Source organism: Marininema mesophilum (assembly GCF_900106775.1).
Taxonomy (GTDB): Bacteria; Bacillota; Bacilli; order Thermoactinomycetales; family DSM-45169; genus Marininema; species Marininema mesophilum.
The window spans coordinates 1-57,671 of record NZ_FNNQ01000009.1; the positions used below are offsets into that span (position 1 = coordinate 1).

Below are 57,671 nucleotides of genomic sequence, written 5' to 3' on the forward strand. Positions count from 1 at the left end.
CCAGCGACACAAATTCAAGGTCGATTCGATGTGTTCAACTTGTAACGTTGTAGGTTCTAACTTGAACTTGTATGCTTTTAACATTGATTTTTCACCCTCTCTTTTGCTGATTTTCAAACGTTCTCAGACCTTCGCCCCTTTAACTGTTGCCAAGCAAAGTAGAGTGAAATCACCACTAGCGCTCCAATGGCGATCGGCTGTACGTAGGGGGCTGCTGCTGTTTTAATATGGTCATAATTATGACCCAACTGAATACCCAAGTAGACAAATAATATCGACCAAGGAATAATGGCCAATGTGGTATACAAGAGAAATTTCCGAAGAGACATCCCCGCAATTCCTGCTGGAATGGAGATCGCATGACGGACCACAGGAATAAAGCGGGCACCAAAAATAACCCCTGTGCCGTATTTATTAAACCATATCTCAGAGAGATTGATATGTTTCTCCTGAATCAATAGATACTTCCCGTACTTCGCTAAAAAGGGGCGTCCACCATAGTAGCCGATCCAATACAAAAATAGCTGTGCCAACGTACCGCCAATCGTGCCAGCAATGACCACTCCAACATAACCAACTTCTCCTCGACTTACTAGATAGCCACCATAAGCTAAGACAATTTCACTAGGAATGATTTCAATCATCAAACCAATAGAAACGCCTAGATAGCCTAGATCGGTCAACCACATTAACACTTCATGTATAAATTTCTGCAAGATGATGCCTCCCTTTATCTAGCCTAGCAAAGGATGAATACAACGATGTGAATAATAGTCAATCCCGTATCTATACTACCAGGATGGATACAGATAAGCGACTAAATCTGGGAATAAGAAAGACCGATCTTATAGATCGGTCTTTCTTTTTCATCAGCGTTCTTGTCCCTTTTTCTTCTCTGTATCATCGTCCATCATACCGGATGTGGCATTCTTAAACTCGCGAATCGACTTACCAATCGAACGGCCCAACTCTGGTAACTTATTGGGACCAAATAAAAGCAATGCTACCAAGAGAATGAGGATTATCCCAGTAAGTGTAGGAGGATGCATCCTCTGATCGCCTCCTTCCGACTATTGTCGGGAGTCATTTTTTCAAGTGAAATGGGACAGTAGAGACAATAATATCCTTGCGAGCTAAGAGGATAAACCGAATGACCAACGCTGTTTTGTTGTGCAGCAGGCTATGCCACCAACGACGTGGGATGAATTGTGGAATCAACACGGTCACTTGCCGGTCACCTACGTATTTCGGCAGTTTATCGATGAAGCGAAGCAACGGCCGAGTCACGCTACGATAGCGCGAACGCATAATGACAAGCCGGATATCCGGGCACCACTCGTTCCATTTGCCTTTCATCCGCTTGGCATCCTCTTCGTCAAATGCAATATATAAAGCTACCACATCGACATCGAGAGAGCGAGCATAGGAAACCGTATTGCGAACAACTTGGTTAATCCCACCCACAGGAAGAACAATCATCTGCTTTTTAATCTGGGGCTTTTCCGCCGAGATGTCAATACGCAATTCATCTGCCACAGCGTTATAGTGTTTATATATCCTAGAAAACATGTAAACAAACACGGGCAGGATGACGATAATAATCCAAGCACCCTCAGTGAACTTCGTTACTGCAAAGATCAGCAATACGATAAAAGTGACGATCGCACCTGTTAAGCTAATTGCCAATCTACCTTTCCATCCCTGGGGTTTCCTTTTCAACAAGCGTTGTACCATGCCTGATTGGGCCAATGTAAAGGAGGTAAATACCCCAATCGCATACAGGGGAATCAAGCGCTCTGTATGCCCATGGAAAGCAATGATCAACAAAATAGCGGCTAACGAGAGAACGATAATCCCATTGGAATAATTCAACCGGTCCCCACGAGCGGTAAACATCCGAGGCATCATCTTATCCTTGGCCATAATGGATGCCAATAGAGGAAATCCAGAATAGCTCGTATTGGCTGCCAGGATGAGAATCAACGCTGTCGTTGCCTGGATAAAAAAGTAGGGTGCTGTCCGCCCAAAGGTCTCCTCAGCAATTTGAGAGATCAGCGTCTCCTCTAGCACAGGGGTTAAGTGGTAGAGATAAGCTAAGAGACTAATTCCACCAAATAAAACGGCCAACAAAATCCCTAGGATAACCAGGGTGCGACCAGCATTCTTCCGCTCTGGTGCACGAAAAGTCGGGGTAGCGTTGGATATGGCCTCAATCCCTGTTAAGGCTGAACAACCTGATGAGAATGCTCTAAGAAGTAGAAACCATGTTAACCCTTCAGGAAAATGGCTGGTTATTGGAGGTGGAGTTCCACCCCCATCAACAAATAGTATCTTAAAGCTACCAACGATCACTAGCATCACGATACTTATGATAAAGAGATACGTAGGAACGGAGAAAATCGTCCCTGACTCCTGCAAACCCCGAAGGTTCAATACCATGATCAGGAGCACAAAACCGCAGGCAATCGCCACTCGATGATCATGTAGTATCGGAAAAGCCGACGTGATGGCAGCTGTTCCTGCTGTCACACTTACCGCAACGGTCAAAATATAATCGACGAGCAATGAGGCACCCGCAACGGAACCTGCAAACCATCCCAGGTTGTCCATCGAAACGATATAGGCACCACCACCACCTGGGTACTCATCGATAATGAGGCGATAGGAGATGATCAACAGAGTTAGTAGACCAACGATGGCTAAGGAAATCGGCAACGAATACCAAAGGGCAAATGCCCCAGCTACAACAAGTACCCCCAAGATCTGCTCGGTTCCGTACGCAACTGAAGAGAGAGCATCAGAGGAAAGAATCGGCAAAGCTTTCCACACAGGTAATTTTTCTTCCTGTAATTGCTCTGTCTTTAAAGGACGTCCGATGATCGAGGCCTTAATTTTTGTTAATAACATGGTTTCCCATTCTTCACCTTTCGAGCGGCCATGAAGGCATTACCGATCAGGCTGCCTCTGTGCCTGCTCTTAGTTCTTTGATATAGCTCTTTCCTTGCGTTTCATCATATTCGCCCTCCCACTTGGACATGACAATCGCAGCGAGAGAGTTACCAACCACGTTCACAGCCGTACGAGCCATATCCAGGAGTCGATCAATTCCTAGTACAAAGGCCATCCCTTCAGGCGGAAGCCCTACTGAGGACAACGTAGCCAAGAGAACAACAACCGCTGCACCTGGAACACCCGCTATCCCCTTAGAAGTTACCATGAGTATGAGTAAAATGGTGATCTGCTTTTCGATGGAAAGATCAATCCCATATAGCTGCGCAATAAACACCACAGCAATCGATTGATACAACGTGGAGCCATCGAGGTTGAAAGTATATCCCGTCGGAATCACAAAAGAGGTGATTGCTTTAGGACATCCGAAGCGCTCCATCTTTTCCATCACTTTTGGAAGTACGGTTTCCGAACTAGCTGTGGAATAAGCTAATAACAATTCATCTTTTAGAATACGCAGGATATCAAACAATTTCACCTTGACAATACGTGCGACTAATCCAAGCACAAGGATAACAAATAGGATCATAGCTCCATATACTACGAGCATTAATTTACTCAGTGGGACGAGAGATTGAAGCCCAAACTGAGAAACCGTTACACCAATCAGCGCAAATACACCGAGCGGAGCGACTTTCATCACTTGGTTTGTCACGTGGAACATCGTATCCGCTACACCCTGGAAAAAGTTAAGGACTGGTTTCCCTCGTTCACCAATCGCTGCCACTCCTAATCCGAACATAACGGAGAAAAAGATGATGGGTAGCATCTTCCCTTCAGCCAATGATTGGAAAAAATTCTGCGGTACAATGCTGACTAGGATCTCTACCAATCCATGATCCTGACTCTCAGTAGATTTAGCCGTATCCATATAGCTACTTAAGTCACCTTTAGTGAGAGAGTCTGTATCGACTCCTGCCCCCGGTTGAAAGACGTTAGCCATCAACAAACCAACCACAAGGGCAACAGTTGTAATGATCTCAAAGTAGAGAATAGTTTTTCCGCCTAGTCTACCAAGCTTTTTGCTATCTCCTACCCCTGCTACACCCACAATCAAACAAGAGACAACGATTGGGATCACAATCATTTTGATCAATTGGATAAAGATATCACCAATAGGTTGTAGGTACGTTACAGCGGTTTCATTTTTATAGAAAATAGCCCCCACTATAACCCCCGCAACTAGCCCGATGATGATCTGCCATGCTAAGCTAATACGTCTCATCTGTTTCACCTCTTTGATGTCAAAATCTCTATGCGGTTCGTAACATGAAAAAACCACAGAAGTGGTTATCTATGGTTTGCCATAAAAAAGCATACACCACTCCTCTACCAACGCCTACGGGGTTAGCTGACGGGTTCGGGTAACGGAAGAGTTCATCCCTATCTGCATGATAACGCAGAATTCACCCCTAGATCTCGGGTCCCCCATTCTCTTCAGATTCGGCGGTTGAATGGATTTGAGAGTCTTCTATTTTGTTAGTGACACTACTACCATTATAGAGGGTTTCTCCAAAAAGAGAAGACTTCTTTTGCAAAAAACCACTTACATCCATTTATTACTATATTTAAAGAAATGATTACGCTTGTATCCATCAAAGTTAAATCTTCACTTCAAGTTAGGTTTAAAAAATTTTATCTATTTTGGTTAACCAGTAGACTCTAGCAAAAAATAAGCCATCTTCCAATGAAGATGGCATCCTCATCGTTAGTTACTAGGTGCTATTTTAAGCTCTTTCAATAGTTGATCTGTTCGCAATCCCTGTATCGGTACTCCATCGATCACTGTTACAGGAACCCCTAGAAAGCCCATCTCCTTTACTTCTTCCAAATACTCTGGTCGACTTCCACAATCTTTCACTTTATAAGAAACCCCATGATCCGTAAGAAACCGCTTCACCATATTACATTCGATACAATGAGGTTTTGAGTAAACAATCACATCCATCTAACGTACCTCCTACCTACTTTGTACTATGTACTAGTTTTCCTCTTACTTACTTGGATTCATCGTTTTTATTCCAGTAGTGCTCTATACCCATCGCGGACACTTCTAGATCGAGATTCAATATGGTAAATAGACCATGCTTCTGTGGAATCCCCTGTGCCAACAGATAGGAATGATAATGATTCTTGAGTCGTTCTTCGACTCCCTTTGCTCCTTCTCCTTCCTTGAACGCTTTCGATGCTGTATCGATAAAGCGATCCAAACCATCTAACACTTGACGATAAGCCTCCGCAGGATTGTCCATCATCCCAAAGTGACCAAAAAATAATCGTTCTGGCCCGATTGTTTCAAATCGAGCGATGGAATTGCGCATCGCATCCGGATCAAATTGATTGGGCGAAGTAGAGGGAAGACAAAATTGAAATCCATACTCTTCCGTCTGTTGATAATAGATTCCGGCTGTATCCCCTGTAAATATTCCCTTGGATACTGGGTCGAAAATGCTAAAATGGTGTGCAGCATGTCCTGGACTATTGATAAATTGCAGAAGATGTCCCTTACCGATATCCAGGGTATCCCCATCCTCACGGATCAAAATACGCGCTGGATCAATCGGTAAAACAGGGTCAAAAAGGGAAGCAAACTGATCACCATATACCATCTTCGCTCCCTCAATCAAACGGCTGGGGTCTGCTAGATGACGAGCTCCGCGAGGATGAACGACCACACGCGCATCAGGACAGCTTTGACAAAGCAGCCCTGCTCCACCCGCATGATCTAGATGGATATGGGTCACGATCACATTTTTCACATCTTCCGGTGCATAGCCTCTTTCCTTTAATCCTTCTAGGATATATGGAACTGAAGGACTTGGGCCTGTTTCAACAAGGGTTAGTTCCTCTGCTTCTATCACATAAATCCCTGTACGGCCAGCCATGCCAAGGTCATAGCCTTCAATCATAAAGATATCAAATCCCCAGTCAATAATCTGTATCGGCTGCATACTCTACCCCTCCCATCCCGATCTTATCTATCTTCATCTTATTAGAAGATAGGACCATATGCTAGGCCCCAAGAAATAAACCCGGTGCTGAGAGCACCGGGTAATTTTCATTTATGTTTTCATCCGTGGGTCCAAGATATCTCGCAAGCCATCTCCTAGGAGATTAAAGCCCAGTACGGTAAGCATAATAGCTGAACCGGGAAAAATCATCGTCCATGGTGCGGATTCAATATACTGCCGGGAATCCGATAGCATTTTCCCCCACTCAGGTTCTGGTGGCTGTGCTCCTAATCCGAGAAAGCCAAGAGCTGCTGCTTCAATCACAGCAATAGCAAAATTAAGTGTTCCCTGAACCATGATGGGGGTCCAGGAGTTGGGCAGAATGTGCTTAAAGAGGATACGTCGATCCTTCATCCCGATCGCCTTAGCGGCTAACACAAAATCCTCCTGCTTGATAGCCAGTACTCGTGAGCGCATGAGACGACCAAAGGTAGGCACGTTGATAACCGCGATCGCGTACATTGCATTTTCTAAGCTGGGTCCCAGCATGGCTACGATAGCAATCGCTAGCAAAACTCCTGGAAAGGCCAACAGGATATCAAACACCCGGGAGATTAATACATCTATCCAGCGGCCATAATACCCTGCCAACAATCCTAAAAGAGATCCCACGATGATCGAACCCGTCACAGCAAAGAAACCAACCCAGAGTGAAATGCGCGCCCCATTAATTACCCTAGCAAAAACATCTCGACCAAGATCATCTGTACCAAACCAATGAACTGCCGAGGGGGCTTCTAATCGTGAATTGGCATCCACTTGATTGTATCCATAGGGTAAGAACAAGGGACCGATAACAGCGATCAAAAGAATAGACAATACAATTACGGCACCGATCACCGCTGATCGACTCTTAATAAAGCTTCGCCAGACATTCCCTAGTGGACTAGCTGCTTCCGCCTTTGGTTCTCCCGTATCAGGCATCGGACTAGGTGTAGGACTCGTTAGAGAGGTTGAATTGGCTGACATCACTGGCTCACTCCTTTCCATATTGAATGCGTGGATCAACCCAGGCATACAACAAGTCGACAATCAGGTTAATAATGACAAAGATAAATGCAATCAATAGAATGCCAGATTGGATGACCGGATAGTCACGGTTGTTGATCGCTTCATAAACATAACGTCCAATTCCAGGCCAGCTGAAGATGGTCTCCGTCAAAATAGCCCCACCAAGCAATAGACCCATCTGAAGGCCGAAAACTGTCAAAATCGGAATAAAGGCGTTTCGCAGAGTGTGTTTATAGATGATTAAAAACTCACTAACTCCCTTTGCCCGAGCCGTACGGACATAATCGGAGCTCATCACTTCCAACATACTAGAGCGGGTCATCCGAGCGATATAAGCCATCGGGATCGTCCCTAAAGCAATCGCCGGTAGAATAATATGCTGCAACGCATTGCCAAAGGCTTCCAAATCACCCTGGATGAGTGCATCGAGAAAATAAAAGTTGGTAATCGATTCGAAAGCCATCCGGGGATCAATGCGACCATTAGAGGGTAACCAACCAAGATCCTGAGCAAACACCCACTGTTCCATTAACCCCAGCCAAAAGACAGGCACCGATACCCCGATAATTGCAATTACCATCGCTGTATAATCCAACTTTGTGTTATGTTTCCAGGCAGCTAAAATCCCTAGATTCATTCCAAAGAAAATAGCAATCAACATCGCCGCTAAGGAGAGTTCCATTGTCGCAGCGAGATAGGGACCTACTTCCTCAGCCACAGGTGTTTTGGTAATGAAAGAAGTACCTAAATCTCCCGTCATAATTCCCTTTACATAGTCGAGATACTGCACAATCATAGGCTTGTTTAATCCCATACTCTCCTTCAATTGAGCAACTGCTTCTGGTGTCGCCTTGTCTCCTAGGATCGCCTTTGCTGGATCGCCAGGAATAGCATGAACGATAGAGAAGGTAATGATGGACATTCCGATTAAAACCGGAATCAGCATCAGCAGTCTACGAAATGTGTAGGATAGCAACGTCGATTCACCAACCTTTCTAAACCATCAATATCAGATAAGAAAAAAGAGCAGCATTGCGCCATTCCGCAACGCCGCCCTTACCTTTACTTCTTGATATCTACTTGAGCTAACTTGCTATAATTAATCGGATGGGTAAAGTTCCCATTCCCTACATAGGTCTGATAGGCGATACCTGGCGTTGAGTGAACGAGAGGCACCCATGGAGCATCGTCCTTGATGATTTTTTGTGCTTTTTCGTAGAGCTTCGTCCGTTCATTCTTATCCGTACTACGTTGCGCTTTCATCAGTAACTTGTGCAATGGTTCACTCTTATAGAAAGAGATGTTACCTGCATTCGGTGTACGCGTATTATCTTTATCTAACAAGACATAGAGGAAGTTATCTGGGTCTCCATTATCCCCACTCCAACCAAAGAGAGCCGCTTCGTGTTGGCCCTTCCCAGTCTTGTCCAGATAGGTTTGCCAGTCGAAGGAGACGATCTTCACATCGACACCAATCTTCTTCCAATCAGACTGAATCACCTCGGCCACTTTTCGGCCATCTGGCATATATGGCCTTGGATCGCTCGGAGCATACAGTTCCAGCTTAAAGCCCTTTCCATAACCCGCTTCCTTCAATAACTTCTTCGCTTTCTTCAGATCGTAGGGATAATCCTTTATCTGTTTGTTGAATCCCCAAATGGAATCTGGCATGGGGTTAATCGAGGGAGTGGCTAGTCCTGAATAGACGCTCTTAATAATTGATTTTTTGTCGACAGCATAGTTCAGGGCTTGACGCACCTTTTTATCCTTGACCGGTGTATTTTTACTCATGTTAAAGGAGAGATAGCCCACGTTCATTCCTTGTTGTTCGGCCAACTTCAGTTCGTTGTTTTTCTCTACTGTTTTTGCATCATCAGGATTAAGGCCGTCCATGACGTCAATTTCACCCGATTTTAAAGCAGTGAAGCGGGCACTGTTATCCGGCATGGATTTGAAGATCACTTTATCCAGCTTGGGGTAACCTTTTTTCCAATAATCTTTGTTCTTCAATAAGGAGATCGTATCGTTTTTCTTCCAACTTTCAAATTTAAAGGGACCCGTCCCCACAGGTTTTTTACCAAGACCCTCAGGATCTGCTTTGATTGCTTTTGGAGAAGCGATAGCAAAAGCCGGCATGGCTATATTAGCAAGGAATGGTCCTTGGGGTTCATTTAGTTTAAATTGAACCGTGTTCTTATTTACTGCTTTCACACTCTTGATCACATGCCCTTTATCTCCCTTATATCCACCAAACATATAGCCGTAATAAGGGAATTCCCCACCCTTATGATAGGGGTTCTTTTTATCCATCCACCGTTCAAAGTTGAAAGCGACTGCCTCTGCATTGAAGTCGGTACCATCCTGGAACTTCACACCCTTTTTCAGGTTAAAGGTCCATGTCTTCTGGTCTTTGGAGGTTTTCCAACTCTCTGCAAGAGCAGGGCCAACTTCCGTATTTTCATCCTTGTAGTCCACTAAGGTATCGTAAATATTTCTGGTTACATTTAATGATTCGCCATCGGTTACCTGAGCAGGATCCAGGGACTTCGTATCTGCCCCACGCCCCCAAATCAATGTTTTGCCCTCAGCTTTATTACCACAGGCAGCTAGGATAATAGATAATACAAAAACCAATGCAATCCCTAAAATCATAGATTTACGCAGGTTCTTCAATGGGGTAACCTCCCTAAGTTCTTTTGAAAGATCGTGAATGATTCTTACTTTTCCAAGAGATGACATGCTGCAAAATGATTTCCGCCATAATTTTTAAAGCTTGGACGAATTTCGCGACAGATATCCATTACATGGGGGCAACGAGTATGGAAGGTGCACCCTGATGGCGGATCCGCAGGGCTAGGTACATCCCCTGAGAGAATGATTCGCTCTCGTTTCGCCTCAGGATCAGGGGTAGGTACAGCGGAGAGAAGGGCTTGCGTATAGGGGTGAAGAGGATGGTCATATAACTCATCCCTGTCTGCCAATTCCACCATCCCGCCGAGGTACATCACTCCTACTCGATCACTAATGTGACGCACCACACTAAGATCGTGAGCGATAAATACATAAGTGAGGTCATACTTCTCCTGGAGGTCCTCCATCAGATTCAACACCTGGGACTGAATGGAAACATCCAGTGCTGAAACAGGCTCATCCGCTATAATCAGCTTCGGTTGCACAGCAAGTGCACGCGCGATCCCAATGCGCTGACGTTGACCACCGCTAAATTGATGGGGATACCGCTCACCATGATAGGGATCCAACCCTACGACAGAGAGTAGCTCCTTCACCTTCTCCCCTCGCTCGCGACGATCACCCAGCCCATGTACCTCCAATGGTTCAGCAATGGCTAATCCTGCTGTTTTACGCGGGTTGAGGGAGGCAAAGGGATCTTGGAATACCATCTGAATCTCACGACGCATCCGACGCATCTTCTCCCCTGAAAGGCTCGTGAGGTCTTCTCCTTCAAAAGTGATGGACCCCGAGGTTGGTTCCTCCAGACGCAGAATGCTTCGCCCTGTCGTCGACTTACCACAGCCAGATTCACCTACGATGCCAAGAGTCTCCCCTTTTCTCACAGTAAATGAGACATCATCCACTGCTTTGACTTCCCCGACTTTTCTACCAAAGACTCCCCCACGGATCGGGTAGTATTTCTTTAAATGATTAACTTCCAACAATTTCTCGGGTGCGGTCACGATCCGTTTCCTCCTTCTCTTCACCGTCGTGTAACCAGCATCGACTCGTATGCTGTTCCTTTGCTATTTCAAAGAGAGGGGGATTACTTTGTAAACAAATCTCATGAACATGTTCACAACGAGGGGCAAACCGACACCCAGTGGGCATCTTCCTCGGGTTTGGCACATTTCCAGGTATCGAATACAATCGTTCGCTTCGTTTATCCAATTGGGGAATAGAACGGAGTAACCCCATCGTGTAAGGATGCTTAGGATCGCGGAAGAGAGTATGGACATCCGTCTCTTCTACTACTTGTCCTGCATACATCACTACCACTCGAGAACACATCTCTGCCACAACACCAAGGTCGTGGGTAATTAATAGAATCGATGTTCCCTTTTCTCGATTGAGCCGTCGCATCAGATCTAAAATCTGTGCCTGGATGGTCACATCAAGGGCTGTCGTCGGTTCATCTGCAATCAATAGTTTAGGCTCACATACCATCGCCATCGCGATCATCACCCGTTGCCTCATTCCGCCAGACAACTGGTGGGGGTACTCATTTAAGATACCCTTCCGTGATATCCCTACCTCCCGTAATGCTTCCTCAGCTCGCTCTCTTGCTTCTGTTTTCCCAACTTTCCGATGTTGACGAATTGCCTCTATCATCTGACTCCCGATGGTAAAGACAGGGTTAAGGGAGGTCATCGGTTCTTGGAAAATCATCGCTATGTCGTTGCCACGCACCTGGCGCCAATCCTTTGCATTCAATTGAGTCAGGTTGCGCCCAGCAAGTTGAATCCTACCGGCTTCCACTTTTCCAGGAGGCGTAGGCACCAGCCCCATCACCGAGAGAGAGGTTACACTTTTGCCACAGCCGGACTCCCCGACCAAGCCAACAATTTCTCCCTCACCCACAGTGATATCAATTCCATCAACCGCCTTCACGACTCCTTTGTCCGTGTGGAAATGCATTTTGAATCCTTCGATTTCAAGTAAGGTTTTCGTCATGAAGACACCTCAAATCCAAAGAAAATTAAGACAATAATTGCCAGTAATTCTGCTAATCATTATGAATTCTCTTTCAAATGGTTATATTCGATGGACCTTCCCCAAATTCCTCTCTCCTCCTTTATGTTTAAGTATACAGATGAATGCAAATCTTCCACACTAGTCCCCCATACACCTTTATGCCTAAGAGCTTGTCCCCTAGACCTATCTCATTTCCATCATAATTTAAAATTCTCTACATCTCAAAAATTGTCCATCAAATATTGTAACCATTCTTCGCCGGGTAAGAACATTTTATACCATATAAAAGTCTACGTATAGATTAATATCAAGGAAATAACATCCATTATACTATTGCATGAACCATTCATCTCGTTTCCTACCTTGAAGTAAGAGAGTTCATCCACTAGAATAAACACAGTTGACTTACCTTATGTAGATCGAATGATTCCCAATAGGAGGCTTCATAATGAAACCTACAGAAAGCCACCCCCCTGATCTTACCCATTTTGTATCCAATTTGGACCAAAATGTATATGCCATTTACAACCTTCCCGAAGAGGTAATTGCTGTCATTTTCGCGTACGTCAGTCGAAGCCCGGCCAGTTTTCGCGATAACCTGGCAAAATTATTGCAAGATGATGAGTTAGGTGTAAGCTCCTCTGCTGGTGGAATGGCGACAGCTTACTCTGAAAAAGCCGCTCATTTTCATGAAAAATGGGTCGTTGGTTATGGTCATTCCAGTGTTGCTGAACATGCCGTCGCCCATCTTGGTGTAGAAAATATCAGTCGACTAGCCTCTGCCGAACTTGAGTTGGCCAATACCTTCAATAGTTTCACCGAATACAGCCAGCGCTATCAACGCCCTAAACGTGGTCAATTCTACACACCTATCGAGCTAGAAGAGAACCTTTCCGCAAAAGAAACCTTTCTCGACTTTCAAGACAAAGCATATGACACCTATGAAGCCCTTCTTGCCGGTCTAATTCCTTATCTTACAACCGCCCTGCCACCTGAAGAAGGAGAAAGTGAACGACGACACCGCTCTCGAGTAGAAAAGATCGCCTTTGAAGACGCTCGTTATGTGCTTACACTCGCTACTTCTACCAGCTTGGGTATGAGTGGTAATGGACGCGCCCTACGGGATACGCTCGTACGCCTATTATCCAGCACTCATCAAGAGTCCCAGGCATTGGCTCGTCAGTTGGAGAAGGAAATCAGTCAAATCATTCCTACTCTTTTGAAGCATGTACGACCCAATGATTATCTGCTCAAGACTCGGGAAGCTCTTCGAAAGGAAAAAGTACATACTCCAACCACTCATCAACGAGGACAAGCCTATGACGGTCCTACTGCTACCTTTATCAACCTACCTGACTACGAACAGGCACTCACACTTCTGAGTCAACAACTTCTTATTAGTGAGCATCGTCTTTCTCATGGGCAAGCGAAGGATGCCGTAGCAACTTGGAGTCGTTCTGAAAAAGAACGCTGGCTAGATCATGCACTCTCGCAATTGCGTTTCTTTGACAATCCATTGGACCTTTTCCGTCATCTCTCTTATCATTTTGAATGCTCCATTTCAGAGGCGAACTGGCATCAACTGTTACGCCATAATCGTGGTACTCACTTCACCTTTGGAGAGCCAACGATTAACTTAGGTTATACCATACCTCCTCATATCAAAAAAGCAGGTCTTACTGACTTCTATCAATCCTTTATCGAAGAAGCAGATAAGGTGGTAAGCCTGTTAGAAGAAGTGTGCCCAGTAGCCGCTCCGTACTGTATCACCAACGCTCATCATCGCCAAGTGATAGCGACCGCTAGTCTATGGGAGTTATACCACCTAATCAACCTGCGTACTTCCCCAGAAGCACAATGGGATATTCAGCAACTTTTTGAGCACCTCGCTAAGGAATTGGAAAATAATCATCCTGCCCTCGTTCGCCATGCAAAACGGCGCTTATAATTTAATTTCTATTTCTATTAACCCCCATATATTAGGGGTTTTTTTCATATATAAAAAAGAAATCGCAAAATTTATATTTCATTGACATTGAATAATATGTATAATGGATGTGCAGTCCTTTTGTAAAACAATATTTACCAATTATAAGGAGGAGTTCAATGCTTTCCAAGAAGAAGTGGTTGCTAGCCCTCATGCTTGCCGCCGTTCTGATCATCCCTACTGCGGCTACTTCCTATGCATCATCTGCTGCTATCGTTGGTGATCAAACCGCCAGCAAGCAAGATGTTAGCACACAAGACGAAGAAAAAACCGTTGTCACTGCTTCAGGTACCATTGCAGACGTTCGTGGCTATGACGATGAAAAAGAACACCAACACATCTTAGTGGATAACCTGAAGGTTGAAGACGTCGAAAATGGGGATGCATCTCAAATCCCTGATCGCGCTTTTGTTTCCATTCGTATCGATCAACAAGGTACCGATGGTGAAATCCCCGACCTTAAAAAAGGCGAGCCGATCAAATTAAAAGGGGAATTCATCCCAGAAGATGAAGCATACAAAACTCCCCATAATTGCTGTGATGCGGTTATCCACTTTGTTCATGATCCACTAGGTTACATTGAATACGGCGGTAAGGTTTACAAATAATCTGTCATTTCCTCTCGGTTTGGGTGGTGTATTCTCCACTCAGCCGTTTTTTTGTGGCCTTTTTTCATCACGAGTAACCTTGTCGAATTTCAGTTGATATTGTCACTCTATTGACAAAATAATGAATAGTTTACTAGAATACCGAGGAGGAAAAAAATCTCATTTTGGAGGGGCCATCATGCAAAATCGATTTTTGCGTTCTGGGTTTGTCCTCACTTTAGGTTTGGGGATGCTGTGCACCACCACCGCCTTTGCTACACCGATTCAAACCAATCAGATTGCGGACGAAATCAACAAGGATCGCATCTACAATCATATCGCAAAACTTGCTAACAAAGATAATGCCCGCGTAACTGGCTTTGATGGCGAACATCGTGCAGCCGACTACATTGCCAAGAACTTGAAGAAATCCGGGATCAAAGTGGATCGACAAAGATTCCCCATCATGTCGTATATGTCCCACGGTTCTGAACTAAAAGTGGACGGAAATAAAATGGAGTCCCAACCCTTCACATACACACCTGGAACCGATAAAAAAGGAATTACTGGTAAAATCGCCTTTGCCGGCCTAGGTCGAGCAGAAGATTTTCAGGGGAAAAATTTAACGGGTAAGATCGCATTAATCCAACGCGGTGAGATTACCTTCTATGAAAAACAACAACAAGCCGCGAAGGCAGGTGCAATCGGCGTCCTTATCTACAATAATGTGGACGGTAGCCTAAATGGTACCCTTGGCACACCTGGGGATGTTCCTACCCTCGGTCTAAGCAAAGCAGATGGAGAGGCCTTACTTGCGAAAGTTCAATCCAAGAAATCGATCACCGCAACGATGAAAGCCGATATCGAGATGAATCCTAGCTACTCGCAAAATGTGATTGGTACAATTAAAGCAAAGCAAGGCAACACAGCAAAGGCCAAAACCATCGTCATCGGTGCCCACTATGATGGTGTAGATACTCCTGCTGCAAATGATAACGCCTCGGGTACATCTACTCTTCTTGAAGTTGCCAAAGCACTTTCAGATGAAAAACTTCGGCAAAACATTAGAGTAATCTTCTTCGGCGCTGAAGAAGTAGGTCTAGTTGGCTCCGCACGGTATGTAAACTCCCTCAGTGCAGAGGAAAAAGGGAATATTGCAGCCATGATCAACATGGATATGGTTGGAGTAGGTGACACCATGGGATTGATGACTGCTGATCCTAACGCCACCTCCTTCGTCGCAGACAAAGCAGAGGATTACATCAAGACCTACAATTTTCCCTATGAGCGCTCCTCTTCTACCCGTAGTGATCATGCCTCCTTTGAAGAGGTCGGAATTCCAGTGGCCTTTCTAAACTGGCACAGTGACCCCTACTACCACTCGGATCAAGATACCATCGATAAAATTAGTAAAGGCAATCTCGACAAAATGGGGAAACTGGTTACACTCCTTACCCGTAACATGGCCTTAGAAAAGAAACTGGCTTCCCCAGGTAAAGAAAATGTCAAAACTCTTGGCAAAACCAAGTTTCCTGTACCAGGTGAAATGAGAAAATAATCAGCCTCTCTAAACAATACTATAATTAAGGAGCATCCTGAACGTATCATTCAAATCGGATTGCTCCTTTTTTTCTTTCATAACTAAATATACATATGAACCGTATTCATCAGTTTTGTTATTGATTAATCAATTATTTTTTCGGGAACTCATCTTTCCTTTCAATGTGTGTATCGTATTCCAAATTCCCTCTTGAAAGGGTGTCGCACGCACAGGTCCAATCATCCTCTCGTATTTGTCTCCACTCAATACAAGCGGCTCTTCTGTTAAATATAGCATTTCCACAATCTCCTTCATTACCGGCACAACAAGTCCGAGTAAAGACAGTCCACCTCGACCGAGCGGAATGACGGGTTTGGAGCTTCCACTTGCCCGCCGTGCTATTCGCACGATCTCCCTACCTGAAATCAGACCCGTACCAGGTATATTCCAGTTCTCACCCTCACCATATGCTTCGTCCTTAGCGGCAAGCTCTGCGATCATAAACGCTGCGTCTGGCAAGTAAATAAATTCTCGTGGGACATGCATGTTGCCAATAAAAGATGCCATCTTGCCAGCTGCAATAGCTTTGATTGTCGAGCCCAGATAAGAAGCCTCGTTTGCCGTTGGACCATAATAATCGGGCAAGCGGACGATCATTACCTTGGCTTTGTTCCATCTGTTTTCGAAAAGCATCTTCTCGTAAGCAAGCCTTGTCTTTCCTTTTTTAGTATGCGGTTGCTTCGGGTGCTCCTCAGAAACACGATCCATCTGTTTCCTTCCATAGGGATAAATACCGTCGACCGCGACTACCTTCAAGCCTAGCTGGTTGGCTGCCTCCATCACTGATTCTCCTAAAGGAATCAACTTGCTCTCCATTTCGTGATAGGGTACATTTGCGCAATGAAACAGTACATCCGCACCTTCCGCCGCTTTAACGATGTCAGAAGGACAGAAAGCATCACCTGTAGCAATCGTAATATTCTCCAGATTACCGATCCTAGCCCTAAGTTGCTTTAGTTTCTGAAGAGATCTTCCGAAAGCGACAGTTCGAATCCCTCTCTTAGCTAGCTCTTCCGTAATCGCAGAGCCAGTACCGCCAGTTGCTCCTATAACAATCACTTTTTCCAATAGAATCACCTCATCCTTAAAATTGTGATTGATCAATCACTAACTAATGATAATGTATCATGTTGTAAGTGATCGGTCAATCACAACTTCCCCTAAAAATCACACTTCATTTTTCCATCAATTCGGGCATGTCTAGCACTGTCGAGATGTTGCACAGCATCCCCCGTGCCAGAAACAGCATCGTCCGCTCCTTAGAGTTCGGAATGCCAGCATCGCGAAAGGCGTCCAAGACGATACGACGAACTTCCTCGAATCCTTTGCGCATTTCTTCCCGGATTGAGTTTTCCTGAATCGTCTGCGCCTGCATTTGAAGTAGTATTTCATTCTGATAAGAGTCCAATATTTCATCATATGCTCGAATAAGGTCAGACTCCAGTTGTTCAGACAATGAGGACTCCATGACTTTACGGAAAGAATCTATCACTCGTGTCCAAGATACCTCCAGCGCCGCGAGTAATAAAGCTTCTTTTGAAGAAAAAAAACGAAAGATATACGGCTGCGATATTTTGGCCCGTTGTGCGACTTGTGCCGTCGTTGCCCTATAGTACCCAATCTCTGCAAATACCTCAATCGCCGCAGAGATTATCTCCGCTTTGCGATTAACTGAGGTTGTATCAGATTTTCCCATCGGATTGCTTCCCCTTTTCAAGTTAGTGATTCATCAATTACTTCTCTATTATATACTAATTAATTCGTCAATGATACGGTGAGTAAAAAAAGACCCCATATAGGGGTAAAAGAATACCGCGGGTCCTAATATGGCTCTTTTTTTCCATTATTGCGGTCTACCATAGTAGTCATAACGATCCCCGTTTACCGGGTCACTTGGGTCAAACTCAGGAGACCCCTTCACATTATCTTTCACAAGGTCTACATGGATATGGGCATCTGCGGAATTCACCCTTTGAATCGAGGATTTCTCAATCATTACCTTTTTACTCGATAGCCAGTTACCCGCATCTGCCACAAGGTAATGGACACTCCAACTGTGATCATCGATGATGAAGTCATTAACCTGCCCAAGTTCTCCATCATGGGTTTTTAGCGTATACCCGATTAATGCCCGTAACGATAAGAGCCTGGAATCATCCAATCCGTTCTCCATATGATCGAAATCATTGGGAGGGGATGAACGATTTTCCCTTTCAACACTATAGGTTGAGGAGAGTAACTCCCCTGGGATCATCCCACCACCCCATAATCCGGCACCTCCCCAATAAGTTGGCCAACCATAGTGTCTATGGAGATCTGTTTCTGTACGACGTGAAAGAGGCTGATCTGCATCTACCTCTGGACTATTCTTCACCTGCTCTTCCGACAAGGAAAGGATGACTTGTTGTTGCTCCCAATCCACCTTATCAATAGCAATTGGAGAAATCAGAACACGTTGACGACTAAAGAGAGTTCCCACATCCACCACTAAGTAACGCAGGGTCCATTTCTCATCATCCATCCAAAACCCATCTACCTTACCAATTTCGCCATCTACAGCGGATACAGTGGTTCCTTCAATCCCCTTCGCACTGACCAACAAGGTCTTCTCCTCCTTTTTCATCGATAGTTTCTGTTGTTATAGATTGTTTTCCCTTTCAAATATTTTGCAAACATTTAATCTTTTTATCATCAACAATTTATCACAGAAAATAAAAAGGTCCCAATCCCTCGATACAAATAAGAGCCTATAACGAATACATATCCGGTCCCTTCACCAAGGTAGAAACCGTCTTTTTTTACCCATCACTTCTTCATAAGGGATCGCTTCTGCTAATGCTTTCTCCTCAATAGGGATTCGCAGAGTAAGCAGCACCCATGCGTTAAGTAAGCTAATCCCAAGTGCTGTCCACCATGCGTTAAAAATAAGGGGTAGGATAAATAATTCGAGTATGACCACTAAATAGTTTGGATGGCGAAGATAGCGATAGGGTCCCCTGAGTACGGGATGATGACCGGGAATAACAAAAATTCGGATGTTCCAGTACCGTCCAAGCGAAAATAAACACCAGATACGAAACACCTGAACGATCAGAAAGGCAGTCAAGGGAATGGTCCACCAATCTGGCGCAGTGCCGCCTCTTACTTCTGTTTCGATTAGTAGACAAAGAAAGAAGAGAAGATGGACACCCACGATGATCGGATAATGCTCTCTTCCGACCTCATATCCTCCCTGAGCGATAGCCCAGCGAGTATTTGAGCGTGCAATGAGCAGTTCACCCACCCGTATCAATAGGACTCCCATCCATAGCCACATCAGCCCAGACTCCATGGTGCTAACTCTCCCTTCCCCGTCACCATTGCAACAGCATCATTTCTGAACTAAAACCTGGGCCAAGAGCAGTTAAAAGACCATAGTTTCCCTCTTGATGTTCTTGCCCCAACTCCTTCTCCAATACAAACAAGACGGTCACAGAGGACATATTGCCATACTCCCCCAATACAGACCGTGAAAGTCCTAAAATATCGGGAGCAAGTCCTAAGGTTTCTTCATAGGCAGAGAGTACCTTCATCCCCCCTGGGTGGGCGATCACCCTATCCAATCGATCGATCTCCAAACCACTCCGGGAAAGAAACCCTTCTACCGCTGGCCGAACTTCCCTGCGAACTAACGTTGGGATATCTCTGGAAAAGACCACTCGCAAACCATCATTGTCTACTTCCCATCCCATAACATCTAACGAATCCGGCCATGTGGTACTCAATGTATCAATAATCTGCGGGCAATGGATCACTTCTCGCCCAAGAGGCACTTGATCCCCGATCATCAACACGGCTGCCGCCCCATCCGCAAAAAGTGAGGTAGCCACTAAGTTACTCTTAGTTCGATCTCCTCTACGAAAGGTGAGGCTGCATAATTCTACGGCTAACAACATCACACGACTCTCAGGAAAGGCACGGGCATATTCGTAAGCACGGGCCAGCCCTACTGCCCCCCCTGCGCAACCTAATCCCCAGATCGGTGTGCGCTTCACATGACAGGAAAAATCGAGGCGGTGGACTAATCTCGCATCAATACTTGGAGTCGCAATTCCTGAAGTAGAGACAAAAAAGAGATGATCGATCTCTTGTGCAGTGACACCTGCTGCCGCTAAACATCGTTCTAATGCTAACTCTCCTAAATGGCAAGCGGTTTCCGTGTAAGCATCATTTCGCTCAGAAAATGGTCGCTCCTCTTCAAACCACTCCCGCGGACGTGCTAAACGCCTTGTCTGAATCGTTGAGTTTTCAAAAATTGGTAGATAACGGTCGATATCGCTAAATGTATCTCTAAATAACTCCCTTGCAAACTCTCGAGCTTCCTCCTGCATTAACGTATGTTCTGGGACAGCTGTCCCAACAGAGACAATACGCGGCACATCGTTTCCTCCCACTTGGATAAAGTGTACGTCATCGATGCCTATAGCGTGTCCCTTGGATATGGAAACATACACCAAGCTCTCTCACTGTCTTTCTAACAAAAAAACCTCCATCAAGGAGATCTTTTCGTTTACATCGTGGTTGCTTGGATTTCCCCTGTGTCTACTCCTGTTGAAAAATCCGCATCGATGGGTAACCACATGGTAACAGCGGTCCCTTTACCCAGTTCACTATCGAAGGTTAACGTCCCGCCATGGTGATGAACGATTTGTCGCGTAACCATAAGGCCAAGTCCTGTACCTTCTTCCTTCGTCGTAAAGAAAGGATCACCCAATCGCTTTACATGCTCGGGAGCGATTCCTCTCCCTTCGTCGGTCACTGTCAGAGTAGCGCCTTCTTGATCTCCCTTTAATCGAACGTAAAGAGTTCCACCTTCATCCATCGCTTCCATCGCATTTTTCAATAAATTCATGATGGCTTGTTTCACCTGATTGGCTTCACAGCGAATTTTAGGAAGGGGCTTATCAATTTCAGTAACGATCATCAATTTATGCAGATGAGCCTGGCTCTGTAATAAAGTAAGTACATCCGTCAATAAACCTAAGGGGTCCTCTTCTGCCACTCGAATCGATTGTGGTTTCGCTAATAGAAGGAACTCTCTGGAAATACAATCAATGCGATCGATTTCCTTCAACATAATCTCACGCACTTCATCCTTTTCAAACTGAAGCTGGACAAAGCCACGTAGAGCGGTTAAGGGATTGCGAATTTCATGAGCAACACCTGCGGCCAACTGACCCACTATAGTGAGCTTCTCCGACTGTCTCAGCTTTTCTTCCGTCTTTTTCCGCTCACTGATATCGCGGATAATCGTGATAAAGATCCAACTCTCGATCTTTCCCCCAAAACTATAGGAGATTTCTACGGGAACCAGTGACCCATCCTTCCTCATCATCTGTACTTCCGCAGTATCGCTCGGATAAACGATATGGGTCTCACTCCACTGCCGATCCAATTTCTCTTGATATCGTTCATGAAGGTCTTGAGGCAGAATCATGGTGAAGGTTCTACCTACTGCTTCTTCTTCTGTATATCCGAAGATTCCCTCTGCACCGCTATTCCAAGAAAGAATCCGCCCATTACAATCGCACACAATAACCCCATCCTGAGCAGATTGAACAACAGAACCGAATTTAGTCTCCGAAAGAGCCAGCGCCTCTTCTGCTAACTTTACATCGGTAATGTCCTGAATAGTCCCCCACACTTTACAGGGACAATCTCCACGCCCCCACTCTACTTCTCCTGTCTGGCGAACCACTCTCAGTTCCCCATCTGGACGCCAAATCCGAAATTCCAGATCAAGCCCACCACCCATAACAGCTATATTCACCTGCATTGCTACCTTTTTTTTATCTTCAGGGTGGATGCGTGAAAACACGGTCTTCATGGGGATGGCACCATTAGGATAATCTTCAAACCACCGTGTGATTTCCTCGGAACAAATCAGATAATCACTGTGGAAATCCCACTCCCAATTACCAAATTGAGCCAAACGAGCTGCTTGTACCCGTGCTCGTTCGCTACTTCCCTTCGCTTTAATCGCCTTCACTTCACAGGTAACCTCCCGCAGAGTTACTAATGTCCCACGGGTTGCATCTTTTTCATCTGTGGTTTGCGTCCCCTCCACCCAACGTAGGGTGCCATCTGGGCGGTGAATCGGTACCGGCTCTATTAAATAACCACCTGGGAGCAATTCATCCACCCGCATGCCACCCAACTCTTCGCGACCAAAAAAACCCATTGCTGCCCGATTTGCATATAAAATGATTCCCTCTGAACTAACCCAAAGAACTCCTTCTGACAACTGCTGCAAAAAACGCCTACCCTGGGTCAGTAAGAACTCTTCTTCGATGTACAACCCGGGTTTCATCGCATACCCCCCTGGCACAAAAGCTCTTTTTATAATATTTATCACAATTTACGCAGTTTTACGCGTTCGATCACATGATCTGCTCCTTTTTCCAAGATGAGCCGTGCTCGATTTTTTGTTGGTAAAATATTTTCTTCTAAATTGGGTAGGTTGATTTCCTGCCAGATGCGAGTGGCTACCTCTACTGCTTCGGAGTCGGATAAATCAGCATATCGCCGAAAATAAGAACGAGGATCCTTAAAAGCGGTTTTCCGCAGGATATGAAATCGTTCCACATACCACCGTGCAATCTCCTCCTTTGGTGCATCCACATAAATAGAAAAATCGAGAAAATCGGATACAAAAAGAGAAGCACGCTCTTGCCCTTCTACATCCAAACTTTGTAGGATGTTTAACCCTTCTACGATTACAATATCCGGTTGACGGACCACTTTCTTTTCATCATGCAGAATATCATAAGTGAGGTGGGAATATACAGGAGCAGTGACCACAGGGCTTCCAGATTTTACGTTTGAAAGAAAGCGAAGGAGTTTTTGACGATCAAAACTCTCAGGAAAACCCTTGCGGTGCATAATGCCTCGCTCTTCCAATACAGCATTAGGATATAAAAAACCATCCGTAGTAACCAATTCCACATAAGGATGATCTGGCCAACGACTTAATAATGCTTGTAGGACACGGGCCGTCGTACTTTTTCCTACAGCGACACTTCCTGATACTCCAATCAAAAAAGGAACCTGAGGGCTAATATCACCTAAAAAAAGTCGGGTAGCCCGATAGGTGTCTTGATTCTGTGCGAATAACACATTTAATAAGCGAGATAAAGGCAAATAAAAGTCCGAAACTTCCTCGAGGGATATCTTTTCATTGATTCCCCGTAATTTCTCTAAATCCTTTTCGTCTAAGGTTAGAGGCACCGATTCACGCAACGACTTCCATTCATCACATCCGAAGGTGAGATACGGTGAAAATGGTGAGTAGGCAGGCATACCATCGTCTCCTCGTCAGTGCATTCCATGACGGCCTCGCCGTCTATTGCTCCTCGTATTCTACCATTACTTATGTCATTATAGGAAACTATCCTGATTTCACTACCAACGACGTAAATTTAACGCTCAGGAGTGATAAAATCAACCAGATAAATAAAGGGTTCTGACATTGGCTCAAAAAAACGGACGTCTCATGAAGACGCCCGTTTTTTTGAGCCAACCTCTTGCCCATCCTCTACGCTACATATTATAAATCCATAGTAGTCACCTTTCTCTCAATCATGCTCATCCAATTAATCGAATCATTATTTTTCCGCCACCCTTTTGGTAGCACATCACATGATTTTGACCAGTTGGCCAACATATCTCCGCATCATGAAAAGGGTCCGCTGTTCCATTTAAATGGGTCTGGGTATCATTGAGCACTTCATCTAACGAACGACTAAACTCTGTATCCGCCAGAGAATGTCCATTAATCGTCTGCATCCCGATTCGGGTCATCTCCTGATAACATTCCCGCACTCGATTAGTCAGATCATCCATCAATGCTTGATCAATACTAGACAATTGAAACTGCTCCTGATTTCCCTGCATGGTATCCCCCCTTGCTCCCAGGATGTCACCATCCTTCTCTCTTTATTCAACCACCCCACTGGTTCATTTTTTTATTAAAAAGGTCTTGAAAGTCAAAGAAGGTCAGAGTATAATGTCGTACAAAGGTCAAGGTTAGTCAAAGTCAATGATATGTCATCCATTGTAGGAGGTATGTCACATGCAATGCCAACACTGTAAACAACATCAAGCAACAGTAGACCTTCATCTTCAAGTGAATGGTCAAAAGAAACACTTATTCCTTTGTCAGGAATGCTATAACCAAGTTAAAAATCAATTAACCTTTCCCGCTGGTTTCCCTGGCGGTCACCCTTTCCAAGATTTTATCCAATCATTCACAGGACACCAACCCAACTCTGAATCGACTTCTAATTACAATAAACAAAAACAATCCACAGGTGGCCATGGCGGAGGCCTCCTTGATCAATTAGGCAAAAACCTTAACCAGGCTGCTTCAAGTGGCTTAATTGACCCTGTTGTTGGTCGCGATCAAGAGGTGGATCGTGTTATTGAAACCCTGAATCGACGGAATAAAAATAACCCTGTCCTAATCGGTGAGCCTGGTGTTGGGAAGACAGCAATCGCTGAGGGATTAGCCCTGCGAATCACCCAGGGACAAGTTCCTCAGAAGCTAAAAGATAAACAAATTTACCTATTAGACGTTGCATCCCTAGTGGCTAATACCGGCATCCGGGGGCAATTTGAGGAACGTATGAAACAATTAATTACCGAACTACAAGAACGTCAGCAAATTATCCTTTTTATCGATGAAATTCATCAATTGGTAGGCGCAGGCTCTGCCGAAGGCTCCCAGGATGCTGGCAACATCTTAAAACCTGCCCTCGCCCGCGGAGAACTTCAAGTGATTGGAGCCACTACCTTAAAAGAATATCGTCAAATCGAAAAGGATGCTGCTCTAGAACGTCGTTTTCAACCGGTGATGGTCAATGAACCTTCTATAGAAGAAGCGATTCGTATTTTACAAGGACTGCGCAAGAACTATGAAGATTACCATAGCGTGGCATACACAGAGGATGCCATTCGTGCCAGTGTTCAACTCTCCCACCGCTATATCCAGGATCGCTTCCTTCCTGATAAGGCGATTGACCTAATGGACGAAGCAGGTTCCAAAATCAATCTTACAAGTGTAACGGATAGTGGTGCTGAATTACGTGAACAACTGACTCAGATCACTGCTGAAAAGGAAGTTGCGACCCAGCGAGAGGAGTATGAACGTGCTGGACAACTTCGCGATGAAGAACGTAAGCTGGAGGAACAATTAGAGGCTATAGCGGACCAAACCCAGCGTCCCGTCGTAGATGCTGAGACAATTCAACACCTCGTTGAATTAAAAACAGGCATCCCTGTTCGTCGACTGCAAAAAGATGAACAAAATAAAATGAAGGGTCTTGCTGAACAGTTAAACGCCCAGGTCATTGGACAAACAGATGCTGTAGAAAAAGTAGCTAAAGCCATCCGGCGCAATCGAACCGGCCTACGCAAAGGCTCTCGTCCTATCGGCTCCTTCCTCTTCGTGGGCCCGACAGGTGTAGGGAAAACGGAATTGGCCAAAACCCTAGCCCAAGAACTTTTTGGAGATACAGATGCCATGATTCGCTTGGATATGAGTGAATTCATGGAGAAGCATACCGTCTCCAAACTTATCGGGTCGCCCCCAGGATATGTGGGCCATGAGGAAGCTGGACAATTAACCGAACGTGTACGTCGCAATCCCTACAGCATTCTATTATTGGATGAAATCGAAAAGGCCCATCCTGATGTCCAACATCTCTTCCTACAGATCATGGAGGATGGCCGTCTCACAGATAGTCAAGGGCGTACCGTTAGTTTCCGTGATACCCTCATAATCATGACCAGTAATGCTGGAGTAGGCATGAAACCTAAAATGTCCATCGGTTTTGGCAACAGTCCTACTGAAGAAAAACCAACGGAAATTCTAGAAAGCCTTGCTGACTATTTCCGTCCCGAGTTTCTCAATCGACTGGATGGGATTATCTCATTCCGATCCCTATCTCAAAAAGACTTACTCCGTATCGTCGATCTAATGCTTCATGATGTAATAGAGGTCGCAGAGGAACAGGGAATTAACCTTACTGTTACAGATTCAGCCAAACTGAAATTGGCCGAACTGGGATATCACCCTGCCTTTGGCGCACGACCCCTACGTCGTGTCATCGAAGAACACGTGGAGGATGGTATCGCTGATCACATGCTCGATAATGATGACGTAACTTCCATCCTTATCGATGCAAGTGATGAGAAACTAACGATCATGGCGAATGTAACCAGTGCCTAAGGTTCATGCAAAATAAGCCGTCGAATCTATGATGGCTCCTTCGATAGCTAGAGTGTGGAGAAACTGCGTTTGATAACTCCGCACTCTTTTTTTGTGGTCATTTCCAAAAATTCAATTAAGATTAACATAGTCTCTATCTTTTAACCCTAACCCTTCGTTATAATGTAAAAAACGGTATTAGTTATCTCCTTTAACGCGCAAAGTTCATTGTCTAATGAAACTTTCAAGGAGTGATGTTCCATGTTAAGTAAACACGCATGGATTAGTGGGTCCGTCGTAGCAGTTACCGCACTCGCTACAATCTCTCTTACACCAGCTTGGGCAGATTCAACAGTTCATCCTCAACATTCTCAAAAGCCCCCCAAAAATGTCATTCTCATGGTTGGTGATGGGATGGGAGCAGGACACCGGCAAGCGATTCGTCTCTCCAAAGTTGGCTTAAAGGGCGAGCTTGAGATGGATAACATGCCAATTAGTGGCCTTGTCCACACGTCCTCCGCCGACCCTAAAGAGACGGTAACGGATTCTGCTGCTGCTGCCACAGCGATGTCTACTGGAGTAAAGACATTTAACGGTGCCATCGGAGTGGATGTTGACAAGAAATCCATCACCTCGGTGATGGAAGTAGCAAAGAAACTGGGAAAAGCAACAGGATTAGTTACCACTAGCCAGGTTACTGACGCAACTCCCGCCGCCTTCGGCTCCCATGTTGCCGATCGAAAGGACCAAAGCGAGATCGCTCGCCAACTTATCGAAAACGCACAACCCGATGTCATTCTAGGTGGTGGAGAAGACTACTTTTATCCAGTGGATAACCCTGGAAAATACCCCGATACAAAAGAACAAAAAAGCGCTGGGAAAACAGACCTGATCAAGCAAGCTCAAAAAAATGGCTATAAGTACGTGTGGAATCGCAAAGAATTGAAAAAAACGAAGGACAATAAAATTCTCGGACTATTCGCAAATGAAGAAATGTTTAAGCAAGCACCCGAGGACGAGGGTGCTGTCTATAAGCCTGTCGTCCCCCTAAAAAACATGACCAAAAAAGCTCTCTCCACTCTGTCACGAAAAAGTAAAAAGGGCTTTTTCCTGATGGTTGAAGAAGAGGGTATCGATGAAATGGCCCATCAAAACAATGCAAAACTGACTATGAAATCTGGCAAAGCTTTCGACAAAACAGTAGCTGTCGCCAAAGCCTACGCCAAAAAACATCGTAACACTCTCGTAATCGTCGTCGGTGACCATGAAACCGGTGGACTCACTATTGAAAATTCAGGGGTAGAGAAGTATCCCGATGAGTCTGGGGATGGCCTATCCAAGGAAGATGGCCCATTCCCTGTTTCTCATTCCGATAAGACCTTTATGGTGGACTGGACCACTGGGAACCACTCGGGTACTGATGTCCCCCTGACCGCCATGGGGCCTGGTTCAGAACGACTCACAGGTGTGTATGAGAATACCCATATCCATGATGTGATCTTACGCACCCTCCAGGGTCGTTAATTCCTCAGCTTTCAACAAGGTAGTGTCACTAGATTTCAATAATTCTACTGGGTACCTAACTTTTTTCAACTAGATGCTTATCATCTGGGGAATTAACATTAGTGACACTTCCATATCTTTTGGCCGACGTTCTTTACAAAAAATTAACCTTCCTTTCACGATCCCCTTAAACTCTTGTCCCTATAATGAATTTGCATTCATCATCACCATTTCCATTAGGAGTGATTCAATGTACCGCAAACGCGCATGGATTAGTGGAACGATTATGGCTGCCACAGCATTATTAACCACCTCCATCACACCAGCGTGGGCAAACTCAAGCTCATCCTCTATCAATCAACCCAAAAAACCTAAAAACGTCATCCTCATGGTTGGTGATGGGATGGGAGCGGCCCAAAGACAAGCCATTCGCCTCTCCAAAGTGGGTTTCAATAAGAATCTAGCGATGGATGATATGCCATCGTCAGGACTTGTCCATACCTCCTCTGCCGATCCCAAAGAACTCACCACTGACTCTGCTGCAGCGGCCACTGCGATGGCAAGCGGTGTGAAAACCTATAATGGTGCGATTGGCGTAGATGAAAACAAAAAGTCTGTCCCCACCGTTATGGAATATGCTAAAAAAATGGGGAAAGCGACAGGACTCGTAACCACTAGCCAAGTAACTGATGCTACAGCTGCGGCCTTTGGCTCCCATGTAGAAAGTCGAAAAGATCAGAGTGAAATCGCCCGCCAATTAATCGAAGAGAGCAAGCCGAATGTGATCTTTGGTGGCGGTGAAGATTATTTTTATCCTGAAGGCACTCCCGGAAAGTTTGCCGATACAAAAGATAGCAAAAGCACTGGGAAGAGTAATCTCGTTCAAAAAGCCAAAGACAGTGGCTATTCCTATGTATACGACCAAAAGGGTCTTCAAAAAACGATGAATAAACAAATCCTCGGTCTATTTGCTAACGAAGAAATGTTTACACCGGGTACCGAAGAGGATAAAGAATCTGCCTATAAACCTACCGTTCCTCTCACCCAAATGACAACCAAAGCAATCTCCACCCTCTCCAAAAACAAAAAAGGCTTTTTCCTAATGGTAGAGGAAGAAGGCATCGACGGAATGAGCCATACCAATAACGCAAAATTGGCCATTGAAGCCGGCAAACAGTTTGATAACTCAGTCGCTAAGGCTAAAGCCTATGCGAAACAAAATCGTGATACCCTTGTTATCGTAATTGGTGATCATGAAACAGGAGGGTTGACCATCGAAGATTCGAACATCAAGTCCGATGAATCTGGAGAGGGTATCTCTAAAGAAGATGGCCCCTTCCCCATCGCTAACTCTGACAAAAGCTTTACCGCTGACTGGACAACCCCCGACCACACAGGCGTGGATGTTCCACTCACCTCAATGGGACCAGGCTCTGAACAACTGACGGGCGCCTATGAAAATACCCGCATCCATGATATCATGCTACGAAGTATCAAAGATTAATACGCCATCTGATAGTAAAGAAACGGGCGCCTAAGGGATTTACCCTCCAACTAGCGCCCGTCTTTTTTACGCTAATTTACAACAAGATCATCATTCATTCTATTTTTTTGGTAGAATTGAAGGGCGTTTTCGTTGTGCAAATGATCCTAATTCCATTTTTGGATAATTTACACAATAATGTCCTTATACACAAAAAAATGATCCCAGAAAGGTTGTTGATCCCATGAACAAGATATGGAAGCGAGTAGGAATCCTCATGACTGCTATTTGCACGACCTTGACAATCGGGCTTTCTCCAGCCCACGCGGAGGGGAAAAAAGTGATTAATATCGCTCATCGCGGTGCTTCAGGACATGCTCCAGAACATACGATGCCTTCATATGAATTGGGCAAGAAAATGGGAGCCGACTATACAGAGATTGATATCCAGATGACCAAAGACGGTAAACTGATTAATATGCACGATGAAACTCTGGATCGCACTACCGAGGGCACCGGTGCTGTCAAAGATCATACCCTCGCTGAGATCAAAAAACTGGATGCTGGCTCTTGGTTTAATAAAGAATATCCCAAACTAGCTAATCCCAAATTTGTAGGATTGAAAGTACCTACCTTAGATGAAGTGTTAACTCATTTCGGCAATAAAACCAAGTATTACATTGAAACCAAATCTCCAGAAGTTTACCCTGGAATGGAAGAAAAATTATTAAAAACCTTAAAAGCTCATGGTCTCCTCACTCCTGAAGCCCTAAAGAAAAAACAAGTGATTATCCAATCCTTTAGTGCGGCCAGCCTTAAAAAGATTCACAAAATCAATCCGCAGATCCCTCTGATCCAATTACTCTGGTATGAAGAGAAGGGCTTGGGAAAGATCACTGAAAAAGAGATGGATGAAATTGATAACTACGCCTATGGAGTCGGCCCTAACATCGAAAAAATCAATCGGGACTATGTACAAAAAGTGCGCAAACATGGCCTAGACATCCATCCCTATACGATTAATGATAAAAAGCAAATGAAACAAGCGATTGAATGGGGTGTCACCGGTATGTTTACTAATTATGCCGACCGTCTAACCAAAATTTTGCATGGGAAATAATAACGAGTTCAGGTTTTCGCTTTCCTTAAACATAACGCTTTCCACTTTCAAAAAGAAAGGTCACCCATCCTAGTTGATGGGTGACCTTTCTTATTCTATGAAAACGGGCTGAACTTAAGCTCACTTCCACTTGATGTTGCAACCTAGGCTCGGTTTTTGCTGTTCTTGTACAGGTTCTCCCTTCAAAATCCGCTCTAAAGCACTTCGGATTGATTCCCCAGTCACTGATACATCGTTTCCTGGTCGCGAATCATCTAGTTGCCCTCGATAGACCAATTTCCAATCTTTATCGTATATAAAGAAATCTGGTGTACAAGCAGCCTCGAATGATTTTGCCACTTCTTGGGTCTCATCGAAGAGATAGGGGAACGGATAATTTTTCTCCTTTGCTATCTCTTTCATCCGCTCAGGCGAATCATCGGGGTAGGCCACTGCATCATTAGAATTGATCCCCACAAAGTTGATTCCCTTTGACTGATAGTCCTTTGCCAACTGGACTATTTGATCCTGTGCATGGATAACAAAGGGGCAATGGTTACAGATAAACATGATTACATGGGCATGGGATGAGCCAATGGTTTCCTTCGATACTTTCTCCCCTGACACCACATCCACCAGCGTAAAATCGGGGGCTTTGCTTCCTAGTGCCAGCATCGTCGATTCCGTACGTGCCATATCCTCCATCACCCTTTCTTTTTATCTCCCATTCAGTATATCAAGTATAGCGAACCACTGGCCAATCGATTCCTTTTTCCACGATCACCATATCCCTATGCGCTAACTTCATTTGTTTATATCCAACTATTAAATTTTATATCCATATAAACCCTGCATATAAATGGTTTATATTATAAAAAATAAATTCGTTTCCATCATAAAAAAAGTATTGCCAAAAAACAGTCCCAATCGTAAAATGTTTTAGAAAACTTGAATATCAGGAGGTTTACAATGTTACGTAAAAAAAGAATACGCCTTGCACTAATGACTTCTGTTTTTCCCCTTCTCACTTTATCTTTTGCTTCTCCTCAAGTTGTCGCAGCAAAAGAAACTGCAGCCTCATCACCATCCCTATCAGCGGCTGATTCCAAAAAGGTTGCGGATAATTACCTTAAAAAACATAGTAAAGAGTATAAACTAAAAAGTGATATTTCTGATTTAAAACATATTCAGACCATTTCGACAAAAGTGGCTACCTATGTACGCTACCAAGAAACAATTAACGATCGTCCTGTCTTTGATAAGCAAATTACCGTAACCATTAACAAAAAAGGAAAAGCCGATTTGATTGTTTCAGGCTATGCCCCGTATAAAGAAGTAAAGTCCATCAAAAATAAACAACCCGTCACCAACATAGAAAACAAAGCACTAAAAGGAATTGGTGCTAAAAGCAAAGATAAATGGGCACCCACGATCAATAAGTATGGCTATATCATCCAAGATGGAAAAGCCATCCCTTCCTACCGTGTCGTCTCCCATACGAAAAAGCCATTTGGTGCATGGGAAACGATTATCAATGCGGAAAATGGAGTCGTCCTTAAAAAGAAAAACCTTAACCAAGAAGCTACCGGTGTCGGAAAAGTCTTTCGCCCCAATCCACTGGAATCCAAGGGATCTACCTCTACCTTTAAAGATAAAAATAATGCAGATAGCCCAGCTCTCACACGCCAACTAAAATCTGTCCACTTGTACAACTTAAAAGGCAAAGGTTACCTAAAAGGTTCCTATGTTTCTATCTCATCTAAAGCGAAAACCTACTCTTCTACCAACACCTTTAATTTCACTCGTTCTAAAAATAGCTTTGAAGATGTGATGGTCTATTACCATATTGATAAGATGCAACGCTATATCCAATCCCTTGGTTTTAAGAACATCAACAACCGCTCCTTGGTTGCTAATGTTAATGGCACCAATGATGACAACTCCTTCTACTCACCGAGTACCAAAAAACTTACCTTTGGCACGGGTGGTGTAGATGATGCCGAGGATGCTGGAATCATCACCCATGAATACGGCCATTCCATCCAGGATAATCAAGTCCCCAATTTTGGAAGCTCCTCAGAAGCCGGTGCAATGGGTGAAGGTTTTGGTGACTTCCTAGGTGCTACCTACGAAGACTACCTTGCTCCTTCATCCTATGGAAAAGCTTGCATCGGTGAATGGGATGCTACTGCCTACTCCTCCGCTAAAACTCCCTGCCTTCGTCGTCTAGACAAAAATAAAGTTTTCCCACGCGACTTGAAAGGGGAAGTACACGCTGATGGTGAGATCTGGTCTCAAGCATTGTACGATATGGCTACTGCTTTTGGACGGGACAAAGCTACCAAGATCATTCTGCAATCCCATTGGTCCCTTACGGGCAATGCGACCTTTAAAGATGGTGCGAAAGCGATTATCGCAGCGGATAAGGCACTTTACAAAGGATCTCACCTATCTACTATTAAAAAGATTTTCGCTAAGCGGGGTATTCCCACTAAGTAAATTCAGTTAATCCTCCAGAACCATTCTCCAAAAGTTATTACCCGGGGAATGGTTCTGGTCTAATTTTTCATGTTCTCAAAAAAATTGTCCAACCCTACCCCTTGGCTATTGCCAACAACTCCGTATAATTGTAAAATATTTTAGAAAATTGAATATTAGGAGGCTGTACTATGCATCGTAAAAAAGGGTTTCGAATGGCTTTTATTGTATTTGTTTGCTCTCTACTCTCTCTTACCATCGCTGTCCCAGGCACCTTTGCAACAAAGGGACAAGCAGCTACCACTCACTCTATTTCTTCTGCTCAGGTAAAAAAGGTTGCGGATAATTATCTGAAAAAACACGCTAATTTGTATAGGTTGAAAAAGGACCTTACAGACCTGAAGCATGTAACAACCATTCGGACTAAAACGGCTTCCTATGTGCGTTATCAAGAAACCATTAACAATCGACCCGTTTTCACTAAACAAGTAACCGTTACTGTCAATTCCAAAGGAAAAGCACAACTGATTGTCTCTGATTACACACCTTACAAAGAAGTCGACTCAATCAAGTCTAAACTTTCTGCCAAAGTGGTCGAAAGCAAAGCACTGCAGGGAATTGGAGTCAAGGTAAAGGATCGCTGGGCTCCAACCTCTCAAAAATACGGATATACGATACACGATGGAAAGGCTATCCCTGTCTATCGTATCGTCTCCCATACAAAAAAACCCTTTGGTGCATGGGAAACCTATGTCCATGCAGAGAACGGTAACGTGTTAAAGAAGAAAAATCTCAACCAACAAGTAACGGGTAAGGGTAAGATTTTTAAACCCAACCCACTTGAATCCTATGGCGCTACCTCTTCCTTCACTGATAATAGTGATGCAGATAGCACTGCTCTCACTGCTCAACTAAAATCCGTCCCCCTTCTCGGCCTGAACGGATCCGGTTATCTAAAGGGCCCTTATGTCACAATTTCCTCAAAAGCTAAAACCTACTCTTCTACCAACACCTTCAACTACACGCGTGCGAATAATAGCTTTGAAGACGTCATGGTCTACTATCACATCGACACCATCCAGCGCTATATCCAATCACTCAGCTTCACCAATATCAACAATCGCTCCATCAAAGCCAACGTCAATGCCAATAGTGATGACAACTCCTTTTATTCTCCTAGCACCAAAGCACTAACCTTTGGCACGGGTGGTGTAGATGATGCTGAGGATGCTGGGATCATCACCCACGAATATGGTCATTCCATCCAAGATAATCAGGTTCCCGGGTTTGGGAACTCCTCGGAGGGTGGAGCGATGGGGGAAGGATTTGGCGACTTCTTAGGAGCAACTTACGAAGATGCAACGTCCACCTCATCCTATGGTAAAGCATGCGTCGGTGAATGGGATGCTGTTGCTTACTCCTCTGATGACCCCCCATGCCTCCGTCGACTTGATGAAAAGAAAGTCTATCCCGACGATGTAGAAGGGGAACCACATGCTGATGGTGAAATCTGGTCCCAAGCTCTGTATGACATGGCTTCTGCCTTTGGTCGCGACACAGCTACCAAACTTGTCCTTCAGTCCCACTGGTCTCTCACTCCAAACGCCACCTTCAGCGATGGCTACAAAGCAATTCTAGCAGCAGACGCTTCTCTCTATGGCAATTCTCACAAAGATAAAATTACATCCATCTTTGCTGCTCGCGGCATCAAATAAGTAACCATTCACAGAACCCAAAAGAAAGAAAACATGAAACCATCTACTTTTCTATCGTAGCAACAATACTGCGTTGATTTTCATGGTATCAAGAACCCCACCTAATCTCTAATTTAGAGAATTAGGTGGGGTTCTTTCTATAGGCTACATTCCTGTGCTCTTTTATAGAACCCTTTCACTTATTCCCCTTGATCCACAAATCGACTACGGATCTCCGGTGTTGGAATCATACAGGTCTCTTGTTTGCCAAACCAGCGATAGCGGTTACGCGCAAACCAGCGGTAAACCCCATCACGAATAAAGCGCGGTACCACGATAAATATATATAGCCCCTTCCACCATCCGTCAAGCCCCTTACAGATGCGAAGGACAGCTGTCGACTCCATATACGTGCGCCCATCTTCAAGAAGGATGATCGAATCTGGAGAGGTGGTTTTTGAGGGGTTGTCCCCGTATAGGTTAGCTGCAACATCTGATTGCAATGAAGCAAAATGAAATCGCCCTTGTTGGTCATGTCGGATAATCCATTGCACGGCTCCATTACATACATTACAAACACCATCAAATAGTACGATGGGATGGTCAACATCCTTCTTATTCTGCATCATCCATCCTCCTCCCCCACCTCTGTTACCTCCAATCTTACCAGACCAGCCCAAAATGAAATCATCTCTTTTTTGAAAACCTGATTCTCCCCTACATTGATGAACCTTCCCGATATTCTACCCCTACAAAACGGGCATTTGTACCAGTACGGTAGCGGATAGACGGGCATATGATACCGTGGCTAAAAAAACAAAGAGGAGTGATTGTGCCATGGCAGAACGTAGGCCCAAAAAGAAGTACCGTCTTCCGCCCCCTCCGGTTCCTACAGTACCACAACCCCGCCCCCCACAGATGCAACCCTTGCCTCAGCTACCCATTCAACCAATCCCCCAACCCATTCCCTATCCAGTACCGGTCCCATACCTGCATGAATACTGCTCAGTCGATCCTTGTCAACTCTGGGAAACCTATCAATCCAGCAAACATACAACCAAAATGTTAAAACGTCTACTCAGGCACTGCCAGAGCTGTTGCCCACCATCACCCCCACCCTGTTGTGATGGTCCATGGTCTTCCCAAACAGACAATGAGGATGCACAGTCGTAAAAAAAGCGTCCCAAATGGGACGCTTTAATATGGTCATCTCCCTTGGATGCCAGCAAGGGAGAGCAAGGAGTGATGCTAATAAACGTAAATCCCTGTACAAAGTATGCTTGTCAAACTCCCCATGACACCGACAAGCTTCCCGAAAAGTTATTTCTTAGGCTCCATCTCTATAAGGAGATCCTCCGCCTCAATTGAATCCCCTGCCTTTACATAGACCGCCTTTACCATACCTGGGAAAGGTGCTTGTATAGTGGTTTCCATTTTCATCGCTTCAGTGACGATTAAATGCTCTCCTTTTTTCACTTCATCGCCAATTTCCACCATCACCTTAAGCACTTTCCCTGGCATCGATGCGCCGATCTCTCCTTCCGTGGACCGATCCGCCTTGCGCCGGATTTCTGAAGTGACTTCTGCGGCAAGATCTTGTACGCTCACTTCACGGGGCTGACCATTCATCTCAAAGTAGACGGTTCGCTTTCCATCCAAACCGAGGGCACCGATAGACATCAACTTCACCATGATCGTTTTTCCTTGCTCGATGGTAACTGCCACTTCCTCACCCAGACGCAACCCATAAAAGAAGGTCGGTGTATTTAATACGGATACTTCACCATATTCTTGGGTGATCTTCTCCTTGTCTAAAAAGACTTGTGGGTACATGATATAGGACATCACGTCCTCATCCGTCACTGGACGACGGACTTTTTCTGACAGCTCCTTCCCCACTTCATCAAAGTCCACAGCAGGTAGCAGTTTTCCGGGACGACAGGTGAAGGGCTCCCGTCCTTTAAGCACGATTTTTTGTAACTTCTCTGGGAACCCACCAGGCGGTTGTCCCAGATATCCTTGGAAGAATTGAACCACTGATTCAGGGAAATCAAGCCGCTCTCCCTGTTCATAGACATCCGTTTCACTTAAGTTGTTGCGAACCATAAAGAGGGCCATATCCCCTACGACCTTTGAAGAGGGGGTTACCTTGATAATATTGCCAAACATACGATTGACCGTCGCATAGGTCTCCCTTACCTGATCCCAACCAGCCTCCAGGCCAACACCCTTCGCCTGCTGATGAAGATTGGTATATTGTCCACCAGGCATCTCATGGAAATAGACATCAGCGGTGGCGGAGCGGATGTCACTTTCAAATCCTGCATAATAACGGCGCACATCTTCCCAGTAGTCCGCCAATTTTTGCAAAGATACAGGGTCCAATCTCGTCTCTCGCTCCACCCCTGCTAACGTAGCCACCAATCCATTTATGCTGGGTTGCGAAGTAAGACCTGACATGGAACTCAGTGCTCCATCGACGATATCTACTCCTGCTTCGTAAGCCTTTAGCAGTGTGGCCAATTGGTTTCCACTGGTATCGTGGGTATGAAGATGAATGGGCAGACCCACCTCTTGCTTCAATGCCCGCACCAACTGATACGCAGCATAGGGTTTTAGCAAACCTGCCATATCTTTAATCGCGAGCATATGGGCACCCATCTTCTCCAATTCTTTGGCCAACTCCACATAATACTTCAAGGTATACTTATCCTGTTTGGGATCCATGATGTCCCCGGTATAACAAATCGTCGCCTCTGCCACTTTCCCAGACTTACGGACCGCATCGATGGCAACTCCCATACCTTCTGTCCAGTTGAGGCTATCAAAGATACGGAAAACATCAATCCCTGCATCGGCGGACATTTGCACAAATCGCTGAATCACATTATCCGGATAGTTGGTGTACCCAACCGCATTGGCGCCCCGAAGAAGCATCTGGAATAAAACATTCGGAATGCGTTCCCGTAGCAGGCGCACACGCTCCCAGGGATCCTCACTTAAAAAGCGTATGCTCGTATCAAAGGTGGCTCCACCCCACATCTCCAGCGAAAAGAGGTCGGAGGCTAATTTGCCAGTCGCCTCAGAAATTTGTAGTAGATCATGAGTACGGACTCGGGTAGCAAAAAGAGACTGGTGAGCATCTCGGAAAGTCGTATCGGTAAGAAGAAGTCGTTTCTCCTCACGTACCCATTTCACCAATTCATCGGGGCCAAGCTTATCAAGAATTTGCTTAGTCCCATTGGGATAGGGTTGTTTTACCGAGGTGAGGGGAACTCGTGGAACAGCAAAGTTGGGCTTTTTGTCCTGTGACAAACCAGGATGACCATTCACCACCGTCTGGGCGATATAAGTGAGGAGCTTCGTCCCGCGGTCTCTTTTCTTCGCATAGGTAAATAGCTCTTGTCGACTATCAATGAAGGAGGTGTCATACTCTCCACTAAGGAAGTCCGGATGCTGAACCACATTTTCCAGGAAGGGAATATTCGTCTTTACCCCTCGAACTCGGAACTCCTTAAGGGTGCGAAGCATCTTACTAGATGCTTTATTAAAATTAAGCGCCCAGGAGGAGACTTTTACCAGTAAAGAGTCATAGTGGGGAGTTATATCCGCACCCGGATAAGCATTCCCCACATCCAGACGAATACCAAACCCTCCCCCAGAACGATACGCCAGCAGACGACCGGTATCCGGCGCAAAGTTTTGTGCGGGGTCTTCCGTCGTCACCCGACACTGAATTGCGTAACCATTGGTGGTGATCTTCTCTTGAGCAGGAATACCAATCTCCGGATCACTAAAGGCATAACCCTCTGCGATGCGAATCTGGGACTGCACAATGTCGATTCCCGTGATCAACTCTGTAATCGTGTGCTCCACCTGCACCCGAGGATTTACTTCAATAAAGTAAAACTGATAATCCGGCGTGACAAGAAACTCCACTGTCCCCGCGTTAACATAGTCTGTGCTCTTCATCAACTCAAGTGCCGCATCACAAATCCGATGACGTAAGTCATCTGGCAAAGAGACGCTCGGCGCTACCTCTACTACCTTTTGGTGTCGACGTTGAATAGAGCAATCCCGCTCAAAAAGATGAATCACCTCTCCTGTGTTATCCCCTAGGATCTGTACCTCAATATGCTTGGGTTGTTCCAAAAACTTTTCGATATACACCGCTGTATTCCCAAAAGCAGAACGCGCCTCCGAACGCGCCCGGTCCAGCGCCTCCTCCAGCTCTGCCTGATCACGAACAATCCGCATCCCACGCCCGCCACCACCTGACGCCGCTTTTATAATGATGGGATACCCATGTTCTCTTCCAAAGAGAATCGCCTCCTGCAAGGAAGCAATCGGTTCAGGCGTACCAGGTATCACTGGAATCCCCGCTTTAACCGCCGCAGCCCTGGCATCTACCTTATCCCCAAACATCTTAATATGTTTCGCAGATGGACCAATAAAGACAATATTCTCTTCCTCACAACGCCTTGCAAACTCCGCATTTTCAGATAATAGTCCATAGCCTGGATGAATCGCATCCACATCATTACGCTTAGCAACCTCGATGATTCCCTCAATGTCTAAATAAGCCTCAACCGGTCCCTTACCCTCACCAATCAAATAAGCCTCATCCGCTTTAAAACGATGGAGCGCCGTATGATCCTGCTCTGAGTACAAAGCAACCGTACGAATACTCAGCTCCGTACACGCTCGAAATATACGAATGGCAATTTCCCCTCGGTTAGCCACAAGAATTTTATTAAATGTGCGCATGGGTAACGTGTGTCTCCCCTCTGGTAGGTTAGATGATTTTTTCACCTCATTGGAAAGCTTGTCCGCTAGGAACGTAACTAAACGCAATATGCAAAATGAGTCCCTTTGATAATATGCAACTTCTCCTGATCACCAATACTCTAGATTACTGCTACATCCTCTTTATTGTACTAAAGATTGATACAAAGACAAAAGCCCTCACAAGTATTCCCTTGTGAAGGCGATTGTAGGAAGGGTGTCAGTGGTGTTATAACGTCGAGGATTGTTATGTAGATATTTTTCATGACATTGAAAATGCTTTTCTGAGGGGAATAACCCCGCAAAATTTCAATATACCTTGCAACAAATAGAGTAAGCTTATGCACTGACTCTACCATAGGACCTGCCACTACCTCATCCCACCCATAAACTAGTTGCCTTGATTCAGCTTCACTACAGTTCCTTGCTGACTACTTTGTAAACAGGCCGTAATAATGCGAATCACATTTAGTGCTTCCTCACCAGTAACAGGTGGTCTGTCTTGTTTCATGATCGCATCTCGTACACCTTTATAATAGTTCTCATAACAACCTATTTCTGTCGGAATATGCTGTTCTTTCTCCTCTGTAGAAAGAATAGCATACCTATGCCTAGCATCTTCTCCATAACCTTCACTACCGGGTTTCATCCCTGCCTTAAGTTGCTCTTCTTGAGAGTCCATACCATATTTAACAATCGAACCTTTTTCACCGTGAATGCTAAAATGAGGACCTGTATATTTAACATGGCTACTGCTATGAAGAATAACACGCATTTCTTCGTAATGGAGAATAATATGAAAGTAATCATCTATTTGTGATCCTGGGCGCTGATTGATAATATCTGCATAAACTGCTTCTGGTATTCCAAATAATTGTAACGCTTGATCAATAAGATGAGAGCCTAAATCAAACAATATTCCTGATCCTGGTAATTTTTGTTCTCGCCAACGATCACGCACCTGCGGGCGGAATCTATCATAATGCGTTTCATACGTATAAATTTTACCGATTTTATCCTCCTGTAATAGCTTTTGAATCGTTCTAAAATCGTTATCCCAGCGGCGGTTATGATATACGCTTAACATAACGTCATGCTGCTCTGCTAGTGCTATTAACTCGTCACCTTCTTCAACAGAAACAACAAAAGGCTTTTCAAGAACAACATGTTTACCATGAAGAATTGCCGTTTTTGCATATTCAAAGTGCGTTGTATTAGGAGATGTAATAATAATAATATCAATGTTACCTTTTTGAACAAGCTCATCCATTGTTGCTACAACTTCTATATGTGGAAATGATCCTTTTACTTTCTCTTCTTGTGAAGAAACAATCGCGCGAATTTCGTAATCTTCGATTGTTTGTAGCAACGGTATATGGAAGGTTGTACTAGAAAAGCCGTAGCCTACAATACCAACACCTATTTTGTTCATAAAATCCCTCCAAAATATATGGAACCCAATTCTACTTCTGAGCAATCTGAATAAGGTTGCCGCATGTATCGTCGAAGACAGCCAATGTGACTTCGCCCATCTCAGTCGGCTCCATAATAAACCTCACACCGTGCTTCATTAAGCGTTTGTACTCTTTGCGAACATCTGCAACGCCAAACATTGTTGCTGGGATGCCTTCGGCAAATAACTTCTTTTGAAACTCTTTTGCAGCCGGATGGTCATTCGGTTCGAGCAAAAGTTCAGTACCACCTTGATCATCGGGAGAAACAAGCGTTATCCACCTAAATTCCCCTGCAGGAACATCCGCTTTTTTTATAAAGCCCAGGGTTTCTGAATAAAACTCCAGTGCTTTGTCTTGATCTTGTACAAATACACTAGTAATAATGATTTTCATCTGTTTTGCCCCCTTTCCTAAGACCTGCCATCACTTGCGTTGGTGTCTAGTATATCACCCTATCACCGAATCTGTTATCCATATCATGGTTATGTTGCCTTTAGGACGGAATGTGGAACAAGTAACAGATAGCATATTGGTGAACGACCGATAAGAACATCCACCCAGGGATGAGATCGACGGGTTATGGAATCGGTGATTTACGATATGGAAAGGCGAAACCTCCCATCATCGAAAAAGAAGACGAGGTAGTTATTCGTGTAAAAGCAGCAGGCATTTGTGGGGCCGACCTCTCAAGGTACAGAAAGCTCGATCCCTATGTGGAGGGGATGGCATACGAAACAGCCGCATTGATTGTGCCATCAGCCGTTTCCGTCCATGGTTTGTACCTGACCAACTTACGACCCAGTGGAAGCATGGCTGTGCTGGGATGTGGAAATGACCTACGCTTGACCCATCTGAGACTTAAAAACCTGATGAGTAATTTAACTCACCAGGTTTTATTTTTTCTGTTCTGACTACATAAGAAGTCAGCGATGCATTGAAAAAAATAACAACTTTCTCTCTCTGTAGCTGTACCTCTGCTAAATTTATATTTCCCATCACATTCTTCATACACGCTTTTTATACGTCCTCATGGCAAAGAAATAAGCCAAAAGCATAATCCCAATGCACCAGGCAAGAGCAACCCATATATCATTACCCACTGGTTGACCTGACAACAGCATACGAATTGATTCCACTATCGAGGTTACCGGCTGATTTTCGGCAAAGGCACGAACTCCCGACGGCATCGATTCAGTCGGTACAAAAGCTGAGCTGATAAACGGCAGGAAGAGTAACGGATAGGAAAAGGCACTTGCACCATCTACCGATTTTGCTGATAGTCCAGCAATCGCCGCGATCCAAGTCAAGGCTAGAGTAAACAGCGCGAGTATACCGGCTACGGCGAGCCATGACAGTATTCCCGCCGACGAGCGGAATCCCATAATGAGCGCTACAAGAATAATCACGACAACAGAAATGGCGTTTGATACCAATGAGGTCAGAACGTGGCCCCACAACACAGTGGAACGTGCAATCGGCATGGAGTGGAACCGCTCAAATATGCCTCGTTGCATGTCCATAAATAGGCGGTAAGCCGTATAAGATATACCGCTTGCAATAGCAATCAGCAGTATGCCGGGCATCAGGTAATTCACATAATTATCCGTACCAGTTTGAATGGCTCCACCAAATACATAGACGAACAATAGCATAAACGCAATAGGCATGATGGTGACCGTAATGATGGTGTCTGGGCTTCGCAAAATATGGCGCATGGAACGTCCAAGCATAACGCCCATGTCGCTGAAAAAATGCTTATTCATTGTTACTTTTCCTCCTTTTTACTAATGATAGCGAGGAATATCTCCTCCAATGAAGGTTGTTTTTCCACATACTCCACCTTTGCGGGCGGGAACAGCTTTTTCAGTTCCTCAAGCGTACCATTGGCGATAATCCTACCCTCATGCAGAATGGCAATTCTATCAGCCAGCTGTTCAGCCTCTTCCAAATACTGCGTGGTCAGGAATACCGTCGTACCGCTGTCAACAAGTTCTTTGACTACCTTCCAAACCTCGATGCGCGCCTCAGGGTCAAGCCCGGAAGTTGGTTCATCGAGGAAAATGAGCTGCGGTTTTCCCACTAGGCTCATGGCGATGTCTAGCCTGCGGCGCATACCGCCTGAATAAGTAGACGTCCTGCGGTCAGCGGCATCACTTAAACCAAAGCGTTTCAGTAAATCATCCGCGACCTGGCGTGGATGATTAAGGTGTCGCAGCTTGGCAATCATGATTAGATTTTCCCGCCCGGTCAAAATCTCATCAACAGCAGCAAATTGCCCAGTTAGACTAATCGACTGCCGCACATTGTCGTCCTTTGATACAACATCGCATCCGTTTACGATAGCGGTTCCCCCGTCCGGTTTTAGCAGCGTGGTGAGAATTTTGACTACCGTTGTCTTACCCGCTCCATTGGAACCAAGCAGGGCGAAAATACTGCCCTTTTCCACTTCAAAATCAACACTTTTTAAGACATGAAGATCCTTGTAAGACTTTCGCAAGCCTTTTACTTGAATGGGCTGATCTTGCATGTCCTTCTCCTCCGATATAACAGTAACCTTTGATAAATCTGCTTCCATGCTTTTGAGAGCGGCATAAGTCAACTTATCCATCATTGCGCCGTCAAAGCAGATGGTTTTTATGGCACGGTGATATTTCTTAGACAAGGTATACCTCGAAATAAAAGTCACATTTTTGAGTGTTGCGCCTCTAAATGAAACTTCTTTTAGCGCTGCCTTGTCAAAATTGACTCCAGTAAATGTCTGATTATCCAGACACAACCCTCGCAAATCAGAATATTTAAAGTCCACACCTTCAAAGATACAATTTTCAAAGATTGTTTTTTTAAGATCGGTCATGGTCAGCTTCACATCGGTCAGTGTTACATCACTGAATTTTACTCCAATTAGCCCTGACATGCTAAGGTTGGTACGCACAAGGATTGATTTGTTAAAGCTTGCATCCGTAAGATCAGTAACGTAGAAATTGCAGCCGGTCAGATTTGCACTGTCAAAATTGGCTTCATGCACCTCACTTGCCTTAAATAAGCAGCCGGTCAGATTTGCACTGTCAAAATTGGCTTCACGCACATCGCTTGCCTTAAATAAGCTGCCAGTCAGGTCCGCGCCGGAAAAGTCGGAGCCCTGCAATGCACTTGCCACAAATTTCTTTTTATGTGCTTTGACACCTATGAAGTCACTATCGGGTAAATCGCTCGCGATGAAGTTTGTTAGCACCTGACGCTCTAGTGAGCGGGAAAGGTTGGCAACCTCCTGTATCGTTTGTTCGATATCTCCGATGCTGTCAATGGTCATCTCAAAGGCTGTTTTATCGTCCTTGCCTTCATCCTTGAGTTCTCTGAACCGCTCCTGTAAATCGGCGAGTAGATCTGCCTTTAGTTCATCAACACTTTTTATCCCATCGTACGGTGCAAAAATGTTGTTCAAGTATTGATTTAATTTCTCAATCATAACATCACATCTCCTTACAATAATTTTTCTAGTACGCGCTTTGCATAATCCCAATTGCTTTTGTTGTTGGCGTAAGTAGATTTACCCTTTTCAGTAATCCGAAAATATTTACGTCGTCCTCCCTGAGATTCATCGCCCCAGTACCACTCGATATCACCGTCTGCCTCAAGCCGCCGGACACTGGAGTACATCGTGGCTTCCTTTAACTCATACTCGCCGCCCGAGCGTTGGGCAATCAGCTTAACAATCTCATATCCATAGCGATCAGCTTCATATAAGAGCCGTAAAATCATCGTATCAGTATGGCCACGAAGCAGGTCGGATGTGATTTTGCTCTTGCTCATACAATCACCTCCATATCAGCATTATGCAACACACTACTATGACAGTCAAGGTAATATCATAATCATAATACTAAAAAAAGCCCCAAGTCCTTTAAATCGGGCGGGCCATAATTACCTTTATTACTATATACATTTTTAATTGAACCTCAATGTAAATAATGATTTAATTCTTTTATTTAATTTTACTCATCAACCTTATGTTATTGTACGTCCACTCAGAAATTCAAGCGACTAGACACACCTATCAAAAAAGAGCCAACGATAAACGTCAGCCCTTACCATTTCCTTCTATGCCACATTTTTACGCTACGTGAATCGTACCCACATCTACCTTTAAAGCAACAGGCAGCCCATCCACACCTTGGGATATGTTTACTTCTTTGCGGTCATCTTGTGGGCCATCTGTCATCTCACTTCCAAAGTAAACATGCCCAATCCGTGTTTTTGCATCTAGTCGGTAAGTGGACCCCTCAGGAAGATCGAAAAAAATCTCCCCGGTCATCACACGGGCTTTGATCGGTTCTGTTAACTCAGACCACCCTGCATGAAGGGAACCTGTGGTAATATTCGCATCCAAGCCACCTGTACATTGACTCACATAAGCAGTACCTGCCGTGATCGATAGTTCCATTTTTTTTGCGCGTACCTTGTGCACATTCACAGTTCCTGCAACTACTCGTTGAGTTAGGTTGTTTGTATGAAGATGATTGATTCGAATATCCCCTGCTTCTAACCTCAATTTTAGTTCACTCAATGAAATTCCCTCAGCCTCTGCAAGACCTTGATAATTGAATCGTCCTGCGCGGATCTCCACAGATAGCCGATGACTATATGCTTGAGGGATTCGAACTTCCATCTTTGGAGCCGATCGGGAAATCCACTGGAGAAACCTCTTTCGAGTTACTTCCACATGCAATTCCTTCCCCTTTTGCTCCATCGTTAATTGGGTCTGATGATTTCCAATTAACGTCACCTCAACATCCTCACGTTCCTCATGGTAAATCAACATATCTCCTCTAGGCAAAATAATTTGAATCTCTTCGACTTCTGATATAGCCGCTGTCAAGGTTTGTGTTCTCTTCACTACGTATCCGCCCTTCCCTATATTCCATAATAGTAGCCGATTACGATAAGGATAAAGGATACTTTAGTACTGGAGAACAACCCAGCGGGGGATGTCATATCCGCCTCTAGATGGAAATTATGGATATCTCCTATCTTTGGCAAATAGGTACTCTCAGCCGACCATCCCCTATCGATGCGATTCTTGCTGAGTCCATCATATACCTATCCCACTATTTTCACTGTAAAGCTACCTTCATAGTTGAATCCCCCCGATGCTCTCTAAAAAAGCGAACCATATTGGGTACATAGTCCACTAGATCAGGGCAATGTATCCCACCTTCGGATAAAATCCTCGTCGCCTCGGTAGAATCGTAGACAGAGGGGTGGTAAATATAAGCGATGGTTTCGGGTCCCAGCTCTAAATATCGACGGACAGTAGAAAATTTCAGTAGGATCTGTGCAATCGATTTTGGAAAATTATATGTCGGTTTCTTCGCTAGCAGTTCCCGGCAAAACATTCGATAGATTTCACGAGCAGGATATGGCGAAGAGTCGGTCAAGTGCAATGCCTTCCCCACCGCTTGTTCGGATTTAGCAAGATACACCGTTGCTCGAATAATAAAATCCACAGGAACAATATTTAATACCTCGTTCCCCTTACCAAGATAGGGAACAGGACCAAGGGGCAGCTTATCCAAAAAACGCAACATAAAATAAGGCCCATCAAACTTAATCGTCTCTCCAGAAGCGGAATCCCCTACCACTACACCCGGACGGATAATAGTTGTAGGCACTCCTTCTAAGGCTACCACTCGCTTCTCGGCTTCAAATTTCGTTTCTTCATAATAATTTTTGAAGCCTTGTCCTTCATCGAGCTCATTCTCCAATACACGTCCTGTACGGTCACCTGATACATAGGCTGTACTAAAGTATATATATCGGTCTAAAGATGAAAGTGATTTCAAAAATTGGTTTACATTTTCCGTTCCAATCACATTCACCTGGTAGGCGAGATCTTTAGGCACCGCCAAATCATAAATAGCCGCCAAGTGAAAAAAGTGCGTTACCGTTTCGCTGAGAGCTTTTATATCCTCAGAAGATACGCCAAGGTCTAGTTTGGTAATATCCCCAACAAGTAAGGTCACCCGTGGATCCGAAGAAGTTAAACGACTAGCTTTTTCCATCTGTGAGGGATGAATGAGAAAAGTAAATCGGGTCGTAGCATCATCCGCTGCCAAAGCGCGATAGAGACGTTGGGAGATAAAACCTGGAAAGCCTGTCATCATCATATGGTTTGCCATGTTCAAACCTCCTTGGTCAAGATGACAGCTAAAGAGCAATCATAGGGATCGATTAGCTCCATTTACCCGAAAATCCCGCACGATGGCGGGATTCAGGAGATGTAGCTCTTTCAAAAATTCAATCCGATCCATTGGATCAGCTAAAAGGAAGAAGCGTCATACTTTCCAAGTACGGTTTGCAGCTTCATCGCCTTACTCATATCCCCTTTAACTTTCAGTTTCCCTGTCATAAAAGCAGCGGTGGTATTGAGATTACCGAGTAGCATCTCTTTAAAGTTTTTATCACTCATCTCGATCGTACAATGGGCATCACCATGCTCACCTTCTTTTACCTCAGCGGTACCCTTGTTCAGGTGTAGTTCATAGATACCTCCATCGTCTCCTGATAATTTAAAGCGATAGGTGGTCTCCATTCCCTCAATCGGCTTTGGATCTTCCTGCAGCTTCTCCTTGATTACCTGGAATACACGAGATGTCGTCATTTCTGTCATAGCCAATCCCTCTTTTATCATAGATTTTTATAAACCTTCAGATATTACTTTCTTTTGGATCTGAGTTGTTCCTTCATAGATGGATAAAATCTTAGCATCCCTCATCCACTTCTCTACAGGGTAGTCCCTCATATATCCATAACCACCCAGGATCTGCACGGCATTTGTAGTAACTTCCATCGCCGTCTCAGCGGCAAATGCCTTGGCCATGCTTCCCTCTACCGCACAGCTTTCTCCGCGATCAGCTAGTTCAGCTGCCCGCCAGGTTAAAAGGCGTGCCGCATCAATCTTGGTCCGCATATCCGCCAACATATGAGCAATCGCCTGGTTTTTAAAGATCGGTTTCCCAAACTGTACGCGCTTCCTTGCATAGTCCAAGGCATACTCATATGCCGCCCGGGCTACACCTACCGCCGCCGCTGCCACCGCCGGACGAGAATACTCTAACATCTGCATCGCACCAAAAAAAGCAAAATTCTCCTGGCCTAAAAGATTTTCTGCTGGGACACGCACATCCTCCAGAATCACATCTCCTGTATGGGAAGCACGAATCCCCATCTTCCTCTCCTTTTTCCCACCGGTAAGTCCTGGAGTATCGCCTGGCACGACAAAAGCGGAAACTCCCTGATACCCCCCTTTAGGATCAGTGCGAGCAAAAACTACATATAGATCAGCGATTCCTCCATTGGTGATAAAACATTTGCGTCCATTGATGACCCATTCACCCCCATCACGCACCGCCCGTGTTGAAAGCGCATTCACATCAGACCCTGCTCCAGGTTCGGTAAGAGCCATCGCTCCGAGACGAGGATTTTTTGGATCACATAAATAGGTGATCCATTTTTTCTTTTGTTCTTCTGAGCCCATATAATAAATCGGCAAACCAGCAAGACTGATCACCGAGAGTGAAGTTGCGATCCCTGCACAACCCCAGAATAGCTCCTCACCGATGAGGCAAGCGGCCATGACACTGGTAAGTCCACCACCACCATATTCTGTTGGGCAAGCATAGCTAGTTAAACCAACCTCTGCCGCTTTTTTAAAGACGTCCATCGGAAACTCTTCACGCTCGTCATACTCCATGGCTACTGGACGAATCTTTTTTTCAGCAAATCCGTGAGCCCATTTACGTAGCTCTTCCTGTTCTGCTGACAACTGAAAGGATAACGAACCTTGAGATGAGCTTTGGCTGAGCATCGATTTCCCTCCTATCCATACGTACTGGTAACTGGCATCTACCCTTCATGCAACGGATTCAAAGCAAGCATAGTGAAAGAATCCACCACAATTCGATTTAGCAACCGGGCCAGTTCATCGATATCCATTTTATTATCCGTGTCGGCAATTTGTTGAATGACCACTTCATTGACTGCCCCAACCATCCCACGAGCGACCACTCGAATCGCTGTATCTGAAACTGATTGTGGCATGCCGCGCTGGGCTGTCTGATAGATTAGATGAGAGAAGCGTATATGGGCATTTCGACGCACTTCCTCCACCTCAGTACTAAAACCGACGGAGGATACCAATAAAAACCTAGCTACTGCTTCCCGCTCCGTACACAACTGGATATAGCGTCTAATTCCTGCATAGCCTTTATGGGGAATTTTTTCTTCTCTTTCAATCGCATCTTGAACCTCACTAAGGATTTCTCCTGCCAATTGCTCAACCAATGTAGTGAGGAGATTTTCCTTGCTGGCAAAGAACTGATAGAACGTCGTTTTTGATACACGCGCCCGCTCGACCACTTCCAAGATGGTAGTATCACTATAGTTGTGTGATGTGAAGAGTTCCAGCGCAGCAAACAAGATTTTTTCCCGAGCTTTAACAGGCATAGCCGATGTAAATAGCAACAATTCCATGAATAGACACCTCTATAGTACCAGTACGTACTCGTATTGTAATGAGACTTTTCTTATTTTGTCAATCAAAAGATTTCCAATCACCTTCTGTCCACTCTACGTTCTTGTGATACACTTTAATGCAACAGGAACATTCTGAAAAATAGGATGTACTGAATGTCGATTTATTAGTGAGGTGATCCCATGAAATCTATTGATACCCTGGTCAACGAACAAAAAACCTTTTTTCATTCCGGTAACACACGACCCATCGATTTTCGTAGAGAACAATTGGCTCACTTACGAGAGTGGATTCGCACCCACGAAGCACATGTGATGGAAGCTTTAAAAAAGGATTTAAATAAATCCACCCATGAAGCATATGCCACCGAAGTTGGTATTTCACTAAAAGAGATTAGAACGGCCATCCGTAATGTGAGTCATTGGTCTCGCCCTCAGCGGGTCCCCACATCGATGATCCACTTTGGGGCTAAAAGTTGGATTCAACCAGAGCCATATGGTACCGCTTTAATTATTGGTCCCTGGAACTATCCTTTCCAACTTATCATTGCTCCACTAGTAGCCGCCATCACTGCCGGTAACTGTGTGGTGATCAAGCCCTCGGAATTGGCTCCCCATACTTCTACCCTCATCAGAGGAATGGTAGAAGAGTTATTTGAGCCTGCCTTTGTTACCGTGATCGAAGGGGATGTACAAACAAGTACAGAACTGCTCGCGCAACCCTTTGATACAATCTTCTTTACAGGAAGTGTTCCTGTAGGGAAAATTGTGATGGAAGCAGCCGCCAAGAACCTAACCCCCATCACCCTAGAGCTTGGTGGCAAAAGCCCTGTCATTGTGGATCGAGATGCCAACATCCCACTTGCTGCTAAGCGGATCGCATGGGGGAAAATCACCAATGCTGGACAAACCTGTATTGCCCCGGATTACCTACTTGTTCATCGAGAGGTAGAAAAACCTCTCATCCAAGGGATTCAAGCCGCGATCAAGGAGAACTTTGGTGAGCATCCGTTGAACCATCCCGACTACCCTCACATCATTAATCGTCGTCATTTTGATCGTCTCTCTCTTCTGCTCGGAAAAGGGGAGATTATCGCGGGAGGTGCGATGAACTCTGAACTACCTGCCATCGAGCCTACCTTAGTGAGTGGTGCCAGCTGGAATGATCCGATCATGGAGGATGAAATTTTTGGCCCCATTCTCCCCATTATCCCCTTCGATGATCTCGATGACGTCATTGAAAAAATTCGTTCTAAACCAAAACCACTCGCTCTATACTATTTCACCAATTCAAAGAAGAATGAACAAAAGATACTCCAGTCCCTTCCCTTTGGTGGTGGTTGTATCAACGATACTCTGATGCACTTTGCTAGCCCTTATCTTCCCTTTGGTGGAGTAGGGCCTAGTGGAATGGGAAGCTATCACGGTAAAAGTGGCTTTGATGCTTTCTCCCATCACAAAAGTATCTTAAAGCAAACGACTCGCTTCGACTTCCCCTTCCGCTACCATTCTAGTAAAGTCGGACTATCCGTCCTTCGTAAGCTATTGCGCTAATCTGCTTATTCCATTTATCCCATTAACGTTCTATTATAAGAAAAACCCGGACACTCTTTGTCCGGGTTTTTTAATCGCAAATTATTTTAACAATCAGCCACTCTTTTCCTGGGCTGATTCCTCGCCGTCACACCCGAAGCAGAGGACGTTACCGTCTGCCTGAGTCACCCCATTGATAAACCCATCCGTACAAAACACTGGTTTACCACAACGAACACAGTTACCAGCTAACTCAATCAAGACAGTTCACCTCCACCTCATCTTGCAGCACATCAAGCGGGTTTTCCTCGGTCTCTATCTTTTATAACCGATATTAAGAGAAAGAAAACCCTCTTATCATCGAGATGATATGGAACAATTTTTCTCTACCCATTCATATTCCAATATCGACATACAATCAAGAGTTAGATACCTCTCACCCAATCGTCTACATTCTCGCAAACTCCCTTCCTTGCGAAATCCAACTCTCTTATAACAAGAAATAGCGGAAAGGTTATTATTAAAGACAAGTAAGTCAATCCGATGCAGTCCTATCTCTTTAAATCCCATCCGAACCACTTCTCTAACCATATCTGTCCCGATTCCTCTTCCCTTGATTTGGGGATTAATCAACACACGAGATAATCTAGCTAATCGATTCTCCATATCTATGTTATTCAACTCGATATGCCCAATCATTTCACTAGTTGTTAAATCAACTGCCTTAAAAATACGCCGCAAAGGCTGCTCACCCTTTGTGACCTGCCAATGTGCGTAAAGTTGCTCCTCTGTTAATGGATAGTGAAAGGGCGGTCCAGCCCACTGTAGTAAGAACTCAGGTGTGTCTGTCCAGGATATCAATGTAGAAAAATCCTCTGGGGATATCGCTTCTAGTCTAAGCATCCTTACTGCCTCCTTGATTCATCATACACTCTCCATCTGATCAGCACGAATCCTTTAGTTCTCTAGAAACCTGTCAAAAAATAATCTCCTAAAAAGTCATCATGCCATCTAACGGTAAAACGCTATTTTTGAAGTTTACCTAAAAAATTCGCGTTTTTATCCATTCTGGTAATGGGTATAAAAAATAGAAGAATAGGAGGTCTCACTATGAAAATCATCACCTTACCTCGCAAATCACTTAACCCAATGGCTTTACCTGGTATGGGTCGTAGCATAGAGATCTATGATATTTCCGAAGAGTATAGTCATCAAATCCGTCATGCATTTTCACGCAAGGAACTGTTTGTCCAATTTGAAGATGGAAAAGAAACCACCTATCCTGTGATCAATATGTGGCCTGATCCCCATGATGCAACACGGATTACGTTATTCATTGAGTAAAATTCAAAGATAATTATTGAAAATTTCCTCTTATAAAATCTACGCCCAAAAAGGTGTAGTTTTTTTTGCTTTTTACTCGACCTGACAGATGAATTTGTTTAAAATAAATATAGCCCAATATTGAGGAGGTATATTTTATTGAAACGTTTATCTGTACTTGTTCTCATCTTCACTCTTTGTTTAATAGGCACAGGTTGCGCAGAATTAGAAAAAGATCTTAATAAAGAACTTGATGCCAAATCAAAAAAGGATAAACAGGATAAGAAGAAAGAATCTGACTCTGAGGCGGTCGCCCCTAATGAAACCTTTAAAGAAGTTAGTTTTCAACGGATCAACTGGATTTCCAATGCTCCAAATCCCGAACCTAATCCAGGCATCTGGCTCTATAACAGTGATAAACATCCCGCTGGATTAGATGATCAAGATTGGGTTAATAATGACTTACTTTATGTACAAGTAAGAGATACGCCAGATTATGAAGATAAAAACATTATTATCGAAAAGTTACAGGTTACAGGTGATGATATTGTTAAAATTATTGTTTCTTGGGAAGACGATTACGGCCGCGAGAACCCACCACGGGAGTGGGCTACTGTAGATACTGGTTCCTTAGATGGTAAGAAATTCGTCGTACAAGATACAAATGGCAGTAAGCTTAAAACTAATTAAAAACCCCTGGCGTGATCTTACCCCCGTCAACAAATAAAAGCAACGACATTAGGCAACCTTAGTTCGGTACTCAACCAGACTAAGGTTGTTTAGTTTCTTTTGGAATCGCTTCAAATCCACTTCTTCATCCGCTTCTCTAATGTTCCTGTGAACAACTCCAACTGCGTATGGTCAGGATCAAGGAAATTAACTACTTGTCCACCTCCGCGCTCTTCCGGCCCACGTATGATATGTACACCGAAGGATTGTAGTCGATGAACTGCTTCATCGAAATCCTCATCCGCAATCGAAAAAGCCACATGATCTATACCTACGGTTTTGTCCACTATAGAATCCACTTTTTCTGATTCTATCAAACAGATCCACGCATCTCCCCATTCCAGATAGACATCCTTTCTACCACGATGAGCCACATCCATTTGTAGTATTCCTTCATAAAAATCCAAGGATGCCTTCAGATCTGATACCCGAATCGTTATGTGATTAAATCCCTTTACCTTCATTTTAGAGCCTCTCTTCATCTCTTTCAGTGCTCCCTCAACCTTATCGAATCCTTCCTTCAACCGAATACTCTTCACCCAACACTCACCTTAATATCGTAGGTGCCATTACTTGTTACAACTCCCTCTCGATTTACGATTCGATAAGGGATGGTGAGCGTGAAATCTTCATCCAATAATCCTTGAACAAATTGCAGCTCCGCTTTATTTTTCCAATGGGGTAAGATGGTCCACTCATGATAGGGGATCCCTTTTTCGAACCATGGATGATTGTTTATCCCAGGGGGATTAAGGCAGACAAATAAAGAGAGATCATCGCATAAACGAAGAAAATCCAACCCCTCAGCAAGGTGTGTTACTTCCTCCTCGGTCATTTTTTCTTTAAGGCCCTTTTGTCGTTGATCCTCATCTTTGAGAAATTGAAGTTCCTCAGGTACGGATGTGCCTGTAAAAAATGATGCATAATGCATGCTACACAGACAGCCTGCCACCTCATCTAATTTCTGCACACGATCTAATCCATGACGATAAGTAACCAGTTTCTCTGTAAGTGGATAATCGATAAAAGAGTACGGGTGTCCTGTTTCTGGATGAGTCCGCACTTCATGATCAAGCTCCTCCCAGCCTACATCATGCCACCAAGCAGCTTTTCTCAATGAAACATCCGGTCGTCCACCAGCGATCCAGTGATCTGCAAACTGTCCCGATATTTTACCATGATCATGTTGTCTGATTAGGAGAAAACCATCTTCACTCTCACGGACAATCATACTCTCACATCCTCTCTCGTCTGACGCTCGCTTTCATCCCAACCCTGAAGGGCTTGGTTTTCCCGCTCGCAATCTATAATACAGTTTGTGTGTAATCCTTGCTATCGTTGATCCCGTCCGTTTTTTTGGAAAAGGGGAGCTTAGAAGTTTGGGCGGACAAACAAAAATAGTATTCAAGTACATACATTGGTGATGTAGGACTTTGATTTTGATCGAGGAGGAGGTCCCATGACCAAAGAACAACCGTCCCAAAAGAAAAAGGCAAAACCAATCTCAGAAAAAGTAAAGACAAAGGGGCAAGACCCACCTGCCCAGGAATTTTCTTCGCAAGATTTTGGAGCTCAAAACGGCAACACACATGATTTTAGCAAAGCCCAGTATCCCTATGGATATGACTGGGCACACCCGGCTGTCAGCCAATTCGGATATGGGTATGGACATAATCACTGCGATCCCTATGGATTTACCCCAACCGATCAGCAAGCCTTTGCTCAACAACCGCCAGGCGAAGACCCATCACCTTCTAACTTTGAAGAAAGTACAGATACCTCTCAATATCCCTACTATCCAACTTACCCTCCACCCTATATTCCACCACCACCCGCCTATTACCCACCCTACTACCGTCCACCTCCCTATTATCGCCCGGTTTACCCTTACTACCCACGTCCTCGTCCTTATCCCTATCCACCCCCTTATTGGCGCCCTTACTAATACGAAAAGCCCCCGGAGGATTTTCCGGAGGCTCTTTCTTTTTATATTAATAATCGATCGTTATTACAGCGCGTCGTTTTTGAAAATCTGTATCCGGATAGTAAGCATCCGCTACCAATAGATTAGGGCCGGTGCAACGTGCCTCTGGGCAAAAACAGTGAAGCCGTTTCGATGCTTCATGTTCCAACCACCGATCAAAAATAGTATCTAATCGATCCGTCTGGATATTTCCCAGAGGGGGAACATCGCCAAAATCCGTAACAATTACTTCTCCATTGAAAACATTCACATTTAAGCGATTGCGCCCATCGGGATCATGGCGAACTGTAATGTTTTTCTCCTGATGAAGGCGGAGCCAAAGCTCTCGATCCGCTGGATTTTCACTACACGGGTAAAAAGGTAAGGTACCAAATAAGAGCCAAATGGAAGGGTCTCGTTTATCTAGTAAGGCGGTAATCGTCTCGCGAAAGGTATCCAGAGAGATCAAATCCATTCCCCTCGCAAAATCACTGGGATAAAGAGGGTGGACTTCATGGCGAGCACACCCCATCTCTACGATAGCCTGGTGCATTCCTGTGAGATAGGGAGCGGTGAAGGGTGAAAGTAGTGTCTCCGCGGATACAAAGACACCTTGCTCCGATAATGCACGCGCATTGTCCATCATACGGTCAAATAAAACCGCCGCTGCCTTTGGTGTTACATCTCGTCCATATTTCTCAAAGGCGATCCGATGAAAATCAGCCGCATCCCGATAATTCCATGAGATATGTAAAACATCAAGATCTTCGATCCAGCCCTGGTACCGGTTTAAGGGAAGGGTAAGGTTAGAATTTAGCTGTGTATAGATTCCTCGGGAGCGAGCGTAGCGCAACAAGGGAGTGATCGTCTCTTTCACTACCTTTGGATTTAAAATCGGCTCGCCACCTGTAATACTTAACGTTGTCAGCGTTTCAACTTCCTCTAATCGTTGGATCAATTTCTCTACTGAAATAGAAACGCCTTCTTCTGTCACTAACATCTCGCCTACTGCACAATGTTCACAACGTAAATTACATAGTTGTGTAACGGTAAATTCTACACTGGTTAGCTCATATTTTCCCTTTTCACTTCGATTAAACCAAGGATCCCATGGATCCCTCTGTTGCATACTCCATTGCGTCATCATCGTACTACCCTCTCTGGTCATCCGACCATCCCCCGTTTCTTTCCTATAAAACAATGGATGAGTATACCGTACTACCAGCCCATCCGTCAAACGGGATTTAGCGATCTATTTCTCTTCCAAAAAGGCTTTTAGCCCCTTCTTTCCTTTTGCCAACCCTCTTTGTCCTACGCAAAAAACAGATCCCTTCATCTCCACTAAATGAGCGGACCGTAACATTCGTAAGTGGTGATGGACTGTGGTCTTGGGAAGATTCATTTCCTTCGCTAATTCCTGTAAGGTACGTTGCTTTTGTTGAAGCAATTTTAAAATCCGGAGTCTTTTCTCATCACCCAGTGCCTTATGAAAACGAATCAGCGTGGATGGAGGTGTCGATGAATCTCTCTCCCCTGATAAGCTTTCATCGGATACTGGGTAATAGAAGATTCGGGTACCTGGTGCACTTCCTTGGATCGTCCAAGGCCGATAGACTACTTGAGGAATGAGTACCACCTGATGGACAAATGGTTCTGGTGAATAAGAGATCCCTGTCATCTCTTCTACCTGTTGCTCTGATGTAAGGGAGCGGATTCGTTTTTCCCTCCCCTTCACCTCACGCTGCAAGACCTCCCCTAACCAAACAGCATTCGGGGTCACAACTTGTTGATACCATTCCTGAAAAACAAAGGTTAATTTATCTTTGAGTGTAGGCACATCAGCTTCTATTATATATCGGATATAAGAGGGGAACATCGGGTTTTGTTCCCCTGCTTGAATCAACTCTGCGATGGCTCTCGTGTCTTGCTGTACCGCCAATTGACGGATATCCTCCCACTCATTACCTAGATAAGGAAGCGCATAATAACGAAATCTCTCATTCTCTAGTCCTTTCATCCAATCGAGAAACTCTCCTAAATCATGGCTTTCACTCTGAAATAATAAGTGTAGGAGGGTTTTCCATGTATTTTGTTTCTTCACCTCCTCAAGTTCTATTTGTAATGGTAAAGGTAATGAATCAACTATGCTTTCCCAATAGGAAGTGGACTTTTCTAAAGTAGGGTGAATCTCTGTGTAAGTAGCAGCGGCAATACCTAATACTGCTTCCCATAGCAATGAACTGTCCCACTTCACTTGATAGGTATGTCGTCGCATCCCCCAATCCAACATACTCACAATGATTCCCCCTCAACGATTCTTGTGATCAACCTATCTTACCGTATCATTATTATCCTTTGCACTTAACGGGTCTACCTACGCATCAGCTCCCTTTTCTGCGCATAAAAGGTTAAAATAACATGCTAAGGGGGAAGCGTAATGACAGCATACCACCTTATCCCTGGTCCGGACCCAGCTTCCGCCACATCCGACCCAATCCGCTCTTATTTGGCTGATCCTCTCGGCCATATGTCCATCCTTTATGAACGTTATGGAGATGTTGTTGCTCTCGTTCGCGGGGGGAATCCTGGACTTTATCTACCCGAAACCACGACAACCGGAACAGTCTTCGCCTTCGGCCCAAAACAAGCAGAGGTCATCCTACGGAATCCTACTCAATTTCACTCTCATTCCCTTATAAGTCCTTTATTTCCAGAATGCGAAAATAAAGATAGCTCACTACGGCGGATAACAACCGGCTTATTTAGCCACAATGGCTCTGTGCACCAATGCCAGCGTAAAAAAGTGATGCCACCTTTTCAACGCTCCTTTGTTGAAACGTTTTCACCAGATATCACCTGTATTACAGCCGAAATAACCTCCACTTGGGATCAAAAAGGCCCGATTGATCTAGCACAGGAGTCGACTACCCTCGCTTTAGC

At 44.6% G+C, this 57,671-nt stretch carries 54 protein-coding genes, 1 pseudogene and 1 riboswitch (1 of these 56 running past the window's edge); of the genes and pseudogenes, 15 read left to right on the forward strand and 40 right to left on the reverse strand.

The features are described 5' to 3' along the window. The 12 genes from BLV90_RS16840 to BLV90_RS09610 all read right to left on the reverse strand — a co-directional run. The coding region (locus BLV90_RS16840; protein ID WP_218142297.1) for a helix-turn-helix domain-containing protein at nt 1–84 on the reverse strand (84 nt) is incomplete at its 3' end. A 29-nt stretch (nt 85–113) separates the two neighbouring features. Continuing rightward, a complete protein-coding gene (gene uptA, locus BLV90_RS09560) occupies nt 114–716 on the reverse strand; it encodes an undecaprenyl phosphate transporter UptA (RefSeq protein ID WP_425433874.1) in 603 nt (200 codons plus the stop codon). A 153-nt stretch (nt 717–869) separates the two neighbouring features. Further along, a complete protein-coding gene (gene tatA / locus BLV90_RS09565; protein ID WP_091739909.1) occupies nt 870–1,049 on the reverse strand; it encodes a twin-arginine translocase TatA/TatE family subunit in 180 nt (59 codons plus the stop codon). Nucleotides 1,050–1,083: 34 nt separating this feature from the next. Beyond that, on the reverse strand, nt 1,084–2,907 hold the full coding sequence (locus BLV90_RS09570) for an APC family permease (RefSeq protein WP_091739912.1): 1,824 nt from the start codon (nt 2,905–2,907) through the stop codon (nt 1,084–1,086). Nucleotides 2,908–2,953: 46 nt separating this feature from the next. Then, nucleotides 2,954–4,234, reverse strand: coding sequence for a cation:dicarboxylate symporter family transporter (locus tag BLV90_RS09575; RefSeq protein WP_091739915.1), 1,281 nt, complete (start codon nt 4,232–4,234; stop codon nt 2,954–2,956). Nucleotides 4,235–4,331: 97 nt separating this feature from the next. After that, nucleotides 4,332–4,468, reverse strand: a riboswitch (cyclic di-AMP (ydaO/yuaA leader). 249 nt (nt 4,469–4,717) lie between these two features. Beyond that, nucleotides 4,718–4,957: a glutaredoxin domain-containing protein gene (locus tag BLV90_RS09580; protein WP_091739918.1), complete on the reverse strand. Its 240-nt coding sequence runs from the start codon at nt 4,955–4,957 to the stop codon at nt 4,718–4,720. Between the two features lie 49 nt (nt 4,958–5,006). Beyond that, nucleotides 5,007–5,960: an MBL fold metallo-hydrolase gene (locus tag BLV90_RS09585; RefSeq protein ID WP_091739921.1), complete on the reverse strand. Its 954-nt coding sequence runs from the start codon at nt 5,958–5,960 to the stop codon at nt 5,007–5,009. 111 nt (nt 5,961–6,071) lie between these two features. Continuing rightward, a complete protein-coding gene (locus tag BLV90_RS09590) occupies nt 6,072–6,989 on the reverse strand; it encodes an ABC transporter permease (RefSeq protein ID WP_425433875.1) in 918 nt (305 codons plus the stop codon). A gap of 7 nt (nt 6,990–6,996) precedes the next feature. Next, entirely contained in the window at nt 6,997–8,007 is a 1,011-nt protein-coding gene (locus BLV90_RS09595; protein ID WP_218142294.1) for an ABC transporter permease, read from the reverse strand. Between the two features lie 86 nt (nt 8,008–8,093). Then, entirely contained in the window at nt 8,094–9,683 is a 1,590-nt protein-coding gene (locus BLV90_RS09600) for an ABC transporter substrate-binding protein (protein ID WP_091740275.1), read from the reverse strand. A 65-nt stretch (nt 9,684–9,748) separates the two neighbouring features. Beyond that, complete coding sequence (locus tag BLV90_RS09605; RefSeq protein ID WP_091739927.1) at nt 9,749–10,726, reverse strand: ABC transporter ATP-binding protein; 978 nt, start codon at nt 10,724–10,726, stop codon at nt 9,749–9,751. Next, nucleotides 10,695–11,717 carry an ABC transporter ATP-binding protein gene (locus BLV90_RS09610; RefSeq protein ID WP_091739930.1) on the reverse strand — a complete coding sequence of 341 codons (1,023 nt, stop codon included), beginning with the start codon at nt 11,715–11,717 and terminating at the stop codon, nt 10,695–10,697. The genes BLV90_RS09605 and BLV90_RS09610 overlap by 32 nt, the downstream gene beginning before the upstream one ends. A gap of 469 nt (nt 11,718–12,186) precedes the next feature. Here BLV90_RS09610 and BLV90_RS16250 point away from each other — a divergent pair, with 469 nt between their 5' ends. From BLV90_RS16250 to BLV90_RS09625, 3 genes are all read left to right on the forward strand, one after another. Further along, the gene (locus BLV90_RS16250; protein ID WP_177167986.1) at nt 12,187–13,686 is read left to right on the forward strand and encodes an FAD-dependent thymidylate synthase; all 1,500 of its coding nucleotides are present in this window, start codon (nt 12,187–12,189) and stop codon (nt 13,684–13,686) included. Between the two features lie 158 nt (nt 13,687–13,844). Next, complete coding sequence (locus tag BLV90_RS09620) at nt 13,845–14,333, forward strand: hypothetical protein (protein WP_091739933.1); 489 nt, start codon at nt 13,845–13,847, stop codon at nt 14,331–14,333. Nucleotides 14,334–14,511: 178 nt separating this feature from the next. Continuing rightward, nucleotides 14,512–15,870 (forward strand): M28 family peptidase, encoded by a 1,359-nt coding sequence (locus tag BLV90_RS09625; protein ID WP_177167987.1) that lies wholly within the window; start codon nt 14,512–14,514, stop codon nt 15,868–15,870. Nucleotides 15,871–15,999: 129 nt separating this feature from the next. On the opposite strand, the gene BLV90_RS09630 is transcribed toward BLV90_RS09625, so the two are convergent. From BLV90_RS09630 to BLV90_RS09665, 8 genes are all read right to left on the reverse strand, one after another. Next, nucleotides 16,000–16,980 carry an SDR family NAD(P)-dependent oxidoreductase gene (locus BLV90_RS09630; RefSeq protein WP_177167988.1) on the reverse strand — a complete coding sequence of 327 codons (981 nt, stop codon included), beginning with the start codon at nt 16,978–16,980 and terminating at the stop codon, nt 16,000–16,002. Nucleotides 16,981–17,086: 106 nt separating this feature from the next. Continuing rightward, complete coding sequence (locus tag BLV90_RS09635) at nt 17,087–17,608, reverse strand: TetR/AcrR family transcriptional regulator (RefSeq protein ID WP_091739938.1); 522 nt, start codon at nt 17,606–17,608, stop codon at nt 17,087–17,089. Between the two features lie 147 nt (nt 17,609–17,755). Next, complete coding sequence (locus BLV90_RS09640) at nt 17,756–18,514, reverse strand: PRC-barrel domain-containing protein (RefSeq protein WP_091739941.1); 759 nt, start codon at nt 18,512–18,514, stop codon at nt 17,756–17,758. A 171-nt stretch (nt 18,515–18,685) separates the two neighbouring features. Beyond that, the gene (locus BLV90_RS09645) at nt 18,686–19,243 is read right to left on the reverse strand and encodes an isoprenylcysteine carboxyl methyltransferase family protein (protein WP_091739944.1); all 558 of its coding nucleotides are present in this window, start codon (nt 19,241–19,243) and stop codon (nt 18,686–18,688) included. A 22-nt stretch (nt 19,244–19,265) separates the two neighbouring features. Next, on the reverse strand, nt 19,266–20,330 hold the full coding sequence (locus tag BLV90_RS09650; protein ID WP_091739947.1) for a type III polyketide synthase: 1,065 nt from the start codon (nt 20,328–20,330) through the stop codon (nt 19,266–19,268). Nucleotides 20,331–20,461: 131 nt separating this feature from the next. Further along, nucleotides 20,462–22,261, reverse strand: a complete 1,800-nt coding sequence (locus tag BLV90_RS09655; protein WP_091739950.1) for a PAS domain S-box protein — start codon at nt 22,259–22,261, stop codon at nt 20,462–20,464. Between the two features lie 41 nt (nt 22,262–22,302). Continuing rightward, on the reverse strand, nt 22,303–23,250 hold the full coding sequence (gene coaA, locus BLV90_RS09660) for a type I pantothenate kinase (RefSeq protein WP_091739953.1): 948 nt from the start codon (nt 23,248–23,250) through the stop codon (nt 22,303–22,305). 285 nt (nt 23,251–23,535) lie between these two features. Next, nucleotides 23,536–23,844 (reverse strand): hypothetical protein, encoded by a 309-nt coding sequence (locus BLV90_RS09665; RefSeq protein WP_091739956.1) that lies wholly within the window; start codon nt 23,842–23,844, stop codon nt 23,536–23,538. Between the two features lie 178 nt (nt 23,845–24,022). On the opposite strand from BLV90_RS09665, the gene BLV90_RS09670 reads away from it, so the two are divergent. The 4 genes from BLV90_RS09670 (at nt 24,023) to BLV90_RS09685 (ending at nt 30,264) form a co-directional block, all read left to right on the forward strand. Beyond that, the gene (locus BLV90_RS09670) at nt 24,023–26,179 is read left to right on the forward strand and encodes an ATP-dependent Clp protease ATP-binding subunit (RefSeq protein WP_091739959.1); all 2,157 of its coding nucleotides are present in this window, start codon (nt 24,023–24,025) and stop codon (nt 26,177–26,179) included. Nucleotides 26,180–26,419: 240 nt separating this feature from the next. Further along, complete coding sequence (locus BLV90_RS09675; RefSeq protein WP_091739962.1) at nt 26,420–27,682, forward strand: alkaline phosphatase; 1,263 nt, start codon at nt 26,420–26,422, stop codon at nt 27,680–27,682. 229 nt (nt 27,683–27,911) lie between these two features. After that, a complete protein-coding gene (locus BLV90_RS09680; protein ID WP_091739965.1) occupies nt 27,912–29,165 on the forward strand; it encodes an alkaline phosphatase in 1,254 nt (417 codons plus the stop codon). A 256-nt stretch (nt 29,166–29,421) separates the two neighbouring features. Then, nucleotides 29,422–30,264: a glycerophosphodiester phosphodiesterase gene (locus BLV90_RS09685; RefSeq protein ID WP_425433880.1), complete on the forward strand. Its 843-nt coding sequence runs from the start codon at nt 29,422–29,424 to the stop codon at nt 30,262–30,264. A gap of 120 nt (nt 30,265–30,384) precedes the next feature. On the opposite strand, the gene BLV90_RS09690 is transcribed toward BLV90_RS09685, so the two are convergent. Further along, entirely contained in the window at nt 30,385–30,939 is a 555-nt protein-coding gene (locus BLV90_RS09690) for a thioredoxin family protein (RefSeq protein WP_091740281.1), read from the reverse strand. Between the two features lie 273 nt (nt 30,940–31,212). Between BLV90_RS09690 and BLV90_RS09695 the strand changes: the two genes are divergently transcribed. Together BLV90_RS09695 and BLV90_RS09700 are read left to right on the forward strand one after the other, a co-directional pair. Further along, a complete protein-coding gene (locus tag BLV90_RS09695) occupies nt 31,213–32,742 on the forward strand; it encodes a M36 family metallopeptidase (protein ID WP_091739971.1) in 1,530 nt (509 codons plus the stop codon). Nucleotides 32,743–32,936: 194 nt separating this feature from the next. Further along, nucleotides 32,937–34,436 carry a M36 family metallopeptidase gene (locus BLV90_RS09700; RefSeq protein ID WP_091740284.1) on the forward strand — a complete coding sequence of 500 codons (1,500 nt, stop codon included), beginning with the start codon at nt 32,937–32,939 and terminating at the stop codon, nt 34,434–34,436. A gap of 179 nt (nt 34,437–34,615) precedes the next feature. Here the strand turns inward: BLV90_RS09700 and BLV90_RS09705 are convergent, their stop codons facing one another. The 4 genes from BLV90_RS09705 to BLV90_RS09720 all read right to left on the reverse strand — a co-directional run bounded on the left by BLV90_RS09705 (nt 34,616) and on the right by BLV90_RS09720 (nt 41,047). After that, nucleotides 34,616–35,041 (reverse strand): thiol-disulfide oxidoreductase DCC family protein, encoded by a 426-nt coding sequence (locus BLV90_RS09705; protein ID WP_091739974.1) that lies wholly within the window; start codon nt 35,039–35,041, stop codon nt 34,616–34,618. Nucleotides 35,042–35,735: 694 nt separating this feature from the next. Beyond that, a complete protein-coding gene (gene pyc / locus BLV90_RS09710) occupies nt 35,736–39,182 on the reverse strand; it encodes a pyruvate carboxylase (protein ID WP_091739977.1) in 3,447 nt (1,148 codons plus the stop codon). Nucleotides 39,183–39,591: 409 nt separating this feature from the next. Then, nucleotides 39,592–40,632, reverse strand: coding sequence for an oxidoreductase (locus tag BLV90_RS09715; protein WP_091739980.1), 1,041 nt, complete (start codon nt 40,630–40,632; stop codon nt 39,592–39,594). A 31-nt stretch (nt 40,633–40,663) separates the two neighbouring features. Beyond that, complete coding sequence (locus BLV90_RS09720; protein WP_091739983.1) at nt 40,664–41,047, reverse strand: VOC family protein; 384 nt, start codon at nt 41,045–41,047, stop codon at nt 40,664–40,666. A gap of 170 nt (nt 41,048–41,217) precedes the next feature. Here BLV90_RS09720 and BLV90_RS09725 point away from each other — a divergent pair, with 170 nt between their 5' ends. Beyond that, entirely contained in the window at nt 41,218–41,565 is a 348-nt protein-coding gene (locus BLV90_RS09725; RefSeq protein ID WP_091739987.1) for an MDR/zinc-dependent alcohol dehydrogenase-like family protein, read from the forward strand. Between the two features lie 93 nt (nt 41,566–41,658). Here the strand turns inward: BLV90_RS09725 and BLV90_RS09730 are convergent, their stop codons facing one another. From BLV90_RS09730 to BLV90_RS09770, 9 genes and pseudogenes are all read right to left on the reverse strand, one after another. Continuing rightward, entirely contained in the window at nt 41,659–42,417 is a 759-nt protein-coding gene (locus BLV90_RS09730) for an ABC transporter permease (protein ID WP_091739990.1), read from the reverse strand. 2 nt (nt 42,418–42,419) lie between these two features. Then, nucleotides 42,420–43,181, reverse strand: a complete 762-nt coding sequence (locus BLV90_RS09735; protein ID WP_091740287.1) for an ABC transporter ATP-binding protein — start codon at nt 43,179–43,181, stop codon at nt 42,420–42,422. A gap of 15 nt (nt 43,182–43,196) precedes the next feature. Then, nucleotides 43,197–44,120, reverse strand: a pseudogene (locus tag BLV90_RS09740) (pentapeptide repeat-containing protein); the annotation flags it as partial. Between the two features lie 14 nt (nt 44,121–44,134). Continuing rightward, nucleotides 44,135–44,464 carry a PadR family transcriptional regulator gene (locus tag BLV90_RS09745; RefSeq protein ID WP_091739993.1) on the reverse strand — a complete coding sequence of 110 codons (330 nt, stop codon included), beginning with the start codon at nt 44,462–44,464 and terminating at the stop codon, nt 44,135–44,137. A 301-nt stretch (nt 44,465–44,765) separates the two neighbouring features. Continuing rightward, nucleotides 44,766–45,548, reverse strand: coding sequence for a DUF4097 family beta strand repeat-containing protein (locus tag BLV90_RS09750; RefSeq protein ID WP_143035032.1), 783 nt, complete (start codon nt 45,546–45,548; stop codon nt 44,766–44,768). 217 nt (nt 45,549–45,765) lie between these two features. After that, nucleotides 45,766–46,830, reverse strand: coding sequence for an SDR family oxidoreductase (locus tag BLV90_RS09755; protein ID WP_091739999.1), 1,065 nt, complete (start codon nt 46,828–46,830; stop codon nt 45,766–45,768). Nucleotides 46,831–46,970: 140 nt separating this feature from the next. Beyond that, the gene (locus BLV90_RS09760; protein WP_091740002.1) at nt 46,971–47,321 is read right to left on the reverse strand and encodes an SCP2 sterol-binding domain-containing protein; all 351 of its coding nucleotides are present in this window, start codon (nt 47,319–47,321) and stop codon (nt 46,971–46,973) included. A gap of 27 nt (nt 47,322–47,348) precedes the next feature. After that, the gene (locus tag BLV90_RS09765; protein WP_091740005.1) at nt 47,349–48,518 is read right to left on the reverse strand and encodes an acyl-CoA dehydrogenase family protein; all 1,170 of its coding nucleotides are present in this window, start codon (nt 48,516–48,518) and stop codon (nt 47,349–47,351) included. Nucleotides 48,519–48,556: 38 nt separating this feature from the next. Continuing rightward, nucleotides 48,557–49,183 (reverse strand): TetR/AcrR family transcriptional regulator, encoded by a 627-nt coding sequence (locus BLV90_RS09770; protein WP_091740008.1) that lies wholly within the window; start codon nt 49,181–49,183, stop codon nt 48,557–48,559. Between the two features lie 183 nt (nt 49,184–49,366). On the opposite strand from BLV90_RS09770, the gene BLV90_RS09775 reads away from it, so the two are divergent. Next, nucleotides 49,367–50,737, forward strand: a complete 1,371-nt coding sequence (locus BLV90_RS09775; protein WP_091740011.1) for an aldehyde dehydrogenase — start codon at nt 49,367–49,369, stop codon at nt 50,735–50,737. A 93-nt stretch (nt 50,738–50,830) separates the two neighbouring features. Here the strand turns inward: BLV90_RS09775 and BLV90_RS16255 are convergent, their stop codons facing one another. Continuing rightward, nucleotides 50,831–50,977, reverse strand: coding sequence for a hypothetical protein (locus tag BLV90_RS16255; protein WP_177167989.1), 147 nt, complete (start codon nt 50,975–50,977; stop codon nt 50,831–50,833). A gap of 96 nt (nt 50,978–51,073) precedes the next feature. Beyond that, a complete protein-coding gene (locus BLV90_RS09780; protein WP_091740014.1) occupies nt 51,074–51,619 on the reverse strand; it encodes a GNAT family N-acetyltransferase in 546 nt (181 codons plus the stop codon). Nucleotides 51,620–51,826: 207 nt separating this feature from the next. Here BLV90_RS09780 and BLV90_RS09785 point away from each other — a divergent pair, with 207 nt between their 5' ends. Both BLV90_RS09785 and BLV90_RS09790 read left to right on the forward strand, forming a co-directional pair. Then, nucleotides 51,827–52,060, forward strand: coding sequence for a hypothetical protein (locus BLV90_RS09785; protein ID WP_091740017.1), 234 nt, complete (start codon nt 51,827–51,829; stop codon nt 52,058–52,060). A gap of 138 nt (nt 52,061–52,198) precedes the next feature. After that, nucleotides 52,199–52,729: a hypothetical protein gene (locus tag BLV90_RS09790; RefSeq protein WP_091740020.1), complete on the forward strand. Its 531-nt coding sequence runs from the start codon at nt 52,199–52,201 to the stop codon at nt 52,727–52,729. 110 nt (nt 52,730–52,839) lie between these two features. Here the strand turns inward: BLV90_RS09790 and BLV90_RS09795 are convergent, their stop codons facing one another. Continuing rightward, nucleotides 52,840–53,232 (reverse strand): VOC family protein, encoded by a 393-nt coding sequence (locus BLV90_RS09795; RefSeq protein WP_091740290.1) that lies wholly within the window; start codon nt 53,230–53,232, stop codon nt 52,840–52,842. Between the two features lie 71 nt (nt 53,233–53,303). Continuing rightward, nucleotides 53,304–53,999 (reverse strand): DUF3891 family protein, encoded by a 696-nt coding sequence (locus BLV90_RS09800; protein WP_091740023.1) that lies wholly within the window; start codon nt 53,997–53,999, stop codon nt 53,304–53,306. A gap of 228 nt (nt 54,000–54,227) precedes the next feature. Here BLV90_RS09800 and BLV90_RS16260 point away from each other — a divergent pair, with 228 nt between their 5' ends. Continuing rightward, nucleotides 54,228–54,713 (forward strand): hypothetical protein, encoded by a 486-nt coding sequence (locus BLV90_RS16260; RefSeq protein WP_177167990.1) that lies wholly within the window; start codon nt 54,228–54,230, stop codon nt 54,711–54,713. 46 nt (nt 54,714–54,759) lie between these two features. Here the strand turns inward: BLV90_RS16260 and yfkAB are convergent, their stop codons facing one another. Then, nucleotides 54,760–55,899: a radical SAM/CxCxxxxC motif protein YfkAB gene (gene yfkAB / locus BLV90_RS09810; RefSeq protein ID WP_245726312.1), complete on the reverse strand. Its 1,140-nt coding sequence runs from the start codon at nt 55,897–55,899 to the stop codon at nt 54,760–54,762. Between the two features lie 84 nt (nt 55,900–55,983). Beyond that, the gene (locus tag BLV90_RS09815; protein ID WP_245726317.1) at nt 55,984–57,021 is read right to left on the reverse strand and encodes an ArsR/SmtB family transcription factor; all 1,038 of its coding nucleotides are present in this window, start codon (nt 57,019–57,021) and stop codon (nt 55,984–55,986) included. A gap of 147 nt (nt 57,022–57,168) precedes the next feature. On the opposite strand from BLV90_RS09815, the gene BLV90_RS09820 reads away from it, so the two are divergent. Next, nucleotides 57,169–57,671: the 5' end (the start) of a cytochrome P450 gene (locus BLV90_RS09820; RefSeq protein WP_091740029.1), read on the forward strand. Its footprint extends 925 nt past the window's final position; only the first 503 of its 1,428 coding nucleotides appear in the window; its start codon is at nt 57,169–57,171; the stop codon falls past the right edge of the window.

Excerpts from the sequence above, each read along its gene's own strand:
- tatA (WP_091739909.1), bottom strand. The coding sequence starts at position 1,049 with ATGCATCCTCCTACACTTACTGGGATAATCCTCATTCTCTTGGTAGCA.
- BLV90_RS09570 (WP_091739912.1), bottom strand. The coding sequence starts at position 2,907 with ATGTTATTAACAAAAATTAAGGCCTCGATCATCGGACGTCCTTTAAAG.
- BLV90_RS09575 (WP_091739915.1), bottom strand. The coding sequence starts at position 4,234 with ATGAGACGTATTAGCTTAGCATGGCAGATCATCATCGGGCTAGTTGCG.
- BLV90_RS09580 (WP_091739918.1), bottom strand. The coding sequence starts at position 4,957 with ATGGATGTGATTGTTTACTCAAAACCTCATTGTATCGAATGTAATATG.
- BLV90_RS09585 (WP_091739921.1), bottom strand. The coding sequence starts at position 5,960 with ATGCAGCCGATACAGATTATTGACTGGGGATTTGATATCTTTATGATT.
- BLV90_RS09590 (WP_425433875.1), bottom strand. The coding sequence starts at position 6,989 with ATGTCAGCCAATTCAACCTCTCTAACGAGTCCTACACCTAGTCCGATG.
- BLV90_RS09600 (WP_091740275.1), bottom strand. The coding sequence starts at position 9,683 with ATGATTTTAGGGATTGCATTGGTTTTTGTATTATCTATTATCCTAGCT.
- BLV90_RS09610 (WP_091739930.1), bottom strand. The coding sequence starts at position 11,717 with ATGACGAAAACCTTACTTGAAATCGAAGGATTCAAAATGCATTTCCAC.
- BLV90_RS16250 (WP_177167986.1), top strand. The coding sequence starts at position 12,187 with ATGAAACCTACAGAAAGCCACCCCCCTGATCTTACCCATTTTGTATCC.
- BLV90_RS09620 (WP_091739933.1), top strand. The coding sequence starts at position 13,845 with ATGCTTTCCAAGAAGAAGTGGTTGCTAGCCCTCATGCTTGCCGCCGTT.
- BLV90_RS09625 (WP_177167987.1), top strand. The coding sequence starts at position 14,512 with ATGCAAAATCGATTTTTGCGTTCTGGGTTTGTCCTCACTTTAGGTTTG.
- BLV90_RS09635 (WP_091739938.1), bottom strand. The coding sequence starts at position 17,608 with ATGGGAAAATCTGATACAACCTCAGTTAATCGCAAAGCGGAGATAATC.
- BLV90_RS09645 (WP_091739944.1), bottom strand. The coding sequence starts at position 19,243 with ATGGAGTCTGGGCTGATGTGGCTATGGATGGGAGTCCTATTGATACGG.
- BLV90_RS09655 (WP_091739950.1), bottom strand. The coding sequence starts at position 22,261 with ATGAAACCCGGGTTGTACATCGAAGAAGAGTTCTTACTGACCCAGGGT.
- coaA (WP_091739953.1), bottom strand. The coding sequence starts at position 23,250 with ATGCCTGCCTACTCACCATTTTCACCGTATCTCACCTTCGGATGTGAT.
- BLV90_RS09665 (WP_091739956.1), bottom strand. The coding sequence starts at position 23,844 with ATGCAGGGAAATCAGGAGCAGTTTCAATTGTCTAGTATTGATCAAGCA.
- BLV90_RS09670 (WP_091739959.1), top strand. The coding sequence starts at position 24,023 with ATGCAATGCCAACACTGTAAACAACATCAAGCAACAGTAGACCTTCAT.
- BLV90_RS09675 (WP_091739962.1), top strand. The coding sequence starts at position 26,420 with ATGTTAAGTAAACACGCATGGATTAGTGGGTCCGTCGTAGCAGTTACC.
- BLV90_RS09680 (WP_091739965.1), top strand. The coding sequence starts at position 27,912 with ATGTACCGCAAACGCGCATGGATTAGTGGAACGATTATGGCTGCCACA.
- BLV90_RS09685 (WP_425433880.1), top strand. The coding sequence starts at position 29,422 with ATGACTGCTATTTGCACGACCTTGACAATCGGGCTTTCTCCAGCCCAC.
- BLV90_RS09690 (WP_091740281.1), bottom strand. The coding sequence starts at position 30,939 with ATGGCACGTACGGAATCGACGATGCTGGCACTAGGAAGCAAAGCCCCC.
- BLV90_RS09695 (WP_091739971.1), top strand. The coding sequence starts at position 31,213 with ATGTTACGTAAAAAAAGAATACGCCTTGCACTAATGACTTCTGTTTTT.
- BLV90_RS09700 (WP_091740284.1), top strand. The coding sequence starts at position 32,937 with ATGGCTTTTATTGTATTTGTTTGCTCTCTACTCTCTCTTACCATCGCT.
- BLV90_RS09705 (WP_091739974.1), bottom strand. The coding sequence starts at position 35,041 with ATGCAGAATAAGAAGGATGTTGACCATCCCATCGTACTATTTGATGGT.
- pyc (WP_091739977.1), bottom strand. The coding sequence starts at position 39,182 with ATGCGCACATTTAATAAAATTCTTGTGGCTAACCGAGGGGAAATTGCC.
- BLV90_RS09715 (WP_091739980.1), bottom strand. The coding sequence starts at position 40,632 with ATGAACAAAATAGGTGTTGGTATTGTAGGCTACGGCTTTTCTAGTACA.
- BLV90_RS09720 (WP_091739983.1), bottom strand. The coding sequence starts at position 41,047 with ATGAAAATCATTATTACTAGTGTATTTGTACAAGATCAAGACAAAGCA.
- BLV90_RS09725 (WP_091739987.1), top strand. The coding sequence starts at position 41,218 with ATGAGATCGACGGGTTATGGAATCGGTGATTTACGATATGGAAAGGCG.
- BLV90_RS09730 (WP_091739990.1), bottom strand. The coding sequence starts at position 42,417 with ATGAATAAGCATTTTTTCAGCGACATGGGCGTTATGCTTGGACGTTCC.
- BLV90_RS09735 (WP_091740287.1), bottom strand. The coding sequence starts at position 43,181 with ATGCAAGATCAGCCCATTCAAGTAAAAGGCTTGCGAAAGTCTTACAAG.
- BLV90_RS09745 (WP_091739993.1), bottom strand. The coding sequence starts at position 44,464 with ATGAGCAAGAGCAAAATCACATCCGACCTGCTTCGTGGCCATACTGAT.
- BLV90_RS09755 (WP_091739999.1), bottom strand. The coding sequence starts at position 46,830 with ATGGCAAACCATATGATGATGACAGGCTTTCCAGGTTTTATCTCCCAA.
- BLV90_RS09760 (WP_091740002.1), bottom strand. The coding sequence starts at position 47,321 with ATGACAGAAATGACGACATCTCGTGTATTCCAGGTAATCAAGGAGAAG.
- BLV90_RS09765 (WP_091740005.1), bottom strand. The coding sequence starts at position 48,518 with ATGCTCAGCCAAAGCTCATCTCAAGGTTCGTTATCCTTTCAGTTGTCA.
- BLV90_RS09770 (WP_091740008.1), bottom strand. The coding sequence starts at position 49,183 with ATGGAATTGTTGCTATTTACATCGGCTATGCCTGTTAAAGCTCGGGAA.
- BLV90_RS09775 (WP_091740011.1), top strand. The coding sequence starts at position 49,367 with ATGAAATCTATTGATACCCTGGTCAACGAACAAAAAACCTTTTTTCAT.
- BLV90_RS09780 (WP_091740014.1), bottom strand. The coding sequence starts at position 51,619 with ATGCTTAGACTAGAAGCGATATCCCCAGAGGATTTTTCTACATTGATA.
- BLV90_RS09785 (WP_091740017.1), top strand. The coding sequence starts at position 51,827 with ATGAAAATCATCACCTTACCTCGCAAATCACTTAACCCAATGGCTTTA.
- BLV90_RS09795 (WP_091740290.1), bottom strand. The coding sequence starts at position 53,232 with ATGAAGGTAAAGGGATTTAATCACATAACGATTCGGGTATCAGATCTG.
- BLV90_RS09800 (WP_091740023.1), bottom strand. The coding sequence starts at position 53,999 with ATGATTGTCCGTGAGAGTGAAGATGGTTTTCTCCTAATCAGACAACAT.
- BLV90_RS16260 (WP_177167990.1), top strand. The coding sequence starts at position 54,228 with ATGACCAAAGAACAACCGTCCCAAAAGAAAAAGGCAAAACCAATCTCA.
- yfkAB (WP_245726312.1), bottom strand. The coding sequence starts at position 55,899 with ATGACCAGAGAGGGTAGTACGATGATGACGCAATGGAGTATGCAACAG.
- BLV90_RS09815 (WP_245726317.1), bottom strand. The coding sequence starts at position 57,021 with ATGTTGGATTGGGGGATGCGACGACATACCTATCAAGTGAAGTGGGAC.